We start from the raw sequence: 47500 nt of genomic DNA on the forward strand, positions 1-47500 counted from the left end.
GGTTGGAACGGCCAGGAACTCATCTGCCAGAATGCGGACGCGCTCCCCCAGAATCTGTGACGTAGACACTCCCAGATTTTCTCGGCTGGGAGCGCTTCCCCGTCGTTATGCAGGTGCAACTCCTGAGATATACCCTTTCCATATCTCTTGAGTTGTGCGTCGCACAGCGCCTCTACGCCAACGTACACACGCACCAGGCCAGCATCTTTGAGTCGTCGCAGCATCTCGATGCGCTGATCATTTTCTTCCTGGGTGCCTCGCGGGTTGCGAATGTTGTCCGCACGGATGGAGAACGTGAACTGCAACTCAGGCATGCCTCGTAAAACGTCGGCAATCGCGATTGCCCCGGACAGATCGTGACCAACAAAGTCCTCATCCACGAAGGTGAAAAACTTTTGGCCTGAGGACCGGATCTCTTCGAGTGAGGCCGTGATGACGTCCAGAGGTACGCGCGTCCAGTCACTCTTCTTACCAGGGGGACGGACGCAGAACGTGCAGTGTCCGTAATGGCAACCGCGTGAGGTTTCAACGCAACTGAAATAAGAATCGACATTGATTCGCTTGGGTTTGACTGCCTGATGGTTCCAAAGGGCGTGGGTCACAACGGGGTTGTTGGAGGGCACATCGCCTTGCATGAAGCTGATGCCTGGGATTCCAGCCAGGTGAAGTGAGCCGTCCAGTACACCTTCCACAATGCGAGCGAGGGGGGCCTCGCCCCACCCGCGAACCATCACAGCCTCTGGGAAGAGTTTTAAATGGGTCTCCGGGTCATTGGTCGGCATTGAGCCGCCGAAAACCAGTAGCGGTGGGCGTTGGGGTCGCCGGGCATGTTGCAGGGCAAGGGCGAGCTCTTCAACAAGCGCGTAAGTGCCCTGCGGAGCGGATATGCCCATCACAGCGTAGGTTCCGGCCTCATATGCCCCGACGATGGACTGCAAAGCCTTCGGGTCAAGTTCAGGATTGATGGGAATGATATCGGCATGAACTCCGGGAATGAACTGTTCAAGGTGAGCCGCCAGCGCCTCACAGGCGATGGGTTCCCAATTAGAGAATTGGAGTTCGCCGTAGAGCTGGAAAAGCGCCACCCGGCCGCGAGGTGGAGTAGTTCTCCCTACCGGGGCTGCACTCGCCATGGCGGATGTGCCCGTCCCTATCTCAAGGTGGGCCGTCACGCGTGCAACTCCTGTGCAGGGCCCTGGACACGCGCGTCCGCGAGCGCATCAAAGGGAACTTCAAACGGCTTCACGACCACGGGCAGAAAGTCTGACCTTCCCGGCAGCCACTCGGTTTGGTGATGGGCTGTCGACAGCGCCATCACGGCATCCAGGCCAGCGATACTTGAGGTAATTGGCACACTTGTGCTGCGGTGTGCTGGTTTCACAGACGGACCGGTGTGATCTGGGTCGGCCGAAGCCCCACCTACACAGAGTGGTACACACGGCACGCCGAGCGTGACCTTAATTCTATGTTTTGGCATGCGTACGAGTCTCGATGGCAGGAGGTTTGCATGCGTTTAGCACCTGGCTCGGGGGTTCTGTCCACTTGGGACATGCCAGGAATGGTGAGGAAACAAACGCCAGGACGTGATCAAGCTCCGACGGCACCAAAGCTGCCGCAGGCCTTGGGCGCCGGTCCAGCCTGCGGGGTGGCCGGAGAGGACCCCGGCAAGGAGAACCAGAGGCCTGCCCCCCGACCACACCCCAGTTCTGGCACAGGCTGCGGTGCGCCACCTGGTCTGGTGACGGTCCTTGTCAGTCCTGCGGCTGTGCCGCCGCGGAGTCCAGGTTCTACCCTGCCCAGTGGGGGCCTAACCTGGAAAGCCAGACTTCACGAACGGGGCAGGGGGTCAGCACCTCTACCTGCTCGCCCCATGGGAGAATCCAGGCCAGGAGTTCACCCGGCACTCCCGCGGCGTCCGTTCCCGCACGAACCTCCAGTTCCAGGCTCCCATCGGTCAGGATCAGCGGGTCAACCAGGTGGGGGTCTCTGCCTTTCAGCAGTCGATACCCCGCGTCCGGCGTGAAGCGCAGCCGGACCGTCACCTCACTGTGGCCGCTGTCTCCCCCCCACACCTTCATACGCTCCCCTTGTGAGCCGAGGGGGCGGCCGTCCACCGCCCTGGTACGCGCTGGCGCCTCCCGGCACTGGTGATGACCGCCTTCACTGGCTCAGTGCTGCGGCTGGAGGCTGAGGATCGGCTGAGCTGAGGAAAGCTTTTCCGGCCCCACGTAGTCCGGGTCGGCGTGGGCGGGAAGGCTGCAAGCAACGAGCAGGAGGGCGATCAGGAGTCGGCGAAACCAGGCTGTGACGGTCATGGCGCGACGGTAGGAACGTGCCGGTTTGCACCCGTTGAGCAACGGCGGCGGCGGTATTCTGGAGAGGTGAACACCGTCCGCAAGGCGGCGCAAGCGGGAGAGCACGCCCGTGGTGTCGAGTGGTTCCGGGCTCTGGCCCAGCCTCAGCCCGAGGACCTCCGCTGGGCTGGCGTCTGTTTCCTGCACCTCAATCAATTGCCGCAGGCCGCCCTATACCTCCAGCAGGCACTGAACCTCGGCCTTCGGGGGGCCGCCGTGCACCTGGCCTCCCTGCACTTCCAGCAGGGCAACCCCACCCTCGCCCTGAGCACCCTCGACCAGGTGAACCCTGAAGAGTTGCCGTCCTCGGACGCGGCCCTGTGGTACCGAGCACGCACCCGGGTGCTGTGGGTGCTCGGGGAGAGCCGGGAGACCCTCTTCGCGCTCGCCACGCAGGCCTGGACCCTCGCGGCTGGTGCGCCCCTGGACGTGCAGGTGTCCGTCGCAACCCTGCTGGGCCACCTGCACGGCCACTTTGACGAACACGTCCCCGCCCTCGCCTACCTCACCTTCGCCACCGAACATGCCCGGCGTGACCGGCTGGCGTATGCCCTGATGGCGCGCGCCGCCGCACTCCTGGCCCTGGGCCGCCTCGACGAGGCTGAACAGGCCCTCCTGACTGAACAGGGGGAAGCGACCGCTCTCCTGCGCGGCGAACTCCAGGCGCAACTGCTATGGGCCCGCGGGGACGTCGGGCGAACTCGCGCCGTCCTCAACTCACTCCTGCCCCTCGCGCAGGGACATCCCCGAACCGAACTGCGCCTCCGCTTGGGCCTGCTGACCGTGGCAACGCTGCAAGGCGATGACACCCAGGCCCGGCTCCAAATCGTCCGGGCGGAGCATCTCGTCAGGACGCCTTACGATCAGGCCCTGCTCGACCACCGCTCTGGATTATGGCAGGCCCGGAGGGGGGAGCCGGGCGGTCTTTCCCGGCTCAGGACGGCGGAGGCGACTCTGACCGCTGGAGGCCACCTCCGGGACCTCGTGCGCGTCCGGCTGGCCCTGGCCGAGGTGGAACCGGAAGCCCGGGACCAACACCTCCAGGGGGCGGCGGAAACCGCCTGCGCCCTGCCCGCGGTTCCCTTCCTCGCTCCGGAGTGGCCCCTCCTGCCGCAGATTTATGCCCATCTCCTGTCCATTGACCCGGAGAGCTTCGAGAGCCACGCCCTGCTCGGCCCACCCCGGCCTCCCCGGCTGATCCTCCGAACCCTCGAACAAGCGGCCCTGGAGGTGGACGGGCAGCCGGTGCGCTTTCGTCTGGGCCGCACAGTGGAAGTCCTGGCCTTCCTCCTGCGTCACGGTGAAGCCAACCTTACGACCATCCAGCGCAAGCTCTTTCCTGACGTGCCCGCAGGGCGAGCCAAAAACTACTTTCACCAGGTCCGGGTAGACGTCGCGTCACGGGTCGCAGGCCTGAACATCGACTATGACGCCAAGAGGAAGCTCTACTGGGTCCGGAGTGACGCGCGACTGGGGTGGGATGTGCGCGAGTTGGAGACGGCGCTGACTTCTGCGGACGCCTGCTTGCCGGAGCTGAGCAGCATAGAATTCCTGCCAACGTCGGAGAGCGAATGGGCACAGGAGGAGCGTGAGCACTTGAGGCGGTGGGTGACGCAGGTGGGGCTGGAGACGATGGAGCGTTGGTACCAGGTCGGCGAGTACGAGAAGTGCATCAAGCTCGCGGAACGCCTGCTGCCCCTCGATCCCCTGGATGAGGCGCTGCACACCTTCCTGCTGAACGCCACCTGGCATGCCCGGGGACAACTCGCGGCGCAGCACCTGTACCGCCACAGCGCCGCGACCTTCATCCGGGAGGTGGGCGAGGTCCCGCCTGGGCTCACAAAGCTGGAGCGGGAGTGGCGAACGCTGCACTGACGCTGTCCGGGCGTCCCCGCCCCGTGCAAGACTCGCGGCATGTGCGGAAAACGGGGCCGTACACAGGAGGAATACCTAAAGAAGCGGGGGCGAGGTTCTTCCTCACCCCGCTCCAGGCAGGGAGAGGCCTTCCTGATCTTGACCGCGGCCTGTTGCTCAGCAGACGGGTCCCTGGGAAAAGGCGCCCTCTCCGCTCTCGGCAGAGTCCTCGCCGTTCTCTTCCTCGTGTCGAGGACCCTGCCTATGGTCCTCCTGTCCGGTCTTGGAGAGTTTCCACGCTAGCGGAGACCGTACGGTGAGGCCCATCATTTAATGAAGGTACGATTAAGACATTGCGGTTTGCAGGCGTGTAGCAGGTGTTGTCCCTGCACTGCGGCTCATCACTTGTGACTGAAACAGACCGTTTTTTCTCGTTCTGGACGCACCACGACCGATCCACAGCCGCTCGACCACTGCCGAGAGGCGTGGGCCTCTTGCTCGCACTGGCATGTGGCTGCTCCCCGGCTGCAAACCGGGGAGTGCCTACCCTCGCGTCATCCAGGGAGGTAATGAATGAACCGGGGCTTTCTCGCCCTCGACGTACGTTTCTGCCTCTGCATTCCCATATTGCTCTGATGCCTTGTTGGATCACCTCTCTCGGGGAGTTCACCCGTTGCTGACGGTGGCGGTTTCAACATGGGTCTCCCTAGCTTTTGGTGACCCGGGCCGCCGGGTGCGGATGCTCAAGGCATGGACCTCCAGTCCTGCCTCCCCGATCCCGAGCTGCTGACACTCCGCTCCACCCACGTCCAGCCCGAAGTGCTCTGGCTCGACCTGGAAAGCCGGGCACCGACGGGGCTCTGCCCTGCCTGTGGGCAAGTCTCGTCTCACCGGCACAGCCGTCACACCCGCATCCTCAAGGACGTCGCCCTGCTGGGGCGACGTGTCCGTTTGCGCCTGACGGTCCGCAAGTTCTTCTGCGACACGGCGAGCTGCACTCAGCGCATCTTTTGCGAGCGGTTGCCTTCCGTGGTGTTTCCCTGGCGACGGAAAACGGTTCGGCTGGAACACCAGAACAGCTTGGTCGCGCTGGAGGTAGGTGCGGAAAGTGCCGCTCGGGTTCTGGGGCACTGTGGCTGCCCGGTCAGTGCCGATGCCCTACTCGCTCAGGTTCGACGGCCTCCCGCACCCGAGGTCGTTCCGATCCGGCATCTGGGGGTCGATGACTGGGCGTGGCGCAAGGGAAGGCCGTACGGCACCATCCGTCGATCTGGAGCGGCACTGCGTCGTGGACCTGTCGCCGGATCGGGAAGCGGATACCCTGGCAGGGTGGCTCATGAGCCACCCCGAAGTGGAGGTCATCACCCGGGATCGCGGCGGTGCCTACCAGGAGGGAGCAGCGCGGGGTGCGCCCCAAGCCTAACAGGTCGCCGACCGCTGGCACTTGCTGAAGAACCTGCGCGAGACCCTTGAACGCTACTTCCAGCGTACCCACACCACGTTCGCCGCTTTGGGCAGAGCACCCCTGGTCCCCGCCTCCGTGGCCGTCGAAGTCGCTGCCCAAGACCCACCGAAAGAGCATTCTGCCCGACCGCAGACTCATCCCCCTTCAGCCCACCAACAGCAACGCTTCGAGGCGGTCAAACGCCTGCTGGCCCAGGGGCTGCCGGGGGCTCAAGTGGCCCGTGAGGTCGGGGTCGCTCGGGGGACCGTCCGCAAATACGCCCAGTGGGAGCGGCACCCGGGGACCGCCGCGCGGTCCCCTCGCCCCCGTCGCCTGGCCCCCTATGAGGACTGGCTGACCTTACGGTGACAGGCAGGCCACTGCAACGCCGTAGCGTTGCACCAGGAACTGCGGGGGCAAGGGTACCGCGGTGTAGCCACCGCGGTACGCGACTTTTGTCGTCCACTTCGCCTCGCTTCCCCGCCCGGTACGCCAGCCCAGCGGTTCGTCTGTCCCTCGCCCAGGACGCTCTCCTGGGCCGTGTTGGCCCCCAGGACTCTGCGCGCGCCCCAGGTGGGCGCGCTGTTGGAGGCGGGCCGAACGGCGACGCCCGAGTTCGTGCAGGTCGAACGCCTGCTAACGACAGGCTGGCGCCTGCTTGGGGGCCACGAGGCGCCACCCCTGCGGGGTTGGCTCAGCGAGCTGGAACAAAGCGGGGTCAGAGAACTTCAGACTTTTGCGGTTGGGCTCGGTCGCGACTTCGAAGCGGTACGAGCCGCGTTGGAGACGTCGTACAGCAACGGACAGGTCGAGGGTCAGGTGAATCGCCTCAAGACCATCAAGCGGAGCATGTACGGCCGGGCAGGATTGAACCTACTCAAGGCCAGGGTGCTGCACCGAACCCCGCGCCCGGCGGCCCGGGTCACCAAAAGCTAGGGAGACCCCGAACGTCTCCCCAACGTTCGCCGCCCCGTTCCTGATCTCCCCGGACGGGGGCTCAACCGAGCCCTGAGTCCCCTTCCCCCAGCAGGTCCCATACGCTGGGGACAGCGTGAAGACGATCCTGCACAGCATTCAGACGGAGGACCAGGCCTTTGAGTTGCAACTCCAGCGAGATCGACTGGTCCTGGAGTGGGTGGGCCGCCCCCCTGTCCACCTGGAGCAAGGCAAGGGCATGCACACGACCGTGGGGGTGACGGGTGTAGGCGTCCCTTACTTCGGGTGTCGTCGGGTCGTGTTCCTCGACGGCGAGGTGCACCTCCTCGACCCGGCAGGCGTGCCGCTCTCCTTCGGACGTGGCCCTGATGGATTGCGGTTCCAACAGGCGTTACGCGAGTTCCCGGCCGCGGAAGCCCGGAGATTCGCCGAGGTGGCTTCACAGCAGTTGGAGACCTTCTGGTGCCGTCCGGGTTGGTGGCGCTGGTGGACGCGGCAGCGCTGGCAATTCCCCTCCACCCGGACGGCTCGTCGGCTGGTGTGGCTGTACGATCACAGCGGGTTGAGATGGGTCCACCTCACCTTGGACCGGATGTTCAGGCGGCCCCCTGGCTGAAGCAGGAATCTCCTGGCCGTGGGACGCCGAGCCCGTCGCCATCTTCGGTGGGTGGTCTGGTGCCACACCAGGTGAACCTCAATCGGTGAGGAATGACCTTCTCATCCCTTGGAAGCAACTGTGGGCGTCAGGTCCTGAAAGCCAGGCTCACGAGTTGCGCCGAGTACCGTCCCGGGGCGTCTTCTCTTAAGGTCAGCACGCCCGTCACATCGTTCTTGTCCTGATCAGTAAAGCGCCAGAGGCTCGTGACGGTCTTGCCCGCCGTGTTCTTGGCGAGCGGCGTCCACCCTGCGGCCTGGAGTTGTGCGCCGTACGCGTCGAGGAGCTGCGCGGCGCTCAGGGACGACTGGATGGAAGCGGAGCTGGTCCAGCTCCCACCGCCGCCACCCGTGCCGCTCGGCTGCACGGTGGTGCCGCTCGGCGGGCGCAGCGCCGGGAGGTTGGTCTGGTACTCGCTGCCCCGCCTCTCCTGGAACTGAAGCTGTTCTCGCAGGTTCCGGTCCTGACTCACGTTCAGGGTGACCCGGGTGACCGTGCCCACGCGCCGGATCTGGGCGTTGAACCTGAGCTGCTGCTCCAGGCGGTAGGACCACAACGCCTCGGGGTTCTCCGCGGCCTGGAAGCCCCCCGCGAAGGAAGGACCGAGCCCCCCCGGGAAGGGCGTCCAACCCAGCGCCCGGAGCGAGGCTTGAAGAGCCGCCTGCACCTGCGCGGGAGAAGCTGAGCTGTCGAAGTAGACGCTCTGGGAGTTGGGGAAGTCAGAAGTGTTGCTGGTCCGGATCAGACTGCCCAGCAAACGGCCGGAAGGAACATTCGGCAGTGGCCCCAGGGGTTGGGGCGGGAGCTGGCCGACCAAGAGCCGGGCCTCCACGGTGATGGGGCCGAAATCATCGCTCAGGGCGCGCTGGGTCAATTCCCGCTCCCGGGCGAGGTCGGCTGGAGAGGGGATGGGGGCCGTTTGAGCGAGTGCGCCGGATACGGCGAGCAGGGCCACCAGGAACAGTCGACGGTTCATGCAACCTCCGTGAACTGGCAAAGAAGAGACTGGAGCGGAGCCAGTTCAGCTTCACGCTATCCAACCTCACGCTGATTTCCTGCTGACTTTCGCGCTTGCCGCGGGAACGGGTTGGCCGGTGGTCTTCCTGGATGGTCACTTTCGGCGAGGACCAGCCGGGGAACAGGCTAAGGTGGCCTATGCCGACCCGCACCCATCTCGCGCCGCTCCTTCTTGCGGGCCTCCTGGGCGCCTGCGGCTCCCTGCCCATCGAGTGGCCGTATAGGAACTCTTGCACCTCCTCCTACCAGCGGCCGGACTGGACCCGCCTCAAGGCGGAACTGGAGCAGGCCCAGGCGCGTTGGACGGCGGCTGACCTCCACACGTACGCGTACACTCGCACGGTCTCGAACTTCGCCGGGGAGTTCGTCACGCGGGTGGATGTGGAGAACGGCGTGGTGGCGCGCGTGCGCGACGAGCAGACCGGGGCGCTCCTGGGCACGGATCAGGCCTTCACCATCGACCATCTGTTCGCCCAGCTCCGCACCGCCGTGACTCAGGCACAGGCCAACGCGCAGTCCTGCCTGCTGTTAAACGTGACGTTCGACGCCTCGCTGGGCTTCCCCACCCTCATCGACACGGCGGACCTCACCGAGGGCTTGCAGGACGCCTTCGGCACGCAACGCCTCTCGGGACTGGACCCCCGGGCGCCCTGATCCCCGGTGGTGGGGCACACGTTGCGGCGGCTGGGGAGGGGGAGAGCCTCACCCATCATGTCCCGGTCACCCGGGGCCGCTAGCGTGAGGCCATGCCCCTGAACCGCGCGGCGCTGCTGGCCGCCGCCCTGACCTGCCTCCTGCTGCCGGGGACCGCCCCAGCGCTCACCTTGTCCCCATACGGCGCGGCCCGCATCGACGGCCACGCGGCGGGCACCTTTTCCACGTTGAATGACCCCTCCGGCTTCGCGGGCGGGCTGGCCTGGGGGCCGGACGGCTCGGCCTACACCCTCGACGGCGCGCGGGTGCTGTACCGCTGGAACGCCCGAACTGGGCAGCCCGTGTCCCGCACCGTGCTGGTGCCGCCCTCCAGCCTGCCGAATGCGAGGGCGAACTTCGGGCCGAGACTCCGGCTGGAGGGCTACCGTACGGACGGCGGGGCGCTCAAGGGACCGTTCATCCGGGTGCAGGGCTACGCGGGGGGCCAGCCCTACCAGACCGCCTACACCCTGCGGGCCGACGGGCGGGCCGTGCTGGGCGACGTGTGCGCCCGTGCGGCGGGGCGAGCCGGAGGTTGCGCGGCGGGGTACAGCGTGACGGTCCTCCCCCAACAGAAGGGCCGGGCCGTGCTGCGTCTGGAAGGTCGGCAGGGGCCCGTGACGGAGATCACGCTGCCCGCCGGTCGGGTGCTGGACGTCGAGCCCTCGCCGGACGGCGCGCGGGTGGTGGCCCTGCGCAGCGTGTCGAAGCGCGAGTATGACCCGACCGCCCCCCTGTTCCTCGACGTGGCGACGCGGGACGGGAAGGTCGTGTCGCGGCAGGTGCCGGGGAGCTTCGGGGTGGAGCCCAGCGGGGAGCCCCAGGTACGCTGGGTGGACGCCGGGCGAATCCTGACCGCCACGCCCCGGGCGACTTCCCCCACGTACAGCCCCAGCGGGCAGCAGGTCAGCCTGTGGGGCCTGAGCGGTCAGTCGCCCCGCTGGACGGTGGGCAGGGGAGAGTTGCGCGACGCCGTGCCCTCACCGGACGGCACGCTGTTCCTGACCGTCCGCGGCGGCAGCGTGCCGGAACTCCACCGTGTGTCGGACGGCACGTTCGTGCGGTCCCTGGGCGCGGCGGTCACCGCGTCCGTGCCGAAGCCGGGAGGGGGCGCACTGCTGGCGCTCGACACCGGGAACGGGCAGGGGGAGCTGAGAACGGTGCGCCCGGGTGGGCCGAGTCGGCGGTTGGGCGGACAGGGGCTGGAGGGCGTGACCGAGTTGGCCGTGAGCCCGGATGGACGCTTCATCGCCGCCGCCCGCCCCGGGAGTGTGGCCGTCCTTGACCGCGCCGGGCGGACCCTGCACACCCTTGCCCTGCCACCGGAGGCGTACCGGGTGGACCTGGCCTTCTCCGGGCCCAGGACGGTGTTCGCCCGCTTTGAAGACGCGGGAAGCGGCAGTGGCTGGCAGAGCCGAACCTGGGACGCGGCGACGGGCGGGGTGCTGAGTCAGGAGGCCAACACGCGCCCGGTGGGGACCCTGCGCCTGCGGGCCGAGGATCGGCGGCTGCCCAGCGGCGCGTTCCAGTCGCGGCTGAGGGCGACCGGACCGAACGGTCAGACCCTGTGGCGGGAGGCATGGCACGGCGACTACCGCCCGTATTTCGTGCCCAGCCCAGACGGGCGCGCGGCGGTGCGAGGTGTGTCACGCCCGATCAAGGAGCAGACGGAACAGGCCGGTCTCTACCTCTACCGCCTCGACCCACGCACCGGACGGGCCAGCCCTGGTCTGACTTTGCGGACGGGTGACCCGAAGGAGGCGTACCGGGGGCTGAGCCTGCTGGACTACGCGCCGAACCGTCGCCTTGTCCTGCTGGGTGAGGGGGCGGGGGACGGTTGCGGTGGGGCCTTTTATGGCCTGCGCCTGGCGGACGTGGAGGCCCGGCGGGAGGTGAAGCTGCCGGTGGCGCTGACCTCGGGCCTAACGCGCTATTTCGGCTGCGGCCAGCCGGTGCCGCAACCCACGGCGGCCTTCACGCCGGAAGGGAACGTGCTGGTGCGGGACGGCAATACCTTGAACTGGTGGCGCTGAGCCACGAGACGGTGCTCCAGCGATGGTGCCGTCCCAGGACCACGAGCGCGTTCGGTCACAGCCAACTCGCCAGACAAGTCAACGGGCAAGTGCCGCTCGCTGCCCGTGTCAGTATTTCTACGTGGGCAAGAACCCGACGGGTGGGCGGTGGTGAGAGAAATCTACCCGCGAGACCCAACGGGCCACGTTGAGAAGCAGAGACGGAAGTTGAGGGGCTGGAAGGGAACGAGCGGGAGAACGCCTTCGCGATAGCTTCAGCCCATGTGCTCTCCCTCTCACAGCTTCGTGTTGGGCATCCTGGCAGGCCTGGTCTTGGGGATGCCGCTGCTGCTTGTGGGCGGGTATCTCTGGCAGGCGGGCCTCGACCTCCGCTCGCCTTCATCCAGCCGGGAGTGGATCAAGCTCTGTGCCCGTGGCCGCGAAGACATCTTCTGCAAGGCCGCGCAGAGCGTGGTCGCGCGGGAAGTATCTGGCCCTGTCGTCCTGCTCTACCCCGGCGTAACGGGCGACCGCGACCTCACGGCAACGCTCATCGTGTGGAAGGGGCGTTACCCCTCCCCAGAAGAGTTGGACGCTCTGGTGTGGGCAAATCTCTTTGCGGCGGCTGAGCTCAAGACGGGTCAGATGCGCTCGCTGGACGGTCAGGTACGGCGGGTGAGGTGCCCGGCGCCCGACCAGCGAGGCTCCTGCCAGCTTGGGCCTCTGAAGGTCCAGCGGCACACCCGGCCTCGCAGCGCAAACGACGGAGCGATCTACGTTTCGTTTGGCCCAGACAATCAGCGGGGCTTCCTGCCACCACGTTGAGTCGGACAGAGAGAGGCTAACGAAGTGGCTGCCGGGTGCACTGAAGGGTTCGGCCTCCCCCAGAGGCACGTTCCACACAGGAGAGCAAGCTCACCTGGCCCCGAGGCCCCAGCCCACCAGACGACGAGCGCTGGACCCCACCCCGCTTCAGTTCCCGGTGAGCGGCCGGAGGTCCTCGAGCACCATCCACGCGCCGGGTTCACGGCGGGTGCGTTGCCCGTTGGCGGGCATGGAGAACCCGCTTCTGCCTCTACCGATGAAGTCGCTGCGCGCCTGGGTGGACGTCGTGACGCCCCAGGCGCCGTTCGTGGCCGAGCTGCCCAGGCGGAAACCTCGACGCCGCGGGGCGCTCCAATCATTTCGGGGCCCCGGTTCCGGCTGGTTGGCCGCCACCCACTTGGGTCAGCGGTGCAGGTCGTCACGCAGGTGGTCCACGAAGGCCTGGAGTTCCAGGCGCGCCTGGGCGGCACTCAGGTCTTGCAGCAGCGCTCCGGCGAGGACCCGGCCGCTCAGGCACGCGCGTTCCAGCGCGTTCCACTGCTCGCCGGGAAGCTGCTTGCCCAGCTGCATCTTGAGGGAACGGCGCGTGCGTTCCCACTGCACCTCCGGGGGTGCGGCCAGCAGCTCGCGCCGTTCTTGTTCCGTGCGCTGCTGGGCCTCCTCCTCGGCGGCCCGGACGCGGGCCCGGCTCTCCTCGCAGCGCTGCCCGGTGTCGGCGACCCTGGCCGGCGCGTCGAGCACGTACTTGTCAGGATTCTGCAGCATGTCGTAGACCAGCCCGCCCGGCTTGCGGACGCTGCCAGGTTTCTCGCGCATGACGCGCTGCACGTAGCGAACCACTTCCTCCACGCGGTCGCCCTTTTCCTTGGCGAGCTTGTTCGCCGCCTGCGCCGCCACGCCGCTGTCGACGAGCAGACGAACCAGCGCGGGATCCGGGTCATCCAGGCTGGCGAAGACGTAGGTCAGGGCGGTGTTGACCCTCGCGCCGCTGACACGAACGTCCCGCAGGTAGCCCTGCGCGGCGAGTTCCTCGTGAGCCTCGTTCAGGGCGCGCTGCGTCTTGCTGGGCTTGCCGTCCGTGATGCCGCAGGCCAGACGCCAGTGTTCGAGGTCGACGCGCAGGGACGGCAACTGCTCCCCCGTATCGGCGTAGCGGTGAGCTTCCAGGAGGCGGTACAGCGCCCGCGCAGGAGGCTGCTCGATGCCCGTGAGGATCTTGTGCTCGAGGGCCTGAGTGAACCCGCTCCGGATGCTGTTGGCCAGCTGTGTGCCCAGTTGAATCATCAGGGACGCGTTTGGGACCAGCTCACGGTTCGGGTCAACGCTGTCACCGCTGCCGATGTCCCAGTAACTCAGGTCGGTGATGAGCCGCATGCGTTTGACATTCCGCAGCCTCCGTCCGTCCGGGAGATGCCAGCCGTCCGTCGCGGTCACGCTCGTGTACCACAGGCGGTCGAGGGACTCGCGCAGCCGATGGTAGCTCTTCCCGTTCGGGGACAGGAAGCTCGCGGCGCGCAACTCGTACGCCGTCGTGTGGAGCCGGTTGTCCTCGGGGCAGGACTGCGCGGCGAACAGGCTCTCAATGCCGATCAGGACGTTCGTGTCGATGCCCCGCGGGCGACCATGCGGGGCTTCCGCTGCCACGCCGAACGACCGGCCCGCGATCTCGAACGAGACGCTCCACAGCCGGCTGTTCTCATCATCCAGGCGGGTCTGGACACTCACGATTCCCAGGCGTGCGATGTTCCGCTCGTCCACGATCCGCGTGACTGGTTGCCTGTCTTTCTTCATGCCCCTCCCGCTGAGATGTTGTTTATTCAGGAGTAAAATACAGAAGAAACAACAACAGAGAGACCCAGGAAGTGTCCTCCTGAACGGGATATCCGTGGGGGATCGGCACAAAGGTGTCCCGGGTTTCGCCCTGATTCGCCCCCAAACGGCACAAAGGTATCCCTATTCTCCCCGGGGATCGGCACAAAGGTGTCGGCGAGGGGCATGCCAGGCCCTTCACCGCGCTGAGGACAGAGAAAGCACGTCCTGGCCGAAGCCGAGTCGTTTGGGGGCACAAAGGTGTCCCTAGTCGACACGTCGCCCCTTTGTGCCGCCGGACGGGATACCTTTGTGCCCTCGCGCGTTTGGTCTGGACGCTGTGTGGAAGGGCAAAAACCGATCTGCCACTGTAAAGACGGCCCAAAGGTGTCCCGGCGGCAGGCGAACTGGGGGGAGGGTGTGAAGGTACCCACTTGCCCTAAAACGGCACAAAGGTGTCCCTAGTCTGAGCGTGGTGGGACCGTGGAAGCGGTTTTATGCCGTCTGGGGCGCATCTTGGAGAGACCGCACGGCAAGCCCACAGGGCAAAGCGCTTTGCCCTGTGGATCGCAGGGCGCCCGCGACGCTGGTCACGGCGCGGTGCTGCTTGGAGGCGGGCGCGTGCGGGTCGGACGCGCCCGACCAAGTGGCGCGCTGGCGGGAGTGAGGAGAGCCTGGCCGATCCTGTCCCGGCCCGGTGACGGCGGTGCCCGGGCGGGTGGAGCTGACGCACCCACCTCATCCGGGGGCAGAAGGAAGTCCGCCGCCTCAAGCCGGGTGCACGGGCGTGAGCCAGCGCTGGCCGAGTTCGTTCAGGGCGGCGATGAGCTCCTCGAAATGCTGCGGTTTGAGGACGTACCCGTCGGCCCCCGCCGATCTCGCCCTCGTCCGGTCCCGCGCCTCGTCCGACGTGCTAAACACCACCACGGGCACGTGCTGGAGTGTGGCGTCCCCCTTGACGGCCGCCAGCACCTCGTGCCCGCTGACGCGCGGCATGTTCAGGTCCAGCAGCACCAGGTCCGGCAGCACGCCCGCGCCCCGCAGCAGGTCCAGCGCCTCCTGCCCGTCGCGGGCCACGCTCAGGTCGCACTGCACCTCACTCGCCTCCAGCGCGAGGCGCGCCAATTCCAAGTCGGCTCCATCGTCCTCCACGATCAGCAGGTGCTTGGCCATGCTGCTCCTTCCACGACACGGGCGCGTTGAGGCACATCTGTGGAGAGCTGAAGAAGGAAGCGGCTTCAGGAAGCGCGAAGCTCCTCCCCGCGTTCCCGCTTCCCGAGCTCCTCACGTCACAAGGAATTCCATGATGTCCAGTGCCACGAAGAGCGCCGCATACAGCAGGGCCGTGACCACTATGCACCGGCGAAGCCAGGGTCCCCGCGTCTTCACCCGAACCAACAGGTGGACGGCCGACACGCCAACCAGGGTGCCCGCGGCGAGCATCCCTTCCAACTGCTCCCCGGCCTGAGGCCCATGAAGGTCCCACAGCCGTGAGGGAGCCATCCCCGCCACCAGCGTCACGGAGAGTGCCCAATAGGTCAGCAGGATGGCGTCCATGACCCAGACCCAAACCAGCAGTCCTTGAACCAGCACACCGTCCAGGGTCTCCGAGAGGTTCAACATGCCGAGTTGCTCCTTGAGGGGGAAGCGAGCTTCCATTCCTGCCCCTCGGCCGCTCCCGGGATTCGCCGAGCCTCCCCCACCGATGGGATGCGGCGGCGGGGGCGGAGAGCAGGGCGGCTGAGCTGGCTTGACCTTGCCCTGCCGGGTGACGTGGGGGCACTGCGCACCCCAGTTTGCAACACCAGCCCCCACCGAACGGGGTGGGGACTGGTCGCCGGAGGAACCCCGACCAGGGGTGAGTCAGGAGGGCTCCGTGACCCGGACCTAGTCGCGGCGCGAGACCGTCAGGTAGGCGACCACCGCCAGGATCGAGCACAGGAAGATGGCGTTGAGGGCCGTGCTGCCCAGCCCCAGCCCGCCCACGTCCCGGCCCTGCGAGAGGTAGTCCCCGATGGACGCGCCCAGCGGCCGGGTCACGATGTAGGCGAGCCAGAAGGCCAGGATGCCGTTCAGCCTGGCATACACGTGGGCGAGCGCCACGGCGGCGATCACGCCCGCGAAGATCAGTGCCGAGGGCAGGTAGCCGAGCTGCAACTGTTCGGCCATCAGGTCGCCTGCCGCCGTGCCCAGCGCGAAGGTGAAGAGGATGGCCAGCCAGTAGTACGCTTCCCGCCTCGGAGTGAAGATGCTGTGGATCGAGAGGGTGCCCTCACGGCGGTACCACAGGGCGAAGGTCGCGATCAGGGCCACGCTGAAGACCCCGGTGCTGGTCCACAGGCTGACCCCGAAGTTGTCCGTGAGGTTGTCGGTGATCAGGGTACCCACCACGCTGATCAGCACGATGGCGAGCCAGTAGACACCGGGAACATAGCGTTTCGTGCGGAACTGGGCGACCAGGGCCAGCGCCAGCAGGACGCTCATCAGCAGGGTCGTGCCGGTGAGGCCCAGGTGCAGGTTGCGGTTCAGGTAATCCGCCGCGGTTTCGCCGACGGTCGTCGCCATGACCTTGACGATCCAGAAAAACGCCGTGACCTCGGGAACTTTGCTCCACAGGGTCCGGCCCGGGCTGAGGGGTGCGGTGGTCAGGGTCGAGTCCATGTCTGCCTCATGGGGGTCGGTGGGTGGGCGGGATCGTGTTCACGTACGGAAGGGGAAGGGGCGCCGGAGGGCGTGGTCCTCTGGGCGCCCCAGGGATTCAGAAGGTGAGGTTGGCCTTGTTGTCGTTCCACAGCTTGCGGCCGATGACCTCGATCTTCCGGGAGAAGTCGCCACTGTCCTTGAAGGGCCGGTTGGCGATGATGTCCTTGGCCGTGGTCGCGGACACGCCCTTGAGGCACTGGAGGTCTGCCTGGCTCGCTTTATTCAGGTTGACCTTGGCCTTAAGCACCTTGGCGCAGGAAGAACCCGTCATGGTCATGGCCGTCCCCCTGGCGGCCTGAGCGGTGGGTGCGGCGGCGTGGCCGGTCGCCTGGCTCTGGGCGCCAGCGAGACCCATCGAGGCGAGGGCAGCCAGCAGGGCGAAGCTCGTGGAACGGTTCATAGGGACCTCCGGGAGCGGTTCGGGTTTGTTCCTCGTGGGAACCGCTGGGGGGCACCTTAGGTCCGGGAAGTAAAGGGCTGGTATAGAGCGCCGGGCAGGGCGACCGAGGAGAGTCGGTCCCCGAAGCCTCGCCGGGGTGGCTGAGCTGGACGAACGGAAGGGGGCGGCGTATACGCCGTCTTTACCCGTGGGGCTCACCCTCCGGGCAGGTGGCCGCTCCTGGGAAGCAGGACCTGCGGCCGCCCAGGAGGACCCCATGAGACACGTCTTCATCCCCGCCGCCCTGATCCTGGCCGCCGTGGGGGCTGGGCAGGTCACCCTGCAGGCTCAGGGAATGGGAGGCGAAGGCGCCAACGTCATGCTCATCGACGGCACCGGACGTCCTGGAGCTGTGGACGTCTACGTGGACGGCGCGCTGGTGGAGCGTCAGATGCTCGCCGGGGACCGGCCAGGTCAGCTGCACCTGACGCCCGGCACGCATCAGGTCACGGTCAAGTCGAGCGACGCGGGAACCGTGCTGGCCTCGACCGCCGTCGACGTGCAGGCTGGCCGCCCCTACGCGCTGAGCTTCCAGAACGACTGGCGGGTGATAGACTACACGCTCAACGTGTCCAGTGGTGACCGCGCGGTCTGGCGGGCGATGAACACCAACTGAATGCGCCCGGACCGTCCACCTCGCCCGTCGCCACACCGGTCACGGGCATTTTCTCGGAAGAGCGGTCCTGGTTGGGTCTCACCTCGGGCGGAGGGAGGCCCGGACTGCTCCTGAACCCACCCGCGCGCCAGGCGGGCCGGGGGACGGCTCGCCGGCACAGCAGAACCCCCGCACGACGCCCCGGCTATACCCGGGCTTTACCCCGGGGCGCCAAGCTCCGGAACATGAAACCCGGTCAGCCCATCAATGTCGCCGCCGGTGTGCTGGGAACCCTCACGCTGCTTTCGGGGGCACGGGCCGCCGGGTGGACCGTCTCGCTCTCGGCGACGGACCCCGCCCTTGTCTGCGGTGCCCGGGTCACGCCGGACCTGCGCCTGGGCACGCCCCCGGCGGGGACGAGGAGCCTGGCGGTCATCTTCTGGGACGAGCGCCCGGGTGGCTTGAGCGGTCGCTGGAGCGTCTTCGACCTCCCGCTCGGCACGGCCCGGCTGGCCCCCGGGGCAGCGGCCCGGCCAGCACCGGGCGGCGGCCGGGTGGCCCGCAATGAGGCGGGGCAACTCGGCTACACCGCCCCGTGCGGCAAGGGCAAGCACGACCTGTACGTCGACCTGTACGCTCTCAACGTCCCCAGCCTGAACCTCCCCGCCGGGACCCCGCTGCAACAGGTCCACGCGGCGATCAAGAAGCACAAGCTGTTGGAGGCCAAGGCGCACGTCACGCGGGTGAACCCGTGAGGCTGACCCGCGCCGCCCTGTTCTTGGCCCTGGCGGCAGGGTCCGCACGGGCCACCGACATCTACGCCCATACCCACGCAGGCATGTTCAGCCCGGCAGTCCGGGGGGTTCCGGCCCGCGTCTACGTCCCCAACGGCAAGGACCACACCGTCAGCGAGATCGACCCCGCCACCTTCCGGGTGATGGGCACCTTCCCGGTCGACCGGGAGCCGCAGCATGTCGTGCCGTCGCACGACCTGAAGACGCTGTGGGTCGCCAGCGACGAGGGACGGCAGTCGCTGACGCCCATCAACCCCCGCACGGGTCTGCCGGGCAAACCCGTTCCGGTCGCCGACCCCTACAACCTGTACTTCACCCCCGACGGGCGCTACGCCCTGGTGGTGGCCGAGAACGAGGCGCGGCTGATCTTCCTGACGGCGGACAGCATGCGGCCCGCCTTCGAGATCGCGGTGCCCTGCCGGGGCGTGAACCACATGGACTTCAGCCCCGACGGGGAGCATCTGCTGGCCGCCTGCGAGTTCAGCGGGGACCTGGTCAAGGTGGACCTGCTGGCCCGCCGGGTGACCGGGGTGATGCACGCGGGCGGGATGCCGCAGGACGTGCGGATCGCCCCCGACGGCTCGGTGTACTACGTGGCGGACATGATGGCGAACGGGGTGCGGGTGATCGACGGCTCGGGCGACACCCCGCGCAAGGTGGGCTTCATCCCCACCGGCAAGGGGACCCACGGTTTGTACCCCAGCCGGGACGGCACGCGCCTGTTCATCTCCAACCGGGGGGAGGGCACCGTGTCCGTGCTGGACTTCGCCAGCCGCCACCTCATCGCCCGCTGGACCATCCCGGGGGGCGGCAGCCCCGACATGGGCAGCGTCTCGGCGGACGGCAAGCAACTGTGGCTCTCGGGGCGCTACAGCGACGTGGTGTACGTGTTCGACACCCGCACGGGGAAGGTCCTCCGGCAAATCCGGGTGGGGCGCGGCCCACATGGACTGACCTACTTCCCTCAGCCCGGGCGGTACTCGCTGGGCCACACGGGGAACTACCGCTGAACGGCGTGCACCTGCACCCACTGCCGGTTCCACCGGGGGGCACGGGGAGAGCTGAAGGATGACCTGAACCCTGCCGCCGCGGTATACCGGTCCTTTACCTTTGCCGGCTACCGTTCCCGGCATGACCTGTCCACTGCCGGCCACCCTCCCCCCTTCCTGCTCGGCGGTCCAGGCGTGAGTGCGCTGCTGAGCGCCGTGTTCCTGGGGGTGGTCGAGGGGCTGACTGAATTCCTGCCCATCTCCTCGACCGGCCACCTGATCGTCGCCGAGCGGCTCATCGGCTACCGCGACGCGGGGGAAACCTTTACCATCGTGATTCAGCTCGGGGCCATCCTGGCGGTGGTGTGGTTCTACCTGCGCGAGTTGCTGGACAAAGTCTCGATGCTGCTCCGGGGCAGTCCCCGCGCCCGCCGGTTCTGGCTCAACCTGGTGATCGCCTCGCTGCCCGCCGCGCTGGTGGGCCTGCTCTTCGAAAAGGCCATCAAGGCCGCGCTGTTCTCGCCCACCACTGTGGCGCTCAGCCTGATCGCGGGCGGCGTCATCCTGTGGGTGGTCGAGACGCGCCGTGCCCGGCCAGCCGAGGCGCCCGCGGCGGTGGACCCGCCGGTGACCCCGGAGCCCGACCTCTACGGCGTCACGCCCCGGCAGGCGCTGACCATCGGCCTGGCCCAGGCCGTGGCGGTCATCCCCGGCGTGTCGCGGAGTGGCGCGAGCATCGTGGGCGGGCTGCTGAGCGGCCTGGACCGGGTGACGGCGACCGCCTTCTCGTTCTTCATAGGCATCCCGGTGCTGGGCGCGGCGGGCCTGTACAGCCTGTACAAGGCCCGGCACTCGCTGGGGCAGATCGAGGGCGGCGCGCCGGCCCTGCTCGTCGGCACCGCCGTGTCGTTCGTGACGGCGCTGCTGGCGGTCTCTTGGCTGCTGCGGTACGTGTCCCGCCACGACTTCCGGGGCTTCGCCGTGTACCGCGTCGTCTTCGGGGCCGTCATCCTGGTCCTGGTGGTCGCGGGAGCGCTGCGGTAGGCACTGTGGGCGAGCTGGAGTGTCCTCGCGGCGCTGGCACGCCGTGTTCGGGAGATGGGCCACCTGTCCTGGCGGTTCAGCGCCCGGTGGAGGAGACCGCCACCGCCCGTGAAGAGTCCTGGGCCGGGTGCCTCCGCTTCAGGGCCAGGTGAAGGGTCACGCGCTGGCCTTCTGGGTTCGTGCAGCCACCCTTCCGCAGGGGTTCCACGTGCTGTCGCTCGGAACCTCGCCCAGGCGCCTCGAACCAGGCTGGCGCCGAGAGCCTCCTCGAGACCTGACCTCGGGTCAGACGGGTTCAAGCGGGAAAGGGAAAGCGTCCACGGCCATGACCCACGGTCCTGCTGATCCCTGGCAGCTCAACCGCCGACGGCCACGTGGGCAGGCTGTTCGGTCGCCGTGGTGCTCCCCGGCCAGGGCGACCGGGCCCTCAGCCAGGCCGCGTGTTCGGCGATCAGCAGTCCCCGCTCGTTGGCCCGCGGGTGGGGGTGAACACCACGGCGGCCCGTGAAGCCCAGGCTGTACAGGGCCGCCAGGATCTCCGGGCGGTGCGCGATGGGCACCCCTGCCCCTGCCCAGTGGTCTGCCGTGGCCCTCAGGCACGCGGCGACCAGCCGGGGGGCCGCGAGGGGGTCGAGCAGCCGCCGGAGCTGCGCCGGCAGGTCGGGCGGCACCTCCAGGTAGCCCAGCGCGCCGAGGCGGCGCAGGGTGCCCACCTTCATCTGGGCGCGGCCCAGGCTGAAGGTCTCGACGGGTCGGCCCGCCAGCCACCCGGCCAGCCGCCGGAGGGCCGCTGCCGGGCGCTCCGGCAGCGAGACGGTCAGGCGCAGCAGCCCGTGCTGGAGGTGATCGTACCCGTCGAGGCGCACCTGCTCGTCAGCCAGGACGGCGGCAATCAGGGCGGCATCGACGCCGTACCGGGCCGCCGCGTTCCGGATGGCCCGCTTGTCTGTCGGGGTGAACCGGACGTGACGCAGTCTGGCGGCGTGCGTACGGGGCCGTGCGGGTGGCTGTCCGCCTGGAAGGTCTCTCCGGGTGAGAAGTGACTCGGGCGTCAGGGTGACCATGCGGCCATGATCTGCCGGAGACGTAAAAGGGCCGTATAGGCCCCTGCGGTCGGGCAGGGGTCCGCCGGTGAAGCTGGCGAGACCACCCGGCAGCGGGGGCACGGCCGCCACCAGAGGCGGAACCGTCGCGCGCCACGCTCCTCGGGCGGCGGTCACCGGCGTTCCCACCGGGTCACCTCCTCATCCTGGAACCGCCACGCCCCGGAACACCCCGCACCCTTCTTGATCCGCGCGCCAGCGTTATACGCGGACTTTACCGTCTTATACGGCCTTTTTACCGGCCGCTCCTACGCTCCGGGCACGCAGAAGGAATCTGCGGACAAGGAGAACACCATGAATACGAACGCCAGACGGTTCCTGCTCACCCTCAGCGCCCTGACGGCCGTGGGCCTCTCCCTGGCTGGGCACGCCTTCGCCCAGGCGGAAGCTCCGGGGGCACCCTCCGCACCGCCGATTCAGGCGCAGGTCAACCCGTCCGCCCGGGACACCGATGCCCACGACCGGGCGATGTTCGGCAGCATTCAGCTTCACACCAGCCTGCCGGACTTCGAGGTGCCCGCCGCGCAGGAGCAGGCCCTGTACCGCTCGCTCGCGCGGATCACGCCCGCCCAGGCCGAGCAGGCAGCCCAGGCGGCCGTCCTCGGCCCGGCCACCAGCGTGACCCTCGGGGACCAGGACGGCAGCCTGGTGTACGCCGTGGTCATCGGGCAGACCGAGGTGACGGTGGACGCCGGGAACGGTCAAATCCTCCAGCAGGAGATCGCCGGGCTGGAACAGGGTGAGAGCGGCGGCAGTTGAGCCCGCCCGTACTGAGCGTTCCCAGCCCCGTCCCGGACTTCCCCAGCGCTCGCCGGGCACCCTGAAAAGGTGCCCGGCGTCTTCTCGCCGTCCGGTATACCGCGTCTTTACCTTCCTCGGGCACGCTGGGCGACATGAGCACCCTGCTGTCCCATCGCCACCGAATTCGTCCGGTGGCCCTGCTGCGCCTGTTTCTCGGCATCCTGCTGCCCCTGCTGGTCGTGGGGCTCGTGGCCGAGGACCTCCTCGAAGGGCAGAGCTTCGCCTGGGAGACCCCCTTCCTGCTGGCCCTGCACAGCCACGCCACCCCGCTGCTCAATCAGGTGGCGCTCTTCTTCACCACTGTCGGCGGCGTGACCGTGATCGCCCCCGTCAGCGCCGTGATCCTGGTCGTGCTGTGGCTCAGGGGGCACCGGCTGGCCGCCTTCTGGGGGCTGGGCGTGGCGGGCGCAGCGGGCCTGAACGTGGCGATGAAGCTGCTGATGCACCGCACCCGCCCGGAGTTGTGGCCCCGCCTGGTGCAGGAACACGACGCCAGCTTTCCCAGCGGGCACAGCATGTACAGCGCCGCCTTCGTCACGGCGCTGATCCTGCTCGCCTGGCGCACGCCCTACCGCTGGCCCGCGCTGGGGCTTGGGGTGGCCTTCAGCGGGCTGGTGGGCTTCTCGCGGCTGTACCTGGGCGTGCATTATCCCACCGACGTGCTGTGCGGCTGGCTGACCGGCGCCGCCTGGGTGCTGGGCGTGTACGGTGTGCTGCGGCCTTTCGCGCCGGGGCACGGGAAGGAGAGCGCGGCATGAGACTCCTGATCGTCGAGGACGACCCCCATATCGCCGAACTGCTGCAAGACGGCCTGACCGAGGAGGGCTACGAGTGCGACCGGGCCGCGAGCGCCGCCGAGGGCGGGGAGCTCGCCCGGCTGTTTCCCTACGGCCTGCTGATCCTGGACGTGATGCTGCCCGAGGGCATCGACGCGGGGTACCGGCTGGGACGCTCGCTGCGGGAGGGCGGCCTGAACACCCCCATCCTGTACCTCACCGCCCGGGGTACGGTGGAGGACCGGGTCGAGGGGCTGGAGGCGGGCGGGGACGACTACCTGGTCAAGCCGTTCGCCTTCAAGGAACTGCGGGCGCGGGTGCGGGCCCTGCTGCGGCGGGCGAGCGGGAACGCGCAGAACACGGTGACCCTGCCGGGGGGCTGGGTGATGGATCTGGGGGGCCGGGAACTCTACGCTACGGGCGTCCGTGCCGAGCTGACCCGCCGGGAGTTCGCGCTACTGGAACTGCTCGTCCTGAACCCGGGCCGGGCCTTTTCCCGCGACGAGATCATCGAGCGCCTGTGGGGGGGTGAAGGGGGGGCCGTGGAGCCCAAGGTGATCGACGTGTACGTCAGCACCATCCGCCGCAAGACCACCGACGTCCTGATCGACACCATCCGGGGCACCGGGTACCGGCTGGGCCGGGGTGAGGCGATGTGACCGGGGGGGGCGGCCGGCGGATGGGCTGGAGACCCCGGGACTGGAGCCTGCGGGTCAAGCTCACGCTGGGCTACGCGCTGGTCTTCGCGGTGACCATCCTGCTCGGGGCCGTGCTGGTGTACGCCCTGGCCCGGGACAGCCTAACGGGGTCGCTCGACACCACCTTGCGGGAGACCGCCAGCGTGGCGCAGGGCAGCATCGAGGACCAGAACGGGCGCTGGACCTTCTCCTCGGAGCTGAGACCGACCGGCGACCTGGCCATCGAACTGCTCTCGCCCACGGGGAGGACGCTGGCCCGCGCGGGCCAGGAGGAGCATGACCAGGCCATTCCCCTGCGCGTGGGCTTCGTGTCGACGGCAGAACACCGGGTGCTGACCCTACCCGTCGAGGGCGGGCTGTTCCTGCGGGTCTCGCGGCCCAGCAACACCCTGGTGGAGCTGCTGGAAACCCTGGCCCGCATCCTCAGCGCCGGCAGCGTGCTGATGGTCATGGTGGCCTGCGGGGCCGGGTACGTCCTGGCCGACCGGGCCCTGCGCCCGGTGGACGCGGTGGCCCGCACCGCCGAGGGCATCGCCCGGCGCGGCACCTACCAGGAGCGGGTGCCCGCCGCGCCCGGCCAGGACGAGATGGCCCGGCTGACTTCCACCGTGAACGCGATGCTCGACCAGCTCGAGGGCACCATCGAGCGCGAGAAGAGCTTCGCCCGCATCGCCGCCCACGAGCTGCGCACGCCGCTGACCGTGCTCAAGGGCCGCCTCGACCTCACCCTGGAGCGCCCGCGTGAGGCCGCCGACTACCAGCGTGCCCTGAGCGGGATGCAGGGCCGGGTGGACGCGCTGGTCACCCTCTCGGAGAGCCTGCTCGCCCTGGCCCGCACCGACGCCCCGGTGCGTCTGGAACGGGTGGAACTGGCGGGCAGCGCCGCGGCGGTGGTGGACGCGCTCGACGAGGTGGCGCGCCGGGCGGGGAGGCAGGTGCAGCTCGACCTCAACGAGAGCTGGGTGCAGGCCGAGGCGGAGGGGGTGGGACGCGCCCTCGCCAACCTGATCGAGAACGCGCTCAAGTACGGCACGGGTGGCGTCCTGGTGCGGGTCCGGGAACGTGAGGTCACGGTACGCAGCGTGGGTCCCGGGCCGGATCAGGCCCAGTGGACCCGGCTGCTGGAACCTTTCGAGCGCGGCGCTGGTACCCAGGGGACCGCCGGAAGCGGGTTGGGCCTGCCGCTGGTGGCGGCCCTCGCCCGGCGCTGGAACGCCGACCTTCTGCCCCGCTGGGAGGAAGGCGCCTTCGAGGTCAGCCTGCGTTTTCCTGCCTGACCCGCCCTCAACCCCGCCGCCCTCGACGCCCCATCCCAGGAGACCCCATGCTCAGGTATTCCCCTTGCCCCGCAGAGGCCCGGCCTTCAGAACACTCCACGTCCGGTCGAGGAAGGGCCCACCTCCTGACCCCACCGGGAAGCGTCCGGGCACGCGGCGTGGTTCCGCTCGCCGGGCCGGTCCTGCGGGTGGCCCGCCACTTGCTGTGGCTCTCCCCGGTCCTGCTGGGGACCGTGGTGGCCCAGCCCAGAACCCTGCCGCCCTTCTCACACGTGTTCGTGCTGGTGCTGGAGAACACCAGTGCCGGTGGAGTGCTGGGCAACCCCAACCTGCCGACGCTGAACGCGCTCGCGCGGGAGTACGGTCTTGCCACGAACTACACCGGGGTCGCCCACCCCAGCCTGCCCAACTACGTGGCCCTGCTGTTCGGCAGCACCTTCGGCAGCCGCAGCGACGACTCCGGCCAGCGTTTCCCCGGAGACAACCTCGCCCTGCAACTGGAGCGCGCGGGGAAGACCTGGAAGGGTTACTTCCAGGGACTGCCCGGCCCTGGCTGGGACGGTCCCTCCACCGGCGTGTACGCCAAGAAACACAACCCCCTGATGCTCGCGGCGGACATCGCCCGCGACCCAGTCCGCGCCCGCAAGGTGGTCCCCCTGGGGGAGCTGGACGCCGACCTGCGCGCCGGGACCGTTCCCACCTTCGCGCTGATCGTGCCGGACCTGTGTCACGACCTGCACGGGGCGCTGACCTGCTGGCGTGGTTCGCGGCTGGAGCGGGCAGGGGACGCCTTCGTGCGCGAGTGGGCCGGGAAGATCATGGCCTCGGGTGCCTGGAAGGACCACGCCGCCCTGGTGATCACCTTCGACGAGGGTGGCGGCGGGGACCGGGCGGGGGGCGGGGGCACCGTGGCGACCATCGTGGTGACGAGCGACGGCCCGCGCGGGGTGCGGTCGAACCGGCCCTACAACCACTCCAGCCTGCTGCGGACCCTGGAGGACGCCTGGGGGCTGCCCCCGCTGCGCGAGGCCGCGCGGGCGACGCCCATGACGGACCTGTTCACGCGCTGAGGTTCCTATACCGCGTTTATACCGGACGGGCCTACGGTCGGGGCATGAACAAGAACAAAGGTCTGGTGCGGCCCGCAACGACGTTCGCCCTTCTCGCCCTGGTCTCCGGCGCCCTCGCGCAGACGCAGGTGGCGCCCGAGACTCACCCGGTCGGCGACATCCCCGACTCACAGGCCTTCGTGCGTTACACGAACGCGCCGGGAGGCTACAGCCTGGAAATCCCGGAAGGCTGGGCCCGCCGCGAGCAGGGCGGCACGGTGAGCTTCACCTCCAAGTACGGCACCGTCGAGCTGACGGCCCGCAGGGCGGCAGGGACCCCGGGGGTCGCGGCGGTCCGGGCGGGTGACCTCGCCGCGCTGGCCCGGACGGACCCCAGCCTGAAGGTCACCCTGGTCAAGGCGGCGCCGTTGCCCGCCGGGAACGCCGTCCTGGCGCGCTTCATCTCCACCTCCGCCCCGAACGCGGTGACGGGACGGCGCGCGGTGCTGGACAACGACCTGTACGTGCTCACCAGAAACGGGCGCGAGGTCGTGCTGCGGATGAGTGCCCCCAGGGGGGCGGACAACGTGGACGCCTGGAACCGGGTCGCGCGTTCGTTCGTGTGGCGGTGAGGGCCATGTCCATCCTGGAGGCCGTGGACCTGTACCGCTTCTACCACGTGGCGGACGAGGAGGTGCGCGCCCTGCGCGGGGTCAGCCTGGACGTGGCGCCGGGAGAACTCGTCGTCCTGCTGGGCGCCTCCGGCAGCGGCAAGAGCACCCTGCTCTCTTGCCTGGCGGGCCTGGACGACCCGGACGGCGGCGCGGTGACGGTGGCGGGCGAGCGGCTGACCCGGCGGCCCGAGGCCCAGCGGGCGGGGGTGCGGGCCCGGCACCTGGGCGTGATGTTGCAGGGCGGGAACCTGCTCGCGCACCTGAACGTGCTCGACAACGTGACCCTGACCGGGCGGCTGCTCGGTCAGCCGGGCGGGGCCCGCGCGCTGGACCTGCTGGGGCAGCTCGGGTTGGACCACCGGCGGCACGCCTTCCCGGCGCAGCTCTCCGGAGGGGAAATCGCGCGCGCCTCGCTCGCGGCGGCGCTGGCCCACCGCCCCGCCGCGCTGCTGGCCGACGAGCCGACCGCCGAGGTGGACGCGCGGACCGAGGAGCGGGTCATCGGGGTGATCGAGGCGTTCGTGCGGGGGGAGGGGCGCGGCGGACGTTGCGCCGTGATCGCCACCCACAGCTCCCGGCTGGCCGCCCGGGCGACGCGCGTGTTGCGGCTGAAAGACGGGAGGTGGCAGGATGCCTGAACCCAGGATGGTGGACGTCTCACCGGGACGGCTGACCCCCGGGCCCGTTTCCTCAGGCGCGGCATCGCCCCGGCAGGTGGACGCGGCGACCACCCCGCTGGCCGAGGCGCGCGGGGTGGGCCGGACCTTCACCGTAGGCGGGCAGGAGGTCACCGCCCTGCGGGAGACGACGCTCCAGGTGCGCCCCGGCGACCGGATCGCGCTGCTGGGCCCCTCCGGCAGCGGCAAGAGCACCCTGCTGCACCTGCTCGGCGGGCTCGACACGCCGACCACGGGGACGGTGAGCTGGCCCGCGCTGGGTGAGGCGAACACGCTCCGGCCCGGCAAGGTCGCCTTCGTCTTCCAGGCCCAGAGCCTGATGCCGCCCCTGACCGCGCTGGAGAACGTGGCGCTCCCGCTGCTGCTGACGGGGGCCACGCCGAAAGCGGCCACCGGGGAAGCCCGGCGGGCCCTGGATACCCTGGAACTGCTGCCGCTCGCCGAACAGCTTCCCGAGGAACTCTCCGGCGGGCAGGCGCAGCGGGTGGCGGTCGCGCGGGCGCTCGTCACCCGGCCCCGGCTGATCCTGGCCGACGAGCCGACCGGGCAGCTCGATTCCGTCACCGCCGGGCACCTGATGGACGTGCTGCTCTCGGCCCTCGAACCCAGCTCGGCTCTGGTGATGGCGACCCACGACGAGGCCGTCGCCCGGCGCCTCGACACCCTCTGGCGCATGGAGGGCGGCGGGCTCCTGAGCCGGGCCACCAAGGAGGGACCCTCATGACCAGCCTGTGGTTGCGCGGTTTGATGGCACGCCGTCCCCTGCGTCTGTGGGGCAGCGCGCTGGGAGTCGGTCTGACCGTCGCCTTCCTGACCTTCCTGCTGTCGTTCATCGCGGCGGGCACGGCCAACATGACCCGCCGGGCCATCGGGTCGGTCCCGGTGGACTGGCAGGTGCTGCTGGGGCAGAACACCAGCCGCGCCCAGGCCGAGGCCGCCATCCGCGCCGCCACTCCGGTCCGGACCCTCGCGGCGGTCGGGTACGCGGACGTGCCCGGCTTCACGGCCAACACGGGCGGCACCGTCCAGACCACCGGGGCGGGCAAGGTGCTGGGGCTGCCGCCGGGCTACCGCGCCGCCTTCCCCGCCGAGCTGCGTCCCCTGATCGGGTCGCCGGACGGCGTGGTGCTGTCGCAGCAGACGGCGGCGAACCTGCACGCCGCCGTGGGGGACACGGTGAACATCGGACGCTACGGGGCCGCCCCGGTGGGGCTGCGGGTCGCCGGGGTCGTCGACCTTCCGCAGGCCGACTCGCTGTTCCAGGCGGTCGGGGCGCCGAAGGGCCTCGCCCCCCAGGCGCCGCCGGACAACGTGGTGCTGCTTCCCCGCGCCCAGTGGGACGCCCTGTTCGCCCCGCAGAAGCTGGCGCGGCCCGACACGGTACGCGAGCAGCTCCACGTGCGGCTGGGCACCCCGCTCCCCAGCAACCCGGGCCGGGCCTTCGCGCTGGCCGGGACGCTCGCCAACAACGTCGAGGCGCGGCTCTCGGGCGGGGCCGTGGTCGGCAACAACCTGGCGGCCAAGCTCGACGGGGCGCGGGAGGACGCCCTCTACGCCCAGGCGCTGTTCCTGTTCCTGGGGCTGCCGGGGGCCCTGCTCGCCGGGGCGCTGACCCTGAGCGTCGCGGGGGCGAGCGCCGGGCAGCGCCGGACCGAGGCGGCCCTGCTGCGCGTCCGGGGAGCGGGTGACCGCACCATCCTGCGGCTGGGAGCGGCGGAGGCGGGGCTGGTGGCGGGCGTCGGCACCGTGCTGGGCCTCCTGGCCTACGTGCTGCTCTCGCCCCTGGTCACGCCGGGCACGGCCGTGGGCGTCCCCCTGCTTGCGCTGCCGGTCCTGGCGGGGCTGCTCCTCTCGCTGCTGGCCGTCCTGCTGCCCACCCTGGGCGCGATCCGGTCGTCCACGGTCGCCGCCCAGCGGCAGGTCGTGGGCCGGGCCGGGACGCCGCTGTGGCAGCGCCTCTCCCTCGACCTGCTGCTGCTCGTCCTGGCCGGGGTGATGTTCTGGCGCAGCGCCGCCGGGGGCTACCAGCTCGTGCTCGCGCCGGAAGGCGTCCCCCAGGCGAGCATCCAGATCGAGGCCTTCGTCGCGCCGCTGGCCCTGTGGCTGGGCGGCACCCTGCTGGCGATGCGGCTGCTGGGCCTGCTGCTGCGGCGGGGCGCGCTGACCCGGCTGCTGCGGCCCCTGGCCGGGACCCTGGCGGGGACCGTCGCGGCCGCGCTGGGGCGGCAACGGCCCCTCCTGACGCGCGGGGCGGCGCTCGTCGCCCTCGCCACCGCCTTCGCGGTCTCCACCTCGATCTTCAACGCGACCTACAACGACCAGGCGCGGGTGGACGCCGTGCTCACCAACGGGGCGGACGTGACCGTCACGGGCACCGCGAACGGCCCCGCCGGGCCACGGCTGGCCACCCTGGGGGCCCTGCCGGGCGTGGTGGGCACCCAGCCGCTGATCCACCGCTTCGCCTACGTGGGCGCGGACCTCCAGGACATCTACGGCATCGACGCCGCGCACTTCACCCAGGTCAGCCGCCTGTCGAACACCTATTTCAAGGGGACGACGGCGCAGGGGGCGCTGGCGAAGCTCCGGGCCCGCCCGGACGCCCTGTTCGTCTCGCAGGAGACGGTCAACGACTACCAGCTCTCGCTCGGCGACCGGCTGAACCTGCGGCTGCTGAACGCCCGCACCCACGGGTACGGGATCGTCCCCTTCACCTTCGTCGGCGTGGTGCGCGAGTTCCCCACCGCCCCCAAGGACTCCTTCCTGGTCGCCAACGCGAGCTACCTCGCCAAGGCGACCGGCAACCCGGTGGCCGAGGTGGCGCTCCTCAAGGTGAGCGGGTCCCCGCAGGCGGTCGTGGACGCCGCGCGGCGGGCGACCCAGGACCTGCCCGGCGTGGCGGTCACCGACCTCGCCACGGTGCGCAGCCGGATCGCGTCGGGCCTCACGGCGGTCAACCTCGCGGGCCTGTCGCGCATCGAGCTGGCCTTCGCGGCCCTGCTGCTCGCGGGGGCGACCGGGCTGGTGCTGGCCCTGGGGCTGGCCGAGCGCCGCCGCACCTTCACCGTGCTGGGAGCCCTGGGCGCGACGCAGAAGCAACTCGGCGCCTTCCTGTCGGGTGAGGCGCTGGTCGTCGTGGGCCTCGGCGGGGTGCTCGGGGGCGTGATCGGCCTGGGGGTCGCGCAGACCCTCATCAAGCTGCTCCAGGGCGTCTTCGACCCGCCGCCCGAGGTGATGGTGCTGCCCTGGCCCTACCTGGTGGGCCTGCTGGCCGCCGCCGCCCTCAGCACCCTGGCCGCCCTGCGGCTGGCGCAGGCCGCCTCCAACCGGCGGGTGACCGAGGTGCTGCGGGCGGGCTGAGGGGCGGCTTCCCGGGGGGAGTGGCCTGAGCCGCTCCCCCTCTCGGTATACGCGTTCTTTACCTCGGCTCTCTAGGGTGGGGGCATGGTCGACCTTCCCCAGCTCCTGCTCAGCGTCTCCTACCTGGGCATCTTCGCCATCGTCTTCGCCGAGAGCGGGCTGCTGATCGGCTTTTTCCTGCCGGGCGACAGCCTGCTGATCACGGCGGGCATCCTCGCCCAGCAGGGCAGCCTGCACCTGGCGGGCGTGATGCTCGCGGTGGCCCTGGGCGCGGTCATCGGGGACAGCACCGGGTACTTCATCGGGCGCCGCTTCGGCCCGGCGGTGTTCAGCCGCCCGGACAGCCGCCTGTTTCGCCCCGAGTACGTGGAGCGCACCCAGGCGTTCTTCGAGCGCTACGGGGCCCTCTCGCTGATCCTGGCCCGCTTCGTGCCGGTGGTGCGCACGGTGGCGCCGACGCTCGCCGGGGTCGGCAAGATGCCCTACGCCCGGTTCCTGACCTACAACGTCGTGGGCGGGCTGCTGTGGGCGATCAGCGTGCCCCTGCTCGGCTTCTGGCTGGGCGGCCTGATCCCGCACCTCGACCGCTACATCCTGCTGGTGGTGGGCGTGGCCGTCGTCCTGAGCCTGATCCCGGTGGGGCTGGAGCTGCGCAAGCTGCGCGCGGGGCGGCGGTGAGCCCAAGTGGGGACGGTGTTGTGCGGGGTTCGGCGGCGGGAGACGCTCCCCGACGCTGACGCGACGCCCTCCCCGCATCGGGAGCGTGGTGGCCGGTGGGTAGGCCGAGGGAAGGGGGCGCCCCCGGCGTCGGGACCCCGCGCGGAGCAGGTGATCTCGTCGGGCCGAACCGAGCAGGGCTTCCCGCGTCACGGGTCCTGGACGGCGTTCTCGATCCGTGGCCGCCCGGGCCCGAACGCTGCGCGAGCCCAGGTCGAGGAGGTGCCGTCCCAGGGGGCGAACATCGGCATTCGCCGTCCTCCTCACCCCGTTGAGAGACCTTTCCCCCGAGTCACGCGGGGAGGCTGGCGGAGTCCCTCCTCCCCGCGCCACAGGTCTTCACAGGGCGAGCAGGAGGACACGAAAAGAGCTGTGTAAGAGTCCTCCTCCTACGTTGGGCGTGAAGAGTTCCCTGCCTTTCGACAGACACGGAACCCGAAAGGACACCGCAGATGCCCATGACCCGCACATCACGCCTCCCGGGGACCGTCCTCCTGGCCCTGGCGCTCGCCGCCTGCGGGCAGCAACCTGCCAGCGAGGCCGCGACGCCCGTTCCCGATCCGGCCCCCGTGACGACGGCCACGCCCATCGCCGTACCGACGGCGCGGGCGCCCTACGCCCTGATGGTCAGCGCGGACAAGTCGGACAGCGTCCAGGGCCTTGAGCGCGAGTTCGGGGGCAGGGTGGTCGCGTTCAGCGCGCAGGCAGGCTACGCCCTGCTCGCCGTCGATTCCGCGCAACTCCCCGTTGTCACTCAGGGTGCCGGGGGGAAGGCGCGGTCGCGGCGCGTCGTCGAACCCAACCAGGCCGCCTTCGATGGTGGGGGCGTGACCGCCATGCAGGGGCGGCGCACCCTGTGGGCGGGGGGCGAGTTCCGGGCCTGGACGGGTGGGCGGCGCACCCTGTGGGCCGGGGGCAGCTACGCGCCGGTGCCCGAGAACAGCGTGACCTGGGGACAGGTCCGGCTCCAGCAGGCGCAGCGGCTCGCCCCGCATCTCGGCGCGGGCGTCAAGGTCGCGGTCATCGACACGGGCCTCGACCTCACCCATCCCGCCTTCGAGGGGGCGCTCGCGCCGCAGGGCGAGTGGTGGGACTTCTACGGCAACGACGCGCTGCCGCAGGACGAGGGGGCCCTCGGCATCGGCGGGTACGGGCACGGCACGAGCGTGGCGGGCATCGTGCTGCAGGTGGCGCCGAACGCGACCATCCTGCCGTTGCGCGTCCTCGGCCCGGACGGCTCCGGCGACATCCTCGGCGTGGCCAAGGCCATCGACTGGGCCGTCAAGCACGGCGCGCGCGTGATCAACCTCAGCCTGGGCAGCGACGAGCGCTCTCAGATCGTGCAGGACGCCATCGAGCGAGCGACCAGGAGCGGCGTGTTCGTGGTCGCGTCCGCCGGGAACGAGAACACGGATCCCATCACCTATCCCGCGCGCGACGCGGCCGGCAAGGGCAACGAGCGCGAGCTCAGCGTCGGCAGCGTCGACGCGCGCGACGTCAAGTCCAGCTTCTCGAACTACGGCAGCGCCCTGGAGGTGGTCGCGCCCGGCGAGGACGTGTTCGGCCCCGCGCCGCGCGACGCGAACGGCGTGCCGCAGCTCGCGGCGTGGAGCGGCACGTCGATGGCGGCCCCCATGGCGGCGGGCGGGCTCGCGCTGGCCCTCGGGGAGTCGGACAAGAAGGTGCGTGGGGATCTCGCGCAAAAGATGAGTGCGCGCGCCCACAACGTGTACGGCCTGCCCGGCAACCGCGCGTACAGGACCAAACTCGGCGTGCAGGGTCGGCTCGACCTCGAGGCTTTTTTGCGCGACGTGTTGGGGCTGGGCGACGAGAATGACGACCATAACGAGTGAGACGAGGGCCCTGGCGGTCGGGACGGCAGGCGGGTGAGATGGACGGCGGTGTGCGCGGGGACCGGCGGGCGACGCGGCTTGAATTGAGCGGCGCAGCGGGAGGGGACGCCCAGACGGGCGTGGACGCGCTCGTCGGGGCCGCCGAACAGTTGGTCGGCGCGGACGCGCCTCGCGCGGCCGAAGTGGCGCGCGAGGCACGGTCGGCCGCGCGAGGCGCGGTGTACCCGGCGGGAGAGGTGCGCGCCCTGCTCGTCCTGGGTGCCGCGCTGGCGGAACGCGGGATGCGCGATGAAGCCCGTGACGCGTTCGGGCGCGCCCGGAACGTCGCCAGGCGGGCAGGCGACCTGCCGGGCGTCATGGAGGCGCTGGGCGCGGACGGCAAGCTGATGCTGGATTATGGGGACATCGCCGCCGCCGAGGCGCAGTTTCTCGAAGCGCTCGGCCTCGCCCGCGCGCACGGGCACCTGGCCGTGCAGGCGCGGATGCTCAACCGGCTGTCGGGCGCGCGGCACACCCGCGGCGCGTATGCCGAGGCCCTCGCGGCCCTCGAGGAGGCGCTGGCCGCGCACCGCGCGCTGGGGGACCACGCCGGAGAGTCGAGCTGCCTGTGCAACATCGGGAACCTGTACGTCAGCCTGGGCCGCTACCCGGAGGCGCTGGGGGCCCTCACCGAGGCGCACGCCCTGCTGCGCGGCCGGGGGGACGACGCCCGGACCCTCAACCGCACGGTCCTCAACCTGGGCACGCTCTACCTCGACATGGGCGATGTGGACAGGGCGGTCGAGCACTTCGGGCAGGCCCTCGCCCTGGCGAGGAGCGGCGGCGACACGCTCGTCGAGGTCGTGGCCCTGCTCAACATCGGCGCGGCGCGGCAGGAGGCGGGCCAGGACGACGAGGCGCGCGCCCAGCTGCTGGGCGCGCGGGAACGCGCGCGCGCCATCGGGTACGCGCCCGGGGAGGTGTCCGCCCTCGACGGGCTGGGTCGCCTGCACGAGCGCGCGGGAGAGCTCGGGGAGGCCGTCGCGTCTCACGCGCGGGCCCTGGAGCTGGCCCGCCGGGGCGAGGACGTGGAGGGGCAACTCGACGCCCTGCACCACCTCGGCCGCCTCGCCGCGCGCCGGGACGAGCTGCCGCTGGCCCTCGCGCGCCTGGGCGAGGCGCTGAGGCTGGCCCGCGAGGTGAAGCGCAAGAAGAGCGAGTGCGAGGTGCTGCTCGCGCTCGCGGACGTCCTCGAACGTCAGGGCGACGCGGCGCAGGCCCTCGCCCTCTACCGGGAGCACCACCGCGTCGAGCGTGAACTCTTCACGGAGGAGGGCGACCGCAAGACGCGCGAGCTGACCGCCCGCTTCGACATCGAGCGCGCCCGCCAGGAGGCGGAGGCGCAGCGCGAGCGCACCGAGATCGAGCGGCGCGCCCGCGAGGGGGCCGAGCGCACCGTGCTCGAACGCACCGCCGCCCTCGAGCGCGCGCAGCTCGAGGTGGCCGCGCGGCTGGCGACCGCCGCCGAGTACCGCGACGACGCGACCGGCGAACACACTTGGCGCGTGGGGCACGGCACCGCGCGCCTGGCCGCGCACCTCGGGCTGCCCGCCGCGCAGGTGGAACTGGCGCGGGTCGCCGCGCGCCTGCACGACGTCGGCAAGATCGGGATCCCGGACGCGATCTTGCTCAAGGCGGGGCCGCTCACGCCGGGGGAGTACGACGAGATGCGCGCGCACGCCGCGCTGGGCGCGCGCCTGCTCGCGAGCGGCGAGTCGGCGCTGCTGCAGATGGCCGAGGACATCGCGTGGTCGCACCACGAGCGCTGGGACGGGCGCGGGTACCCGCGCGGCCTCGCGGGCGAGGCCATTCCGCTGATGGGGCGCATCGTGGCGGTCGCGGACGTGTTCGATGCCCTCACGCACGCGCGGCCCTACAAGGCGGCGTGGACCCGGGAGCAGGCGCTCGCGGAACTCCACCGCGGCCGCGACACACAGTTCGACCCCCGGGTGGTGGACGCCGCCCTGTGCGTGTTCGGGGCGGCGACGTACGAGGAGGACATGCGGCGTGAGCTGCGCGCGCAGCGGGAGGCGGGCGCACAGTTCCACCTCCCGGCGCTCCAAGGCCCGGGGCAGGACGTGGCGGCGCTGCGCGCGCACTACGAGCACCTGCTGGCGGAACAGACGCGCGACCTCGAGCGGGCGCGGCGGGAGGCCGAATCGACGGCGCGGCGCCTCGAACTCGCCGCCCGCACGGACGTGCTCACGAACCTTCCCAACCGCCGGGCCTTTGAGGAGGACCTGGAGCGCGCGCTCCGGGAGGCGGCCCACGGTGACAGTGTTCTGGTGCTGTCCATGGACCTCGACGGCCTCAAGGCCGTGAACGACCACCAGGGCCACGAGCGCGGCGACGACCTGCTGCGCGCCTTCGCGCGGACCCTGCAGGCGGCGCTTGGGGACCGCGGCGAGGTGTACCGCATCGGGGGCGACGAGTACGCGGCGATCCTGTCAGGCGCGGCGGACACGGGCGTGGCGATCCTGGAGGACATCGAAGCGGTGGCGGCCCGCGTGCGCGAGCAGGGTTTTCCAACGTCGGGTGTCAGCGCGGGCATCGCCGCTTTTCCGCGCGAAGCGGTGACGGCGGGCGAGCTGCTGCGCCTCAGCGACCAGCGCATGTACCGCGCCAAGGGAGGTCGCCGGGGGCAGCCCAACCTCCGGGCCCCGGCGTCGGCCCCTGAGCTGACATAGGGCATAGGGCCGCCTCACTCGGCCCGGCGCCAGGGGAGTATGTCCAGGAGGAACGACGAGCCGGGCCGCGGAGAGCGCCACCTGTCACCCTCCCAGAGCTGTCCAGCCTGCGCACCCCCATTCCGCTGACCTGACCCGGGAGGTGGCCCCTGGTGGCCCCGCGGAGGTTTCTCGTGCCGGGCCTGATGTCGGCGCCAGTGAGCTGTACACCGACCAGCACCAGGTTCACGGGCCAGGGTCCATAACGCTGGGGGAACCCCTGCACCTGCCTGTCGCCTCCGCCCCGACGCTCTACTTGCCGAGCTTCCTGACCGCCTCCTCCGCCTCCTTGAGGCTGCCGAACTCGCCCGCGAGGTAGGCCCACTCCGCGCCACCTTCTGGTTTGGAAAGCTGGGCGTTCAGCTTCCAGAACTTGGGGTCGGTGTGCTTCTCCAGGTGAATCCGGTGGATGGCCGCGGCATTCACGTAGCTGCCGTCCTCCAGCTTGATGAACTTCGCCATGCCCCAGCTTAAGCGGCTCCCCCCATGACATCAGGAGGTGAGCAGGATGAGCCCCAGCGAACAGCAGAGATGCGAAACCACTTCCTCCGCCTCCGGGAGCCAGGAGAAAACACCCTCTCCCGAACAGCGAGGGGGTGACACCCGCCGGGCATTGACCCTGTGCCCGGTTTTGGCTATGATGGCACTGTCAGGGTATGCGCTGAACACGGGATGACCGTGTGCTCTGGCACCGCCCGAAGAGGGTCCCTACCCGAGAGTGGGATAACCAAGAGGATCAGTTCCAGCTCAATTTCAAAAGCGGCGGCACACCTGAGGTGTGCCGTCGCTTTTACCTCTGCACCTTGACCGGTCTGTTCATCTGGGTGTTGTAGAGCAGGAACTCGAACTTGACCGGCTTCGTCCTGGGCCGGTTTTCCAGCCTGTCGGCGTCCCGCGGAAAAGCACTCTCCACGATCAGCCTGAGCTGCCTGCTGCCCTGCTCCTTGTAGGGTTTGAAGTACACCTCGTACTCCACCTGCTCACCCTCCCGCGACGTCACCTCGATGGTGAAGGAGTTGCCGTGTCCGGTGTGAAAGCATTTCCTGCCCATCAGGTCCCGGACCAGGGCGGGCAGTTGCCGCGACAGCTCGTAGCGCAGGGTGTCGAAGCTGCGGTAGTCGCGGTTGGTGACGTGCCGGTATTCGAGCGCGGGGTCGTCTCCAGGCTTTTTCTTCTCCGTGAAGCAGTGATGGCCGAAATGCACGAACACCCGGTACGTGACGGCGGGTTTGCCGTCCTGAGCGGGCTTGAGGTATTCGCAGGTGAAGCCGTCGAGGTGGCTGAGGTCATAGACCTGCTCCCGGTAGAGAAAGGGCGGCCATTTCGTCATTCCGGGGCAGGAGAGTGTGCCTCTCAGGGGGCGGCGGGCAGAAATCCGAAGGGAACGCCCAGCGGCGTGAGCCGCCGCCCGACCTCCTGACGACGCGCCGGGGTGCCGACGTCCCGGATCAGGAGGCGTTCGGCCCGGCCCGGATGCTCCCGGACGAACCGGGCGTAGGTCTCCGGGTCGCGCTCCCCGCTGTCCCCGATCAATGTGAACCGGGCGGTGGTGGTCCGCGCCAGAGTGTCGAGGACGCGGCTCTTGTGCTCTGCGGCGCCCTCGCGGAAGAACAGCGGCCCCTCGGGAAGCCCGCGGACATGCAGCAGGGTCCGCAGGGAGACCGTCAGCCCGTCGGGACTGTTGCTGAGGGAGATGACCGGCCCGCGCGCCGCCTGCCCGCGCAGGAGGGCGGGAACGTCCGGGAAGAGGGGCCGGGTCGTGCCGTTGGCCGTCAGGCCGCTGCGCAGCGTCCAGCCCTGCACCACTCCCGTGACGATCACCGTGTCGTCGAGGTCGGTCACCGTGAGGTGCGCCGCGCCCGGGAAGGCGGGCGGGGGAAGCTGCACGGGAGCGGCTCCCTGGACACGGACGGTGGTCGCCCCCATCGTCCCGGTGGGCAACGGGCGGGTGGCGTACCCCGGCAGGTCCGTGACCACCCGCACCGCCGGACCCCGTTCGGGCTGACAGGTCACCGGGACGCCCGGGAGCGAGCCCGGCAGCAGGCGGGCGAGGTTGCGCGGCACGTTCAGCGCCACGGGGTCGCCCGGCGCGTCGGCACGCCCGGCGACCCCGTCGTCCGCGCTGACCCGGACGCGGAGCTGCGCGGGGTCGGGGGAGTCCAGGACCGTGAGGTGCGCCGCCTGGGCGGATCACAGGAGCAGGGCAGCCAGCAGGGGTCGGGACGTCAGATGGTCGGGCACGGCTCGCCGCACGCGGAGCAGGCCCGGGAGAGCGGGGCGCGTCGCCCCAGGGGCCAGGGGTGGCGCAGGGGGCCGGGTCCCGACCGGGGTGGCAGAGGCACCCGCCGGTATACCGGCCCTTTACCCGGCGGCCCTAGGATCGCGGCATGGACTGCCCAGCCCCCTCGCTGCCCCAGGGGAAGCTCCCGTGAGCCGGACCGCACCCCGCCGCCAGACGGTTTCCTGGCGGCGCCTGCTCGGGCCCGGCCTGATCACCGGGGCGTCGGACGACGATCCCAGCGGCATCGCCACCTACTCGCAGGTCGGGGCGCAGTTCGGCTCCGGCCTGCTGTGGACGATGCTGTTCACCTTCCCCCTGATGGCCGCCACCCAGGAGATCAGCGCGCGCATCGGGCGGGTCACCGGGCGGGGGCTGGCGAGCAACCTGCGCGAGTTCGCCCCGGCTCCGCTGCTGTACGGGGTCACGGCCCTGCTGGTGGGGGCGAACGTCATCAACCTGGGGGCCGACCTGGGCGCGATGGGAGCGGCCCTGCACCTCCTGATCGGCGGGCACGCGCACCTCTACACCGCGCTCCTCGCGCTGCTGTCGGTCGCGCTGCTGGTGTTCGTGCCGTACTCCCGGTACGTGCGGGGGCTGCGGTGGCTCACCCTGGCCCTGTTCACCTACGTCGCCACGGTGTTCGTGGTGCGGGTGCCGTGGAGTGAGGCGCTGCGGGCCACCCTCCTGCCCCACCTGAGCTGGAACGCGGCCAGCCTCCAGGCCCTGGTCGCGGTGCTCGGCACCACCATCAGCCCGTACCTCTTCTTCTGGCAGGCCTCGCAGGAGGTCGAGGACTCACGGGCCGAGCCCGGGGAGACGCGGCTGCGCCACCGCCCCGACCTCGCCCCCGCGCAGTTCCGGCGCATCCGGCTCGACACCCTGGTCGGCATGGGCTTCTCGAACCTGGTGGCCTACTTCATCATCCTGACGGCCGCCGTGACGCTCCACGCCTCGGGGCAGACCCACATCGCGACGGCGGCGCAGGCGGCACAGGCCCTGCGGCCCGTGGCGGGCCGCCTCGCCTTCGCCCTCTTCGCGCTCGGGATCGTCGGGACGGGCCTGCTCGCGGTGCCGGTGCTCACGGGCTCGGCCGCCTTCGCGGTGGGCGAGGCGCTGCGCTGGCCCGTCGGCCTGGCCCGGAGGCCCCTGGAGGCCCGGGGCTTCTACCTCGTCTTGGGCGCCTCGGCCCTGCTCGGGGTGGGGCTGAACTTCACGCCGGTCGACCCCATCCGCGCGCTGGTTCTCGCGGCGGTCGTCAACGGGGTGGCGAGCGCCCCGGTGATGGCGGCGATGCTGCTGCTGGCATCGAGCCGCCGGGTGATGGGCGAGTTCGTCCTGCCGCCCGGCCTGAAGGTCCTCGGCTGGATCGCCGCCCTGGTGATGCTCACGGCGAGCGTCCTGATGCTGGCGACCCTGGGCCGGTGACGCGGGGAGGACCGGTCGCCCGTGCACCCGCCCCAGTTCCCCCGTATACCGCCGCTATACCGTTCCTATACCGCCCCGCTCCATGCTGCCGCCATGACGGATTCCCTGACTGACCTGGTGAGGCGCGCGCAGCCGGCCACCCTGCTGCGCCTGTTTCTCGGCATCCTGCTGCCCCTCATCGTGCTGGGCTTGATCGGCGAGGACGTGCTCGAAAAGGAGCGTTTCGCCTTCGAGACGCCCGCCATGCTCTGGCTGCACGGGCACGCGGGCGGGGCGCTGACCGCCTTCAGCGTCTTCATGAACTACTTCGGGGGCCCGGTCGTGATGGGCGTGGTGATCGTGCTGCTCCCCACCATCTTCTGGTTCACCCGCCACCGGCCCCAGGCGCTGTTCGCCCTGCTGGCCCTGGGCGGCGCGGCGGGCGTGCAGGCCATCATGAAGCGCATCTTCCAGCGGCCCCGCCCCGAGCTGTGGCCGCGCCTGGTGGCGGAGACGGGCGCCTCGTTCCCGAGCGGGCACAGCACCGTCGCGGCGGCGCTCGCCGTCCTGGTGGTGCTCCTGCTGTGGCACACCCGCCTGCGCTGGCCGGCCCTGGTGCTTGGCGCGGGCTACTACGCCCTGATGGCCCTCTCGCGGGTCGTGCTGGGCGTGCACTACCCCACCGACGTGCTGGCCGGCGGCCTGACCTCGCTGGTGTGGGTTCTGGGCACGTACCAGATTCTGCGCGGGCGGCTCCTGCCGCGGAATGCGGGGCGAGCATGAAGCCTCCGGAGATCGAGGACGAGGCCCGGATCGGCGGCGCGTTCCCGGACAGGTCGGCCACCGGCCACGGGCTGGACCTGTGGCCGCAGGGGGGCCACACGCCCTCCTTCCCGGCACGCGACACGGCTGAGCCCTGGAACAGCGCCCCGGCCGTGGGGGGGCGCTCCAGTCCGGTCCAGTCTTCCGTCTTCCAGGAACGGCCCTCCCCGCCGCCCCCGGCGGACCGGCGGTCCCAGACGTGGCGGCTGCCGGGTGGGTTCGTGCTTGACCCAGGGACCAGGGAGCTGTCCCGTGACGGCGCCCGGGCGGCGCTGACCCGCCGGGAATTCGCCCTGCTCGAACTGCTGGCGAGTCAACCCGGTCGCGTTTTCACGCGGGCCGAGATCATCGCGGACGTCTGGGCCGGGAAGGCCCGGGTTCAGCCCAGGGTGATCGACGTGCACGTCCGCGCCATCCGCCGCAAGACCGGGCCGCAGGTCATCGAGACGTCCCGCTGCGCCGGGTACCGGCTGGGGGCGGTCACGTGAGGTTTGGGTGGGCACGTCCGGGAGGCCGGGGCCGACTCTGGCGGGTGCGCGAACGGCTCGTGATCCTGGGGCCAGCCGAACGAACGGCGGCGGCGCTGGGTGCTGGGCGGGCAGCGGGGTGGGACTCAGGGGCCTTTCCAGTCCGTCGGGGCTGGCCTGTGGAGCGCGCGTGACTGCCACGCCTGCCCCTGAGTCGCTGTGGCCAGCCCGGGTCGCCATCCTGACCGTCCTGGGGTTGAACCTGCTGCTGGGCGAACACCTCACTCCCGGCCCGAACTGGCTGCTCCCGGCGGTCGAGACCATGTTGTTGCTGCCGCTGAGCGTCCTGCGGGGGCGTCAACGCCGACATCTCCACCTTCACGGGCAGGCGGACCGTGCCCTGAGCCGCGTGACCCGCCCGCTCGCGCTGGGCCTGACCGGGCTGCTGCACCTCGCCAACCTCACGTCGCTGGGCCTGCTGGTGGGGGACCTGCTGGGGGGCAGCGGCGCGACGGGCCGGGCGCTGCTGGCGGACGCGCTGAACCTCTGGGTCACGAACGTGCTCGTCTTCTCGCTGTGGTACTGGGAACTCGACCGGGGCGGCGCCCTGCGCAGAACCCGCCCGGGGACCTACCCCGACTTCCTCTTTCCCCAGGCCGGGACGGCGGGCCTGGCCCCCGAGGGGTGGCGGCCCGAGTACGTCGACTACCTGTTCGTGGCGTTCACGAACGCCGCCGCCTTCAGCCCGACCGACACCCTCCCGCTCACCCGGCGCGCCAAGGCGCTGATGACCTTCCAGGCGGCCACGTCGATGCTGACCGTGGTCCTGGTCGCCAGCCGCGCCGTGAACATCCTGAGGTGACCCCATGCGCAGACGGCACGTTTTGATCACCACGGCAGTTCTCGGCGCGGCTGGCCTCGCGGCCTGGATCAACCTGCCCGCCGTGGGGCGGGTGTTCGACGCGGGGGCGGACCGGGTCGCGGCCCTGCCGCCCACGGCCCCCTTCCGCCCCGGCCAGCGGGTGCTGGTCCTCGCGCCGCACCCGGACGACGAGACGCTGTGCTGCGCGGGGCTGATCCAGCAGGCCCAGGCGGCCGGGGCGCGGGTGTTCGTGGCCTGGGCGACCGCCGGGGACGGCTTCGAGTTCGACGCGGTGCTGACCCGGCGGGTGCTGGACCCCGGCCCTGCGGACATGCGCGCCCTGGGGGACACCCGGGCGGCCGAGGCGCGGCGGGCCGTGGCGCTGCTGGGCGTGCCCCCGGAACGGACCTTCATGCTCGGGTACCCGGACGGCGGGCTCTTCCGGCTCTTCACCACCCAGTACGCGGAGCCCTACACCGCGCCACACACCGCGTCGGGCGCCGTGTACGTGCGGGGCGCCCTGACACCCGGCGCGCCGTACACCGGGCGGGCGCTGGAGGCCGATCTGTCGCGGGTGCTGGGCCGGGTCCGGCCGGACCTGGTGCTCGCCCCCGCCCCGCAGGACTTCCACGCCGACCACCGCACCCTCTCCTACCTCGCCATGCGGCTCATGAGCGCGCGGGGCCAGGAGGCGAGGGTGCGCTACTGGGTGGTGCACGGCGGCCTGGAGTGGCCGCTGCCCAAGGGCCTGCACGCGGGGCTGCCGCTGACCCTGCCGCCCCTGGCGAAGACCTTGCCGTGGGCCCGGGCGGACCTGACCCCCGCCCAGGTCGCGCGCAAGCGGGCGGCGGTGGACGCCTACCGCACCCAGACACGGGTGATGGGGCGTTTCATGCACGCCTTCGTGCGGCAGAACGAACTGCTCAGCGCGGAGCCCCTGCCGGAGGAGAGGGGGGCAGATGGTCTGAAGGTGAGTCCGACTTCAAGGTAGGGAAAGCGCAGAGCAGAGACAGCCGACTTTTCTCCCCGGCATGCGGGAACAAGCCAATCAAGAGGGCAGGAGGCGTGGCGATGACCAGTGAAACGCGGGACAGCATCAACGACATCTGGGGGGAACGCACCCCGCACGGGGCCGGGCAGGCGTGGCCTGCGCGGGTGGACGAGCGGGTCTCGGAAACGCCCGAGCGCTGGGTCCGGGGGGCGTGCGTGCTGTGCTCCAACGGCTGCGGCCTCGACATCGGCGTGAAGGACGGCCGGATCGTGGGCGTCCGCGGCCTCGCTTCTGACATGACCAACAAGGGGCGCCTGGGGCCCAAGGGCCTGCACGGCTGGGAGGCGAACAACAGCGGGGACCGGCTGGTCAGGCCCCTGGTCCGCAGGGATGGGCAGTTGCGGGAGGCGAGCTGGGACGAGGCGATGAGCCTCATCGTGCGGAAGTCGCAGGAGCTCGTCGAGGAACACACGAGTGGCGCCGTCGGCTTCTACACCTCCGGGCAGCTCTTCCTGGAGGAGTACTACACCCTGGCCGTGATCGGCAAGGCCGGCCTGGGCACCCCCCACATGGACGGCAACACCCGGCTGTGTACCGCGACCGCCGCCGCCGCCCTCAAGGAGTCGTTCGGGTCGGACGGCCAGCCGGGCTCGTACGAGGACCTCGACGTGACGGACTGCGTGATGCACGTCGGGCACAACGTCGCCTCGCAGCAGACGGTCCTGTGGACGCGCATCCTCGACCGTCTCGCCGGGCCGAATCCGCCGAAAATCATCGTCATTGACCCCCGCAGGACCTTCACGGCGGAGCAAGCGACCGTGCATCTCGCGCCGAAGGTCGGCACGAACGTCGCCGTGCTCAACGGGCTGCTGCACCTGATCATCCAGGCGGGCAAGACCGACCCGGCCTTTCTGCAAGCACACACGGTCGGGTACGAGAACCTGAACAGGGTCGTCGAGAAGTACACGCCGGAGTACGTCGAGGAACTGTCGGGTGTGCCTGCCGCCGACCTGCGCGCCGCCGGGGAGATTCTGGCGAACACGAAAACGCTCGTCTCCACCGTCCTCCAGGGCGTGTACCAGTCCATGCAGGCGACCGCCGCCGCCGTGCAGGTGAACAACATCCACCTGATCCGGGGCCTGATCGGCAAGCCCGGCAGCGGCATCCTCCAGATGAATGGGCAACCCACCGCGCAAAACACGCGGGAGACCGGCGCGGACGGCGACCTGCCGGGCTTCCGCAACTGGGGCAACCCTGAGCACATTGGGCAACTGGCGAAGCTCTGGAACGTCCCCTTCAACAAGATTCCGCACTGGAGTCCCCCGACCCACGCCATGCAGATCTGGCGCTACTGCGAGCAGGGCTCGATCAAGATGCTGTGGATCAGCGCGACGAACCCGGCCGTGTCCCTGCCGGACCTCGGGCGCATCCGCCGCATCCTCCAGAAAGAAGACCTGTTCGTGATCGTGCAGGACGCCTTTCTCACCGAGACCGCCCGGTACGCCGATGTGGTGTTGCCGGCCGCTATCTGGGGCGAGAAGACCGGCACCTTCACCAACGTCAGCCGTACGGTCCACATCTCGTGCAAGGCGGTCGAGCCGCCCGGCGAGGCCAGGAGCGACCTCGACATCTTCCTCGACTACGCGCGGCGCATGGACTTCCGAGATCAGGACGGGCAGCCCCTGGTCAAGTGGCACGACCCCGAGAGCGCCTTCGAGGCCTGGAAGGAATGCACCCGCGGGCGGCCCTGCGACTACACCGGCCTCACCTACGAAAAGCTTTTGGCGGGCAGCGGCATTCCCTGGCCGGTCAACGAGGGGCACCCGGACGGCACTGTGCGGCTGTACACCGACTTCGTGTTTCCCACCCATGCGGACGACGCCGAAACCTATGGGCAGGACTTCGACACGGGCGCGAGCGTCACCCCCGAGGAATACAAGGCGAACGATCCTCAGGGCCGGGCGCTGATCAAGGCGACCGACTACCGTGAGCCGCACGAGGTGCCCGACGAGGACTATCCGCTGTGGCTCACGACCGGGCGGCAGGTGTACCACTTCCACACGAGGACGAAGACCGGGCGGTCCAGCGCCTTGAATGCTGCGGCTCCCGACGCCTTCGTGCAGCTTTCCCCCGAGGACGCCGCGAGGTACGGCATCAAGGAAGGCGACTGGGTGCTGGTGGAGTCCCGGCGGGGCCTGGTGATCGAGCGCGCCCGACTCGGCAACACCGAACCCGGTCTGGTGTTCATTCCCTGGCACTACGGCTCCTGGGACGACCCCAGCCGCCCGCGCGCCGCCAACGAACTGACCCTCACGGAGTGGGACCCGGTGAGCAAGCAGCCGCACTTCAAGTACGCCGCCGTGCGGATCAGCCGGTACGCCGCAGACGCGCTCCCGACCCCCGGACTGTTGGGGCGCGCGGTGGAGGTGGCGCGGCACCTGGTCTCGGGGGAGAAGGAGCGCACCTCTTTCGCCTCCGAGTCCGGGGTCCCGCAGCCCAAGACCACGCAAAGGGTGGATGGTTGACATGCACGTCGGAAACTACCTGGGCCTGGTCCACGGGAGCGAGCAGCACCTGGTGGACGCTCTGAAAAAAGTCGCCGAACACCACGGGGACGAGCCGGACATTGAGGAGACGTGCCGGCTCCTCGCCTCGTGGTCCGAAAAGCATCTCGAACACCTGGGACTCCTGGTGCAGAAGTACGGGGAGAGCAAGAACCTTGAACCCGCCAACATGGAAAAGGCGCTGTTCCACGGGCCACAGAAGGGCAGCCTGGCGCTGCTGCGCGACCTGCACGATCTGTGGCTGCTGGCGAACGAGGTGCAGCTCTGCTGGACCGTGCTGGAACAGGCCGCCCAGGCGCTGCGCGACGATGAACTGGAGCGGGTCTGCCAGGAGTGCGGCCGGGAAACCAAGCGCCAGATCGCCTTCTTTCTGACGCGCATCAAGCAGGCCGCGCCGCAAGCCCTGGTGGTCGCCTGACCATGCCAGACCCGAATTCAGGAGGGCGAAGACTCTTCAGCCGAGGGTCCATCCCGGATGAGGCAGCGCTGGTCGTGGAAGAAAGAACCCGCCCAGATCGAGGAACGTTCCGTCACCGTGATGGCCGGGGTGCTGCTGATCGCGCTCCTCGGGGAAGTTCTGCGGCGTCTTCTCCTCAGACAGCAGGTGGGAGGTCCACCTTGATCTATTTCATGTTCGCGACCGGTATCGAGAACTCGTACCCCACCATCCAGGGCGGCCGGGTCCGGATGGACGAGATGGAGAAGTGCCGCCACTACGAGTTCTGGAAGAAGGACTTCGACCTCGTGCGCGAACTCGGGATCGAGTACCTGCGCTACGGCCCGCCGCTGCACCGGACCTGGCTGGGCCCCGACCGCTACGACTGGAGCTTCGCGGACGAGACCTACGCCGAGCTGCGGCGCCGGGACATCGTTCCCATCACCGACCTGTGCCACTTCGGGGTGCCCGACTGGATCGGGAACTTCCAGAACCCGGACTTCCCGGGGCAGTTCGCCCGCTACGCCCGCGCCTTCGCCCTGCGTTATCCCTGGGTGCAGCTCTACACCCCGGTGAACGAGATGTACATCTGCGCCCTCTTCTCGGCCAAGTACGGCTGGTGGAACGAGCAGATGACCACGGACACGGCCTTCGTGACGGCCCTGAAGCACATCGTGAGGGCGAACGTACTCGCCATGCAGGCCATCCTGGAGGTGCGCGCGGACGCCATCTTCATCCAGAGCGAGTCCACGGAATACTTCCACGCCGAGAACCCGTCCGCCATCCGCCCCGCCGAGATCATGAACGAGGTCCGCTTCCTGTCGCTCGATCTCAACTACGGTCACCGGGTCGGCTCGGAGATGTACGAGTACCTCATGGATCACGGCATGACGCGGGGGGAGTACCACTTCTTCCTGAACGAGACCCGCAAGCACCACTGCATCATGGGCAACGACTACTACGTGACGAACGAGCATCTGGTACATCCGGACGGAAGGACCGAGTGGGCGGGCGAGGTCTACGGCTACTCGGTGATCACCAACCAGTACTACGCCCGCTACGGCCTGCCGGTGATGCACACCGAGACGAACCTGGGCCAGGGGCCGAACGGCGACGAGGCCGTGAAATGGCTGCGCAAGGAGTGGGCGAACGTGCTGCGGGTGCGCAACGACGGGCTGCCCATCGTGGGCTTCACCTGGTACTCGCTGACCGACCAGGTGGACTGGGACACGGCGCTGCGCGAGAACAACGGGCGGGTCAATCCCCTCGGGCTCTACGACCTGGACCGCAACATCCGCCCGGTGGGGCAGGCGTACCGGGACCTGATCGCCCAGTGGCGCGACGTGCTCCCCACCCAGAGCGTCGTCCTCGCCCTGCCGATCTTCCCGCCCAGCCAGCAGCAGGAACCCGTGCTGCGCCGGGTGGAGAGCGGCGCCCGGGAGCGCGAGCGCCGTTCCCGCGCGGCGTCGGCCAAACTGATCGACCCCAACCTCGAAGGAGACGGAACATGAGCCGGTTCGAGAACAAGACCGTGATCGTCACGGGCGCCGCCAGCGGCATCGGCCTGGCCACCGCCACCCGCTTCGGGCAGGAGGGGGCGCGTGTCGTGATCGCCGACCTGCACGGCGACCAGGCGCAGAAGGCCGCCGAGGAGGTCAGGGCGACGGGGGCACTGGACGCCCTGGGGGTGGCCTGTGACGTTTCGAAGGCCGACCAGGTGCAGGGCTGCGTGGGGCAGGCGCTGGGGAGGTTCGGCACCCTCG

General features: G+C 70.0%; 47 protein-coding genes (1 of these 47 cut by a window edge). 34 read left to right on the plus strand and 13 right to left on the minus strand.

All coding sequences use genetic code 11. The features are described from left to right. From A7B18_RS21320 to A7B18_RS21880, 3 genes are all read right to left on the minus strand, one after another. Positions 1–1085, minus strand: a 1085-nt coding sequence (locus A7B18_RS21320; protein ID WP_180970052.1) for a B12-binding domain-containing radical SAM protein, incomplete at its 3' end; no start/stop codon positions are given. Between the two features lie 702 nt (positions 1086–1787). Then, a complete protein-coding gene (locus tag A7B18_RS23085; protein ID WP_102125917.1) occupies positions 1788–2078 on the minus strand; it encodes a WCX domain-containing protein in 291 nt (96 codons plus the stop codon). A 90-nt stretch (positions 2079–2168) separates the two neighbouring features. Next, positions 2169–2315 (minus strand): hypothetical protein, encoded by a 147-nt coding sequence (locus A7B18_RS21880; RefSeq protein ID WP_180970053.1) that lies wholly within the window; start codon positions 2313–2315, stop codon positions 2169–2171. Positions 2316–2381: 66 nt separating this feature from the next. On the opposite strand from A7B18_RS21880, the gene A7B18_RS06660 reads away from it, so the two are divergent. The 5 genes from A7B18_RS06660 to A7B18_RS06680 all read left to right on the plus strand — a co-directional run bounded on the left by A7B18_RS06660 (position 2382) and on the right by A7B18_RS06680 (position 7204). After that, entirely contained in the window at positions 2382–4229 is a 1848-nt protein-coding gene (locus A7B18_RS06660) for a BTAD domain-containing putative transcriptional regulator (protein WP_102125918.1), read from the plus strand. 729 nt (positions 4230–4958) lie between these two features. Then, positions 4959–5681: a transposase family protein gene (locus tag A7B18_RS23090; RefSeq protein ID WP_102125919.1), complete on the plus strand. Its 723-nt coding sequence runs from the start codon at positions 4959–4961 to the stop codon at positions 5679–5681. A 67-nt stretch (positions 5682–5748) separates the two neighbouring features. Then, positions 5749–6021: a helix-turn-helix domain-containing protein gene (locus A7B18_RS23095; protein WP_425430323.1), complete on the plus strand. Its 273-nt coding sequence runs from the start codon at positions 5749–5751 to the stop codon at positions 6019–6021. 249 nt (positions 6022–6270) lie between these two features. After that, complete coding sequence (locus tag A7B18_RS06675) at positions 6271–6588, plus strand: transposase (RefSeq protein ID WP_425430324.1); 318 nt, start codon at positions 6271–6273, stop codon at positions 6586–6588. A gap of 115 nt (positions 6589–6703) precedes the next feature. Then, positions 6704–7204 (plus strand): hypothetical protein, encoded by a 501-nt coding sequence (locus A7B18_RS06680; RefSeq protein ID WP_102125922.1) that lies wholly within the window; start codon positions 6704–6706, stop codon positions 7202–7204. A gap of 127 nt (positions 7205–7331) precedes the next feature. Here A7B18_RS06680 and A7B18_RS06685 read toward each other — a convergent pair whose 3' ends face one another. Continuing rightward, positions 7332–8219: a hypothetical protein gene (locus A7B18_RS06685; protein ID WP_102125923.1), complete on the minus strand. Its 888-nt coding sequence runs from the start codon at positions 8217–8219 to the stop codon at positions 7332–7334. Between the two features lie 179 nt (positions 8220–8398). Between A7B18_RS06685 and A7B18_RS06690 the strand changes: the two genes are divergently transcribed. The 3 genes from A7B18_RS06690 (at position 8399) to A7B18_RS06700 (ending at position 11790) form a co-directional block, all read left to right on the plus strand. After that, the gene (locus tag A7B18_RS06690; protein WP_102125924.1) at positions 8399–8914 is read left to right on the plus strand and encodes a DUF6174 domain-containing protein; all 516 of its coding nucleotides are present in this window, start codon (positions 8399–8401) and stop codon (positions 8912–8914) included. Positions 8915–9006: 92 nt separating this feature from the next. After that, a complete protein-coding gene (locus tag A7B18_RS06695; protein ID WP_102125925.1) occupies positions 9007–10986 on the plus strand; it encodes a hypothetical protein in 1980 nt (659 codons plus the stop codon). A gap of 261 nt (positions 10987–11247) precedes the next feature. Beyond that, a complete protein-coding gene (locus A7B18_RS06700; protein ID WP_102125926.1) occupies positions 11248–11790 on the plus strand; it encodes a hypothetical protein in 543 nt (180 codons plus the stop codon). A 402-nt stretch (positions 11791–12192) separates the two neighbouring features. Here A7B18_RS06700 and A7B18_RS06705 read toward each other — a convergent pair whose 3' ends face one another. The 5 genes from A7B18_RS06705 to A7B18_RS21885 form a co-directional block, all read right to left on the minus strand. Further along, on the minus strand, positions 12193–13581 hold the full coding sequence (locus tag A7B18_RS06705) for a replication initiator protein A (protein ID WP_102125927.1): 1389 nt from the start codon (positions 13579–13581) through the stop codon (positions 12193–12195). A gap of 786 nt (positions 13582–14367) precedes the next feature. Continuing rightward, positions 14368–14772 carry a response regulator gene (locus A7B18_RS06710; protein ID WP_102125928.1) on the minus strand — a complete coding sequence of 135 codons (405 nt, stop codon included), beginning with the start codon at positions 14770–14772 and terminating at the stop codon, positions 14368–14370. 111 nt (positions 14773–14883) lie between these two features. After that, complete coding sequence (locus A7B18_RS06715) at positions 14884–15258, minus strand: hypothetical protein (protein WP_102125929.1); 375 nt, start codon at positions 15256–15258, stop codon at positions 14884–14886. Between the two features lie 228 nt (positions 15259–15486). After that, on the minus strand, positions 15487–16260 hold the full coding sequence (locus A7B18_RS06720; RefSeq protein ID WP_102125930.1) for a COG4705 family protein: 774 nt from the start codon (positions 16258–16260) through the stop codon (positions 15487–15489). 97 nt (positions 16261–16357) lie between these two features. Next, positions 16358–16702: a ComEA family DNA-binding protein gene (locus A7B18_RS21885; RefSeq protein WP_164973324.1), complete on the minus strand. Its 345-nt coding sequence runs from the start codon at positions 16700–16702 to the stop codon at positions 16358–16360. A gap of 256 nt (positions 16703–16958) precedes the next feature. On the opposite strand from A7B18_RS21885, the gene A7B18_RS06730 reads away from it, so the two are divergent. From A7B18_RS06730 to A7B18_RS06745, 4 genes are all read left to right on the plus strand, one after another. Beyond that, positions 16959–17357 (plus strand): DUF4397 domain-containing protein, encoded by a 399-nt coding sequence (locus A7B18_RS06730; protein WP_103128055.1) that lies wholly within the window; start codon positions 16959–16961, stop codon positions 17355–17357. A 224-nt stretch (positions 17358–17581) separates the two neighbouring features. After that, positions 17582–18091: a hypothetical protein gene (locus A7B18_RS06735; protein WP_102125933.1), complete on the plus strand. Its 510-nt coding sequence runs from the start codon at positions 17582–17584 to the stop codon at positions 18089–18091. After that, positions 18088–19140, plus strand: a complete 1053-nt coding sequence (locus tag A7B18_RS06740) for a YncE family protein (protein WP_102125934.1) — start codon at positions 18088–18090, stop codon at positions 19138–19140. The genes A7B18_RS06735 and A7B18_RS06740 overlap by 4 nt, the downstream gene beginning before the upstream one ends. Before the next feature lie 174 nt (positions 19141–19314). Then, positions 19315–20163, plus strand: coding sequence for an undecaprenyl-diphosphate phosphatase (locus tag A7B18_RS06745; protein WP_102125935.1), 849 nt, complete (start codon positions 19315–19317; stop codon positions 20161–20163). A 356-nt stretch (positions 20164–20519) separates the two neighbouring features. Here the strand turns inward: A7B18_RS06745 and A7B18_RS06750 are convergent, their stop codons facing one another. Then, positions 20520–21227, minus strand: coding sequence for a hypothetical protein (locus A7B18_RS06750; RefSeq protein WP_102125936.1), 708 nt, complete (start codon positions 21225–21227; stop codon positions 20520–20522). A 333-nt stretch (positions 21228–21560) separates the two neighbouring features. Here A7B18_RS06750 and A7B18_RS06755 point away from each other — a divergent pair, with 333 nt between their 5' ends. The 12 genes from A7B18_RS06755 (at position 21561) to A7B18_RS06810 (ending at position 35871) form a co-directional block, all read left to right on the plus strand. Then, positions 21561–22025 (plus strand): PepSY domain-containing protein, encoded by a 465-nt coding sequence (locus tag A7B18_RS06755; RefSeq protein WP_102125937.1) that lies wholly within the window; start codon positions 21561–21563, stop codon positions 22023–22025. Between the two features lie 134 nt (positions 22026–22159). Further along, positions 22160–22825, plus strand: coding sequence for a phosphatase PAP2 family protein (locus tag A7B18_RS06760; RefSeq protein WP_235610236.1), 666 nt, complete (start codon positions 22160–22162; stop codon positions 22823–22825). Continuing rightward, the gene (locus A7B18_RS06765; protein ID WP_102125938.1) at positions 22822–23502 is read left to right on the plus strand and encodes a response regulator transcription factor; all 681 of its coding nucleotides are present in this window, start codon (positions 22822–22824) and stop codon (positions 23500–23502) included. Before A7B18_RS06760 ends, A7B18_RS06765 begins: the two co-directional genes overlap by 4 nt. 20 nt (positions 23503–23522) lie before the next feature. Next, a complete protein-coding gene (locus A7B18_RS06770) occupies positions 23523–24818 on the plus strand; it encodes a sensor histidine kinase (RefSeq protein ID WP_102126018.1) in 1296 nt (431 codons plus the stop codon). A gap of 158 nt (positions 24819–24976) precedes the next feature. Continuing rightward, the gene (locus A7B18_RS06775; RefSeq protein WP_164973323.1) at positions 24977–25888 is read left to right on the plus strand and encodes an alkaline phosphatase family protein; all 912 of its coding nucleotides are present in this window, start codon (positions 24977–24979) and stop codon (positions 25886–25888) included. A 44-nt stretch (positions 25889–25932) separates the two neighbouring features. Next, the gene (locus A7B18_RS06780; RefSeq protein WP_102125940.1) at positions 25933–26499 is read left to right on the plus strand and encodes a hypothetical protein; all 567 of its coding nucleotides are present in this window, start codon (positions 25933–25935) and stop codon (positions 26497–26499) included. Positions 26500–26504: 5 nt separating this feature from the next. Beyond that, positions 26505–27179 (plus strand): ABC transporter ATP-binding protein, encoded by a 675-nt coding sequence (locus A7B18_RS06785; protein WP_102125941.1) that lies wholly within the window; start codon positions 26505–26507, stop codon positions 27177–27179. Beyond that, positions 27172–27942: an ABC transporter ATP-binding protein gene (locus tag A7B18_RS06790; protein WP_235610235.1), complete on the plus strand. Its 771-nt coding sequence runs from the start codon at positions 27172–27174 to the stop codon at positions 27940–27942. Before A7B18_RS06785 ends, A7B18_RS06790 begins: the two co-directional genes overlap by 8 nt. After that, the gene (locus A7B18_RS06795) at positions 27939–30575 is read left to right on the plus strand and encodes an FtsX-like permease family protein (protein WP_102125943.1); all 2637 of its coding nucleotides are present in this window, start codon (positions 27939–27941) and stop codon (positions 30573–30575) included. Before A7B18_RS06790 ends, A7B18_RS06795 begins: the two co-directional genes overlap by 4 nt. Positions 30576–30659: 84 nt before the next feature. After that, positions 30660–31253, plus strand: a complete 594-nt coding sequence (locus tag A7B18_RS06800; protein WP_102125944.1) for a DedA family protein — start codon at positions 30660–30662, stop codon at positions 31251–31253. 497 nt (positions 31254–31750) lie between these two features. After that, positions 31751–33145, plus strand: a complete 1395-nt coding sequence (locus A7B18_RS06805) for a S8 family serine peptidase (RefSeq protein ID WP_241687042.1) — start codon at positions 31751–31753, stop codon at positions 33143–33145. 38 nt (positions 33146–33183) lie between these two features. Further along, positions 33184–35871 (plus strand): tetratricopeptide repeat protein, encoded by a 2688-nt coding sequence (locus tag A7B18_RS06810; RefSeq protein ID WP_102125946.1) that lies wholly within the window; start codon positions 33184–33186, stop codon positions 35869–35871. A 291-nt stretch (positions 35872–36162) separates the two neighbouring features. On the opposite strand, the gene A7B18_RS06815 is transcribed toward A7B18_RS06810, so the two are convergent. The 3 genes from A7B18_RS06815 to A7B18_RS06825 form a co-directional block, all read right to left on the minus strand. Further along, positions 36163–36372, minus strand: a complete 210-nt coding sequence (locus A7B18_RS06815) for a hypothetical protein (RefSeq protein WP_102125947.1) — start codon at positions 36370–36372, stop codon at positions 36163–36165. 328 nt (positions 36373–36700) lie between these two features. Next, the gene (locus A7B18_RS06820) at positions 36701–37240 is read right to left on the minus strand and encodes a hypothetical protein (RefSeq protein ID WP_102125948.1); all 540 of its coding nucleotides are present in this window, start codon (positions 37238–37240) and stop codon (positions 36701–36703) included. Positions 37241–37263: 23 nt separating this feature from the next. Then, on the minus strand, positions 37264–37986 hold the full coding sequence (locus A7B18_RS06825; RefSeq protein ID WP_165794058.1) for a phosphatidate phosphatase App1 family protein: 723 nt from the start codon (positions 37984–37986) through the stop codon (positions 37264–37266). A gap of 352 nt (positions 37987–38338) precedes the next feature. Here A7B18_RS06825 and A7B18_RS06830 point away from each other — a divergent pair, with 352 nt between their 5' ends. From A7B18_RS06830 to A7B18_RS06870, 10 genes are all read left to right on the plus strand, one after another. Then, complete coding sequence (locus tag A7B18_RS06830; protein ID WP_102125949.1) at positions 38339–39616, plus strand: NRAMP family divalent metal transporter; 1278 nt, start codon at positions 38339–38341, stop codon at positions 39614–39616. A 93-nt stretch (positions 39617–39709) separates the two neighbouring features. After that, positions 39710–40378, plus strand: coding sequence for a phosphatase PAP2 family protein (locus A7B18_RS06835; protein ID WP_102125950.1), 669 nt, complete (start codon positions 39710–39712; stop codon positions 40376–40378). Further along, on the plus strand, positions 40375–40905 hold the full coding sequence (locus A7B18_RS06840) for a winged helix-turn-helix domain-containing protein (protein WP_102125951.1): 531 nt from the start codon (positions 40375–40377) through the stop codon (positions 40903–40905). Before A7B18_RS06835 ends, A7B18_RS06840 begins: the two co-directional genes overlap by 4 nt. 169 nt (positions 40906–41074) lie before the next feature. Then, positions 41075–41746 carry a hypothetical protein gene (locus A7B18_RS06845; RefSeq protein ID WP_102125952.1) on the plus strand — a complete coding sequence of 224 codons (672 nt, stop codon included), beginning with the start codon at positions 41075–41077 and terminating at the stop codon, positions 41744–41746. A gap of 4 nt (positions 41747–41750) precedes the next feature. Then, positions 41751–42737 (plus strand): PIG-L deacetylase family protein, encoded by a 987-nt coding sequence (locus A7B18_RS06850; protein ID WP_102125953.1) that lies wholly within the window; start codon positions 41751–41753, stop codon positions 42735–42737. Between the two features lie 80 nt (positions 42738–42817). Beyond that, a complete protein-coding gene (locus A7B18_RS06855; protein WP_102125954.1) occupies positions 42818–45262 on the plus strand; it encodes a molybdopterin oxidoreductase family protein in 2445 nt (814 codons plus the stop codon). A 1-nt stretch (position 45263) separates the two neighbouring features. Then, the gene (locus tag A7B18_RS06860) at positions 45264–45719 is read left to right on the plus strand and encodes a molybdopterin oxidoreductase (RefSeq protein ID WP_102125955.1); all 456 of its coding nucleotides are present in this window, start codon (positions 45264–45266) and stop codon (positions 45717–45719) included. A 57-nt stretch (positions 45720–45776) separates the two neighbouring features. Continuing rightward, positions 45777–45923, plus strand: coding sequence for a hypothetical protein (locus A7B18_RS21890; RefSeq protein WP_164973358.1), 147 nt, complete (start codon positions 45777–45779; stop codon positions 45921–45923). Beyond that, the gene (locus A7B18_RS06865) at positions 45920–47248 is read left to right on the plus strand and encodes a family 1 glycosylhydrolase (protein WP_201262712.1); all 1329 of its coding nucleotides are present in this window, start codon (positions 45920–45922) and stop codon (positions 47246–47248) included. The genes A7B18_RS21890 and A7B18_RS06865 overlap by 4 nt, the downstream gene beginning before the upstream one ends. Next, a protein-coding gene (locus A7B18_RS06870) for an SDR family NAD(P)-dependent oxidoreductase (protein ID WP_102125956.1) crosses the window boundary here: on the plus strand, positions 47245–47500 show its beginning. 485 nt of this gene lie beyond the right edge of the window; only the first 256 of its 741 coding nucleotides appear in the window; the start codon lies at positions 47245–47247; its stop codon lies beyond the right edge, outside the window. The genes A7B18_RS06865 and A7B18_RS06870 overlap by 4 nt, the downstream gene beginning before the upstream one ends.

It is taken from the genome of Deinococcus planocerae, from assembly GCF_002869765.1.
GTDB lineage: Bacteria > Deinococcota > Deinococci > Deinococcales > Deinococcaceae > Deinococcus > Deinococcus planocerae.

Excerpts from the sequence above, each read along its gene's own strand:
- A7B18_RS23085 (WP_102125917.1), bottom strand. The coding sequence starts at position 2,078 with ATGAAGGTGTGGGGGGGAGACAGCGGCCACAGTGAGGTGACGGTCCGG.
- A7B18_RS21880 (WP_180970053.1), bottom strand. The coding sequence starts at position 2,315 with ATGACCGTCACAGCCTGGTTTCGCCGACTCCTGATCGCCCTCCTGCTC.
- A7B18_RS23090 (WP_102125919.1), top strand. The coding sequence starts at position 4,959 with ATGGACCTCCAGTCCTGCCTCCCCGATCCCGAGCTGCTGACACTCCGC.
- A7B18_RS06685 (WP_102125923.1), bottom strand. The coding sequence starts at position 8,219 with ATGAACCGTCGACTGTTCCTGGTGGCCCTGCTCGCCGTATCCGGCGCA.
- A7B18_RS06690 (WP_102125924.1), top strand. The coding sequence starts at position 8,399 with ATGCCGACCCGCACCCATCTCGCGCCGCTCCTTCTTGCGGGCCTCCTG.
- A7B18_RS06695 (WP_102125925.1), top strand. The coding sequence starts at position 9,007 with ATGCCCCTGAACCGCGCGGCGCTGCTGGCCGCCGCCCTGACCTGCCTC.
- A7B18_RS06700 (WP_102125926.1), top strand. The coding sequence starts at position 11,248 with ATGTGCTCTCCCTCTCACAGCTTCGTGTTGGGCATCCTGGCAGGCCTG.
- A7B18_RS06705 (WP_102125927.1), bottom strand. The coding sequence starts at position 13,581 with ATGAAGAAAGACAGGCAACCAGTCACGCGGATCGTGGACGAGCGGAAC.
- A7B18_RS06710 (WP_102125928.1), bottom strand. The coding sequence starts at position 14,772 with ATGGCCAAGCACCTGCTGATCGTGGAGGACGATGGAGCCGACTTGGAA.
- A7B18_RS06715 (WP_102125929.1), bottom strand. The coding sequence starts at position 15,258 with ATGGAAGCTCGCTTCCCCCTCAAGGAGCAACTCGGCATGTTGAACCTC.
- A7B18_RS06720 (WP_102125930.1), bottom strand. The coding sequence starts at position 16,260 with ATGGACTCGACCCTGACCACCGCACCCCTCAGCCCGGGCCGGACCCTG.
- A7B18_RS21885 (WP_164973324.1), bottom strand. The coding sequence starts at position 16,702 with ATGAACCGTTCCACGAGCTTCGCCCTGCTGGCTGCCCTCGCCTCGATG.
- A7B18_RS06730 (WP_103128055.1), top strand. The coding sequence starts at position 16,959 with ATGAGACACGTCTTCATCCCCGCCGCCCTGATCCTGGCCGCCGTGGGG.
- A7B18_RS06735 (WP_102125933.1), top strand. The coding sequence starts at position 17,582 with ATGAAACCCGGTCAGCCCATCAATGTCGCCGCCGGTGTGCTGGGAACC.
- A7B18_RS06750 (WP_102125936.1), bottom strand. The coding sequence starts at position 21,227 with ATGGTCACCCTGACGCCCGAGTCACTTCTCACCCGGAGAGACCTTCCA.
- A7B18_RS06755 (WP_102125937.1), top strand. The coding sequence starts at position 21,561 with ATGAATACGAACGCCAGACGGTTCCTGCTCACCCTCAGCGCCCTGACG.
- A7B18_RS06760 (WP_235610236.1), top strand. The coding sequence starts at position 22,160 with ATGAGCACCCTGCTGTCCCATCGCCACCGAATTCGTCCGGTGGCCCTG.
- A7B18_RS06765 (WP_102125938.1), top strand. The coding sequence starts at position 22,822 with ATGAGACTCCTGATCGTCGAGGACGACCCCCATATCGCCGAACTGCTG.
- A7B18_RS06770 (WP_102126018.1), top strand. The coding sequence starts at position 23,523 with ATGGGCTGGAGACCCCGGGACTGGAGCCTGCGGGTCAAGCTCACGCTG.
- A7B18_RS06780 (WP_102125940.1), top strand. The coding sequence starts at position 25,933 with ATGAACAAGAACAAAGGTCTGGTGCGGCCCGCAACGACGTTCGCCCTT.
- A7B18_RS06785 (WP_102125941.1), top strand. The coding sequence starts at position 26,505 with ATGTCCATCCTGGAGGCCGTGGACCTGTACCGCTTCTACCACGTGGCG.
- A7B18_RS06790 (WP_235610235.1), top strand. The coding sequence starts at position 27,172 with ATGCCTGAACCCAGGATGGTGGACGTCTCACCGGGACGGCTGACCCCC.
- A7B18_RS06795 (WP_102125943.1), top strand. The coding sequence starts at position 27,939 with ATGACCAGCCTGTGGTTGCGCGGTTTGATGGCACGCCGTCCCCTGCGT.
- A7B18_RS06800 (WP_102125944.1), top strand. The coding sequence starts at position 30,660 with ATGGTCGACCTTCCCCAGCTCCTGCTCAGCGTCTCCTACCTGGGCATC.
- A7B18_RS06805 (WP_241687042.1), top strand. The coding sequence starts at position 31,751 with ATGACCCGCACATCACGCCTCCCGGGGACCGTCCTCCTGGCCCTGGCG.
- A7B18_RS06810 (WP_102125946.1), top strand. The coding sequence starts at position 33,184 with ATGGACGGCGGTGTGCGCGGGGACCGGCGGGCGACGCGGCTTGAATTG.
- A7B18_RS06815 (WP_102125947.1), bottom strand. The coding sequence starts at position 36,372 with ATGGCGAAGTTCATCAAGCTGGAGGACGGCAGCTACGTGAATGCCGCG.
- A7B18_RS06820 (WP_102125948.1), bottom strand. The coding sequence starts at position 37,240 with ATGACGAAATGGCCGCCCTTTCTCTACCGGGAGCAGGTCTATGACCTC.
- A7B18_RS06835 (WP_102125950.1), top strand. The coding sequence starts at position 39,710 with ATGACGGATTCCCTGACTGACCTGGTGAGGCGCGCGCAGCCGGCCACC.
- A7B18_RS06840 (WP_102125951.1), top strand. The coding sequence starts at position 40,375 with ATGAAGCCTCCGGAGATCGAGGACGAGGCCCGGATCGGCGGCGCGTTC.
- A7B18_RS06850 (WP_102125953.1), top strand. The coding sequence starts at position 41,751 with ATGCGCAGACGGCACGTTTTGATCACCACGGCAGTTCTCGGCGCGGCT.
- A7B18_RS06855 (WP_102125954.1), top strand. The coding sequence starts at position 42,818 with ATGACCAGTGAAACGCGGGACAGCATCAACGACATCTGGGGGGAACGC.
- A7B18_RS06860 (WP_102125955.1), top strand. The coding sequence starts at position 45,264 with ATGCACGTCGGAAACTACCTGGGCCTGGTCCACGGGAGCGAGCAGCAC.
- A7B18_RS21890 (WP_164973358.1), top strand. The coding sequence starts at position 45,777 with ATGAGGCAGCGCTGGTCGTGGAAGAAAGAACCCGCCCAGATCGAGGAA.